The organism is Streptomyces diacarni (assembly GCF_003323715.1).
GTDB classification, from domain to species: domain Bacteria; phylum Actinomycetota; class Actinomycetes; order Streptomycetales; family Streptomycetaceae; genus Streptomyces; species Streptomyces diacarni.
In genome coordinates, this window is sequence record NZ_QOIN01000039.1 from 229,302 (window position 1) to 285,575 (window position 56,274).

A 56,274-nucleotide genomic window follows, 5' to 3' on the forward strand; every position below is an offset into this window, starting at 1 on the left:
TGGCGGTCGGCGAGACCGCCGGCACCGGCCGCGCCGGCCATCGCACCGACCAGGAGGGAGCTGACGACGACGCCGGAGCTGAACGCGGACAGCCCGAAGTCCGACTCGATCGCCAGCAGCGCTCCGGAGATGACTCCGGTGTCGTAACCGAACAGCAGCCCGCCCAGCGCCGCCACCAGTGTCACACCGAGGACCGGCCTCAGGGCGGCTCCGTCGCGCTGCGCGACCGTACCGCTGGGTGACGTCATGACGCGTCCCTTCTCGACATCCCCCGGTTCACTCCCCTAATTGGCAGGTACCAATCTTGCAGCAGGCTTGGCTATACACAAGGTCTCTCGTAATATTTCCCGTATTGGTTGGTACCTTTAGCGCCATCAGGCGTCAGAACCATGCACGGCGCACACCACAGGAGGGGCGAGCGTGGCCAGACAGGCGAAGTACGAGGAGCTGCGGATGGCACTGCTGGCCGAGATGGCCGGCTCGCCGCCGCACACGCCGCTGCCCACCGAGCGGGAGATCTCCGCCCGCCACGGTGTCTCCCGCAACACCGTGCGCCAGGCCCTGGACGCGCTGGAGGCCGCCGGCGCCGTCTACCGCGTGCAGGGAGCCGGCACGTTCGTCGCACCTGCCGTGGTCTCCAAATCCCTCGCCCTCACCTCCTTCTCCGAGGACATGCGCGACCGCGACCTGGAGCCCGCCTCGCGCCTCCTGGCCGCCGGGACGGTACGGGCGGGACGGCAGGTGGCAGGGCTGCTGGAGATCGACCCCGAGGCGGAGGTCGTCCGCGTCAGCCGGCTGCGGCTGGCCGACGGGGCGCCGATGTGCCTGGAGACCGTCCACCTGCCCGCCCAGCGGGTGCCGGGGCTGGCTCAGGAGGACCTGAGCGGGTCGCTCTACGAGCTGCTGAGCGTCCGCCACGGTCTGGAGATCGGCTCCGCCGAGCAGATCGTGCGCGCCGTGGATCTGGCCGAGACCGAGTCGGCGCTGCTGGGCGTGCCGGTCGGCAGCTCGGGCCTGCGGGTGCAGCGCGTGGGGCTCGACCGCCGCGAGAGCCCCGTCGAGGCGACCACCACGCTCTACCGCGCGGACCGGTACGACATCCGCTTCACCGTCCGCAGGGCGGCCCGCTCATGACCGTCATGGAAGGTGCGTCCTTCGGAGCGCGCACGCGCGTGGGCGCCGACGTCGGCGGCACCAAGATCGCTGTGGGCCTGGTGGCGGAGGACGGCACACTGCTGGCCTCGGCCGTCCGGCCCACCCCGGCCGCGCGGGGCCCCGTGGCCGTTCTGGACGCCATCGCCGAGGCCGTCCGGGAACTTCCCGGGCACGAGCGCGCTAGGGGTCTCGGCGTGGGCACCGGCGGCGTCGTCAACCGGGATGACGGCACGGTCGTCTCCGCCAACGACCTGCTGCCCGGCTGGGCCGGCACCCGGCTGGGCGAGGAGTTGGAGGCGCGGCTCGGCATGCCGGTGGCGGCCGACAACGACGCCAACGTCTTCGCCCTGGCCGAACAGGTACACGGCGCAGGCGCCGGCTGCACCACCGCGCTCTACGTGAGCGTCGGCACCGGCATCGGCGGCGGCGTCGTCACCGGGGGCCGGCTGCTGCGCGGAGAGCACTGGACGGCCGGCGAGTTCGGCCACATCGCGGTGCCCGAGGCCGCCGGACGCCCCTGCAACTGCGGACGCACAGGCCATCTGGAGGCCATCGCCTCAGGGCCCGCCATCGCCGCCCGCTTCGCGGAACGGACCGGGGCCGCACACCCGGTCGACCTGCGGCACGTGGCGGCACTGGCCGAAGGGGCGGGAGAGGCCGGAGAGGCCGGAGAGGCCGGAGAAGGTGCAGGGCCTGACGGCGGCGGGCAGGGCGGTGGCGGTCAGGGCGCAGCTCAGGCGGCCGTCGCCCGTGAGGTACTCGCTCAGGGCGCGGGCGCGCTGGGCCGCGCCCTGGCGGGTCTGGTCAACACCCTCGACCCCGAGCGCGTGGTGATCGGCGGCGGAGTCGCCTCCATCGGCGCGCCGTTCTGGCGTCCGCTGACCGACGCGTTCGCCGCCGAGCTGCTGCCCGGCCCCTCCCTTCTCCGTCCCGTGCCGGCGGCTCTCGGCCCGCGCGCCGCCGTCGTCGGCGCCGCCGCACTCCTGTGCGAGGAGCCCGCCGGGGCCACCGGCCCGGGCCGCGCCGCACACCCCCGCACCCCCTTCTCGACAAAGGACGCACCATGAGCGAGCCCGCGACCGGCGGCGCACTGCCGAGCCGCACCACGATGCCCACCGCACGCGCCGACGCTCTGCTCGCGGGGCTGCGCGGCCGGCTGGTCGTCTCCTGTCAGGCACCGCCCGGAGACCCGCTGCGCTCCCCCGCCCACATCGCCGCGATCGCCGCCTCCGTCTGCGCGGGCGCCCCCGTGGCGGGGGTCCGCATCCAGGGCGTCGAGGACGTCGAGGCCGTCCGCGCCGTCGTGGACCTGCCCCTCATCGGGCTGTGGAAGGACGGCTCCGAAGGCGTCTACATCACCCCGACCGCCGGCCACGCGCGCGCGGTCGCACGCGCCGGCGCCGACGTCGTCGCCGCCGACGCCACGGCGCGCCCCCGACCCGACGGGCGCCCCCTCGCCGAGACGATCCGCGCGGTCCACGAAGCGGGCAAGCTCTTCATGGCCGATGTGGCCACGCCGGACGAGGGTATGGAAGCCGCCGCGCTCGGCGCCGATCTGATCTCCACCACCCTGTCCGGCTACACGGCGGACAGTCCGGCCTCGCCCGGGCCCGACCTGGAGCTGGTCCGCGCGCTGGCGCCCCGCGTCCGGGTGCCCGTCTGCGCCGAGGGGCGGTTGCGCACCCCGGAGGAGGCGCGGGCCGCCCTCGACGCCGGGGCGTGGGCCGCCGTCGTCGGCACGGCCATCACCGCGCCCGCGGCGCTGGCCACCCGCTTCGCCACAGCTCTGGCCTGAGCCCACGCGGCCCGGCTCCGACACGAGCTCACCCGGTCCGGCTCTGACCTGAGCGCATGCGGCGCCGCGCCTGGTGGCGCCCGCGCCCGGTCGGCTGCTGAGCCGTGCCCGAGAAGGGCCGCCGCCGGTCGGGTGACCGCGGAGGGAGGGGACATGGCGCTCAGGCGGCGAGGGAAGGCAGCCATCGGCGCCTCACCACGGGCCCTGGGCCGGACGCGACAGGCCGAGGCCGAGACGACCGTCCGCGCCCTGTCAGTCCAGGAAGGTGCCATGCCGTCCCCGCGTACGCTCCTGAGCATCTACCTCAACGACCACCTCGCCGGAGCCACTGCCGGAGCCGAGCTGCTGCGCCGCACGGCGAAGACCCACCGGGGCCGGGCAGCGGGCTCCGAACTGGCGGGCCTGGCCCGTGAGGTCGCCGAGGACCGCGAGACGCTCATCGGGATCATGGCGCGGCTGGGCGTTCCCGTACGGCAGTCCCGGGTGCGCGCCGGATGGCTGGCGGAGAAGGCCGGACGGTTGAAGCTCAACGGCAGCCTGACGTCCCGCTCGCCGCTCAGCGACGTGCTGGAGCTGGAGGCGATGCGCCTCGGTGTTCAGGCCAAGACGTCCTGCTGGCGGACGCTGGCCGGGCTCGCCGACAGCGAGCCCGGCCTGGACGCCGACGCGCTCGCCACCCTGCTCGACCGGGCGGACGCGCAGGCCAAGAGGCTGGAGGCGCTGCGCGGGAACGCGGTGTCGCGCGTGTGGGGCTGACGCGCCTACGCTCCCCGTCGGATGCCCGACGGCGCCGGGGGCGGCGGTGTCCTTCCCCGGCGGGTCACGGCCGGCGGCCGGTGACGGCCACCAGCCGGTCGAGAAGTGGAGCGTGGGCGGGCGCTTCGACGGACGGGCCCCACAGCCCCTCGACGGGCGCCCTCGGGACGAAGGAACGGACGTGCTCGAAGCAGGCCTGGAGCGTCTCGCGGGGCAGATCGTAGGGCTGTCCCGTGGCCTTGGCCAGGTCCCAGCCGTGCACCACCATCTCGGTGAGGGCGATCCGGCCCCACAGCTCGTTCGCCAGCTCGACGCCCAACGCGTCCGTCGCGCCGGACCATGCCGCCGGGTCGTCCCAGGCTTCACCGAGTGCCCGCACCTTCTCGGCGACGCGCTGCCTGCGTGCGTCGCCGAAGTGCCCGCCGTCCGGCTGTGCCGCGCCTAACCCGCCCCGGGCAGCCTCGGCGCCTCCCCGGGCGAGGGCGGCGAGTCCTCCAGCGGCCTCGTCGATGTGGTCGATGAGGCCGTGGACGGTGTACTCGGTGCAGGGCGTGGGGTCGTTCAGTTGTGCGTCGTCGACGCCTGCCAACACGTCGGTCATCCGGCGGCAGGCGGGCTTCAGGTCGATCACGGGCTGTCCTCGGTCGTGCGGTCCGGTGCCATCACCCCAAGACAGACGACTGGAGAGCCCGGAAATCATCGGACCCCGGCGACTCTGCTGACGGAATGCGCGACGCGCCGCCTCAGCCGTCCTCGGACCGCACGCGGACCTCGCCGAGGACGGCGGCCTCGCGGATCGCCTCCGCGAGGGCCCCGCAGCCCCTGAACACCTCGCCGCTGGGGCCAGGACCGGGGCCGGAGGCCCGCCGCTCCGTGCAGGAGGCCAGCGCCTCGCCATCCCACTGGACGCTGGTCTGGTCCCAGGTGCTCTTGCGGACCCGCACCCCCGCGCCGCACACGCGGCAGCTGACGGGCACCAGCGGGGCGTCGAGGAACCGGCTGTCGGACCGGACGGCCATCAGACCGGCCCGCTCACTGCGGCGCCGGTACCGGCGCCGGCGGTCGCGTCGGACCCGGTGCCGCCGTTGCGCTGCGCGAGGTTCTCGGCGATCTCCGCCCGCCACGCCGCGTTGGGTTTCGTCGTGTCGATCTCGAACTCGAACCGGTCGGTCATCTCGGGGCGCACCTCGGCCGCGTCGACGTAGAACTGCTCGTACCAGCGGCGCAACTGGTAGACGGGACCGTCCTCCTCGCACAGCAGCGGGTTGTCGATCCTGGCCTTGTGCTGCCAGATCGAGACGTCCTGCTCGAAGCCGATCTTGATGAACTCGCCCATCTTCGCGGCCACGTCCTCCGCGGTGTCGCCCAGGTGTCCGGCCTTCTGCACGACGATGCCGTACTGGAGCATGAAGGAGTCGGCGGTGATCGGGTAGTGGCAGTTGACCAGGACCGAATCGACGTCACCGTCGCTGTAGTGGTACGTGAGGTCGTCCGTCATGAAGGACGGGCCGTGGTAGGTCGCCACCGAGGTCTGGCCGAGCACGGTCGGGGCTGAGCTCCCCTCGGCCTGCGGCCGTCGGACGTCCTCGCGGGCGACGCCCTTCATGATCTGGGTCGCGGTGTGGCCCTCGAAGATGTTCTTGAAGTACGTGGGGAACGAGTAGTGCACATAGAAGAAGTGCGCCATGTCCACCACGTTGTCGATGATCTCGCGGCAGTTCGCCCCCTTGATCTCGACGGAGTACCAGGACCAGTCCGTCCACTCGTCGCTCGTCGCCCCCGCGATCCGGGGCACGGTCACGTCTTCGGGGGGCGGCTTGCCCTCCGGGTCGTTCCAGACGAACAGCAGACCGTCCTGCCGCACGGTGGGGAACGCCGCCGTCCGTGCGCGCAGCGGTACGCGCCTGGCATACGGAACACGGGTGCAGCGCCCGTCGCCGCCCCAGCGCCACGCGTGGAACGGGCAGGCGATGTCGTCGCCCTCCACGGTGCCGCGCGACAGGTCGCCGCCCATGTGCCGGCAGTAGGCGTCGAGCACGTTCAGGGTGCCGTCCGCAGCGGCCCAGACGACCAGCTTCTGCCCGAACGCACGGACGGTGTGCGGCTTTCCGTCGGTGAAGTCCCGAGCCAGTCCCAGGCAGTGCCAGCCACGGGCGAAGCGCGTCGGAAGGGCGTCCGCCTCGATGGAGCGAACGTCGTCCGCAGTGGTCATGTGTGGCCTTCCCTTCCGCCGAAGCGAGCGCTTCGGCACGGTGTGCGATCGAGTGGAACAGCGCGGTGGCGGGCTCGGCGGGGCGGTCCCACTCAGCGGTACCGGGCGGCCGGGCGGCCGCCGCTCAGCCGACCGCGCTCAGCCGATGGGGTTCTCGGCCGATGAGGTCCTTGGCCGCCAGCGCCCCGAAGACCATGGAGGTGCCGATCGGCATGCCGGGGCCCGGGTAGCGGGACCCGGTGAACGACGCACTCGTGTTGCCCGCGGCGTACAGGCCCGCGATCGCCGTGCCGTCCGCTCTGCGCACCCGTCCCGCCGCGTCCGTCACCAGACCGCCCTTGGTGCCCAGGTCGGAGAGGATGAGCCGCGCCGCGTAGTAGGGCGGCTTGCGGACCGGCTGGAGTACCGGCTCGCCGAACCAGTGTCCGTACTCGTCCCGCTCGCGGCCGAAGTCCTCGTCCGCACCGCTGTCGGCGAACGCGTTGAACCTCTCGACGGTCGCGGTGAGCGCCTTGGCCGGCACCCTGATCAGGTCGGCCAGTTCCTGGAGGGTGTCGGCCCGCGCGAGCGTTCCGGCGGCGAGGTGCGGTGCGGCTTCTCCCGGCGGCGGCAGCGCGACCCCGGGGAACCGCCCGCCGGTGCGGTCGTCGAAGACGACGTGGGAGGGGATCCGTGCGGGGTCGGCGGCCATCTGCCGCCCGAACCGGTCATAGGGCAGTGACTCGTTGGCGTAGCGGGCGCCGTGGGCGTCGACGACGAGGCCGCCGGTGAGGCCGCAGACGAACGCGGGCTGCCCGTCCGGCATGACGAGGCCAGGGCACAACCAGGCCTCGTCGAGCAGATCGGTCGCCGCCCCGAGGGCAAGGGCAGCGGTCAGGGGTTCGCCGGTGTTGGTGCCGGCCGGAGCCATGCTCCACGCCGCGTCGCCCGGCACGCCGTGGTCGCGCCGCAGCGCGTCGTTGTGCTCGAAGCCGCCACCCGCCAGGAGCACACCCCGCCGCCCCCTGACGCGCAGCCGCCTGCCGTCCCGGCCGGTGGCGACGATCCCGGTCACCCGGTCGCCCTCGGTGACCAGTTCCTCCATGCGGGTGTGCGTGCGGACGGTGCCGTTGCCGGTGCGGTGGTACGCCAGCAGAAGCCGGGCGATCAGCGCGCGTCCACCGGCCAGCGGCACCGCGGTGTCGTTGCCCTGGCCTGCCCGGTCGCGGTCCACCGGGGGCCGGACGAGGTGGAGCAGGTCGCCCAGCTCTCCCGGGTCGAGGTCCGCGGGGATGACCGAACGTCCTCCCGGCACCCGGCCGGGTCGCTCGTAGTAGTCCGGGAAGACCTGGTGCCTGAACGCGAGGGCGGGGTCGTCCTCGAGGCGGCGGACGAGGGCGGGCGCCTCGGCGAGGAAGGCCTCCCGCTTCTCGGCGTTGTCCTCGCCCAGGAGCGCGCGCAGGTAGGTGCGGGCCGCGTCGGTGGAGTCGTCGACGCCCTCGCGTCGCTGCACCTGCGTGCCGGGAAGCCACAGGGCGGCCCCCGAGTACGCGGCCATCCCGCCGACCCGGGAGGTCTTCTCCACCACGGCGGTGGAGAGGCCGGCGTGGGCGCTCAGATAGGCGCACGTCAGGGCTCCGCCGGCCGATCCCACGACCACGACGTCGTACTCCTCGTCCCACTCCCGCGCCACGGCCCGACCTCCCGGAATCGCCGACTTGTGGCGCCAGAGAACAGCCAACTCCCCACCGGCGCCCCCGCGGGTCCCACTGAGCGGTACCGCTCGGCACTCCCTTCGGGCCCCGGCGCCGGGCCGCCATTAATATGAGGTCCCGGAAGACGCGATCACGAGCCCGGAAGAGGAACCGTGCCCCGAATCGCCGAGGACAGACCGGCAGCGGAACCCCAGTCACCCGGCCAGAAGGCCCGGCACGAACGCATCCTGAACGTGGCGGCCCGGCTCGGGGCCGAGCGCGGCCTCGAACATGTGCAGATGCACGACGTCGCCAAGGGGGCGGGCGTCGCCATCGCCACGCTGTACCGCTATTTCCCCTCCAAGACGCATCTGTTCACCGCCATCATGGCGTCCCAGGTCGAGCGGATGAGCGAGGGTTCGCCGCGGATCGACGCGGCAGCCGACCCCGTCGGCGCGGTCGCGGAGACGCTGCTGCGGTCGACCCGGCACATGCTGCACACGCCGCGGCTGGCCGGGGCGATGATGCAGAGCAACTTCGCCGCGCACGCGGCCACCGTCACCGAAGCCGCCGGTATCGAAGCGAAGGTGCACCACACGGTGCTCGGCCTGCTCGGGCTGAGCAAGCCGACCGACCGGGACAACCGCCTCATCCGCCTGCTGATGAAGAGCTGGCACGGGCTCCTGGTCTCCGCCATCAACGGTCATTCGTCGATGTCCGAGACGGAGACCGAGATCCGGCTCGCGTGCGAGGTGCTGCTGGGCGCCCGCTCGAACGCCCGGGAGTGACCTCCGTGCGCCGGGGGTCCCTCGGCGCCGACCGCCATCCGTACGGGACTGTCCCCCGCTCCCGTTCACCGGGAGTTCCGCGTCCCCGGGCGGCGCCTCGGATTAGGTTCGCGCGTGCACCGGGGGAAACCCCGGCGGACGAGAGCGGAAGGGCGGGACATGGATCTCAGCAACCCGGCGGACTTCTCCGGACGTTCCGTGGTGGTCACCGGCGGCACGAAGGGTATCGGCCGCACCATCGCCGAAACGTTCCTGAGCGCCGGCGCTGACGTGGTGGTCTGCGGGCGCGGCGCGCCGAAGGAGCTGCCGACCGCGCACGGGCGCAGCGCGGTGTTCGTCCCCGCCGACGTACGGGATCCGGCCGACGCCGCCGCGCTGGTCGACAGCGCGGCCGGCAGGTTCGGGCGTCTCGACGTCCTCGTCAACAACGCGGGCGGCTCCCCCAGCGCCGATGCGGCGAGCGTCTCGCCCCGGTTCGTGGAGAAGATCGTCGCGCTGAACCTGCTCGCTCCCTTCCACGTCGCCCAGGCGGCGCACCGCGTCATGCGGCCGCAGCGCGACGGAGGCGCGATCGTCAACATCGGCAGTGTCTCCGCGCATGACCCGCAGCCGGGCACGGCCGCGTACTCGGCGGCCAAGGCCGGGCTGCTCGGCCTGACCCGCGCGCTGGCTCTGGAGTGGGCTCCCCGGGTCCGCGTCAACCACATCACGACGGGCCTGATCCGCACCGAGGCCGCCGCCTCGGTCTACGGCGACGACGGCGGTCGGAGCGTGGCGCGGGTGGTTCCCATGGAGCGGATGGCCGTCCCCGAGGACGTCGCGGGCGCCTGTCTGTACCTGGCCGGCGCCTGGGGCTCGTACGTCAACGGGGCGGACCTGGCGGTCCACGGCGGTGGCGAGTTCCCCGCCAGGTATCTCGCGGCGAAGTCGGCGGGGCTGCCGTAGGGCCGGGTCCGGGTCGTCCGCGGCGGTCAGGGTTCAGCTCAGGTGGTCCGCGGCGGTCGGGGCCCAGCCCGGGTCCTGAGCGGCGGTTCCGGCTCAGACCAGGTTGTCCTCGACGGTCAGTCCGAAGGCCCCTCGGCCGTACATCGCCAGGGTCCGCTCGGTGTCGTTGGCGACGTGCACGCTGCCGGCGTGCGCGTCGCGCCAGGCGCGTTCGATCGGGTTGCCGCGCCGCAGCGAGTTGCCGCCCGCGGTCTTGAACAGCAGATCGATCGCCGCGACGGCCCGTTCGGTGCCGCGTACCTGGTCCCTGCGTGTCCGCAGCCGCAGCTCCATCGGGATGTCACGCCCGTCGGACGCGTGGGCGAGCAGCTCCGCGATGTTGCGGTCGGTCTGGAGGATCGCGGCGTCGACGTCGGAGGCCGCACGGGCGATGGCGACCTGGGCGTAGGGGTCCTCGGCGAACCGGCCGCCACCGAGGCTGAGCCGTACCCGCTCGTTCATGACGGAGAGGTAGGACTCGTAGCCGCCCGCCGCCGCGCCGAGGACGGGGGCGGTGACCGCTGTGGTGAACACGGCCGCGAAGGGGATCCGGTACAGCGGACCCGGGTTGACCTGTTGCCCCGGGCCTGACAGCTGCGCCTGCTCGTAGTTGCGTATCACCCGGTGGGCGGGGACGAACGCCTTGTCCACGACGATGTCGTTGCTGGCCGTGCCGCGCAGCCCGACGACGTCCCACGCCTGCTCGATCCGGTAGTCCGTGCGCGGGACGAGCACCGTCATGAAGTCCACGGGCCTGCCCTGGTCACCGACCACCAGGGCGCCGAGCAGCGCCCACCGTGCGTACTCGCACCCCGAGGAGAAGCTCCAGTGCCCTGTCAGCTGGTACCCGCCGTCGGCCGGGGTGAGGCGGCCCACGGGTGCGTAGGCGGAGGAGAGCAGCGTGTCGGGGTCGCTCCCCCACACCTCGTCCTGGGCCTGCCCGGAGAACAGGGCGAGATGCCAGGGGTGCACCCCGAGCACGGAGGCGAGCCATCCGGTCGAGCAGCAGGCGGCCGAGACGGCGCGCACCGCCGCGTAGAAGTCGACCGGATCGGCTTCGAGACCGCCGTGGCGGCGGGGCTGGAGCATCCGGAAGACGCCGGAGTCGATCAGTTCGCGCACCGTCTTGTCGGGGACCCGCCCTGCCGTGTCCGTCTCCTGTGCCCGGTCGGCGAGGGCCGGGACGAGGCCGCGCACCGCCTCCACAACCGTGTTCCCCACCCTGCCGTCCTCCCTCTCGCGCGTGCGCGGACTCTCCTGCGTGCGCGGACTCTCCTGCGTGCGCGGCTTCTGCTGCGTGCGCGGGCCTGCGGTGTGTGCCGTTCGGTGCGCCTCGGTGCCCCGGGTCATCGGTGCGGTCCGCCCAGTTCCGTCTTGCGGATCTTGCCTGCGGCATTGCGCGGGAAGTTCTCGACGAGCACGACCTCGCGGGGGACCTTGAAGTTGGCGAGCCGTTCGCGGCAGTGGGCTGCGAGTTCCTGCCGGGTGGTCTCGGCACCCGGGCGCAGCCGCACGTAGGCGCGGCCGACCTCCCCGAGGCGGGGGTCGGGCACCCCGATCACGGCGGCCTCCGAGACGGCGGGATGCCGGGTGAGGGCCGCCTCGATCTCGGCCGGGTAGACGTTGAAGCCGCCGACGACGAACATCTCCTTCGACCGCCCCGTCACAACGAGCCTGCCGTGCCCGTCGAAGTGTCCGACGTCTCCCGTGGCCAGCCACCCGTCGCGGTCGACGGCCTCGGCACTCGCCCGCGGATCGTCGAGGTAGCCGCGCATCACGTTGTAGCCGCGCACGAGGATCTCGCCGTCCTCCCCCGGCGGCACCGGGCGGCGTGCGGCGTCGGCGACGACCACCTCCACGCCGTCGAGCGGGCGCCCCGCGGTGCCGGCGACGGCGTGGTCGTCGTCCTCCACCGAGCAGGCGGTGACGGTGCCGCACGACTCGGTGAGCCCGTAGGCGGTGAGGACGACGGGGAACAGTTCGGTCCTGATCCGTTTCACCAACGCCACGGGCACCGCGGCCGAGCCGGTGACCGCCAGGCGCAGCGAGGAGAGGTCGTACGCGGCGCGCGCGGGCGCCTCCAGCAGGGAGACGTAGAGTGTGGGCGGCCCGGGCAGCACGGTCACGGCCTCGTCCTGGACGAGGCGCAGCGTCTCGGCCACCTCGAAGACCGGTTGCAGGACCATGGTCGCCGCCCTCAGCAGGCAGGCGAGGACGCCCGCCTTGTAGCCGAAGCAGTGGAACATCGGGTTGATGATGAGGTAGCGGTCGCCGCGGTCCACTCCGGTCCGCTCGCACCAGGCGCGGTAGGTCCTGACGTTCTGGCCGTGTGTGGTGCGCGCGCCCTTGGGCCTGCCGGTGGTGCCGGAGGTGAACAACACGTCGGAGACGTCGTCCTGGTGCACGCCCGCCGCCCTGGTGGCCGCCTCGTGCTCGGGTGTACGGGCGCCGTGGCGCAAAAACGCCTCCCACGTCATCGCGCCGGCCCGCTCCTCGCCCCCGTGGTCGAGGGTGACCGCGTGCCGCAGAGCGGGCAGTGCGGGTGCGGGCCGCGCGTTACCCGCGCCTTGCCCCGTGTCGGCGGTTGTCCCGATGCCGATCATGGAGAGGTAGCCGTTGCCGAGGAAGCCGTCCTCGACCAGCAGCAGCCGCGCGCCGCTCCGCCGCAGCACCCACCGGGCCTCGTCGCCCTTGTAGCGGGTGTTGACGGGGACGAGCACCGCGCCCGCGCCCGCCACGCCGAGTGCCGCGGTGATCCAGCGGACGCTGTTGGGCGCCCAGAGCGCGACGTGGTCCCCGCGTTCGACGCCCAGTGCCATCAGCGCTCTGGTGACGGCCAGCGCCTCGTCGTACAGATGCCGGTAGGTCAGGCGCACTCGGCCGTCGACCACGGCCTCCACCTGCGGAAAGGTGCGCGCCGCTGCGGCGAGGACGCCGGGGAGGGTGGTCGGAGCGCTCTCGGGCATGCCGTCACTCCGCGGGCAGGAGACGCCGGGACGCCTCCTGGGCGCCGAGGACCAGTCCGGCCCGGTCGTGGAAGGCGTTGCGCTGTTCGGCCCTCGCCCCGTTTCCGCCCGCGACCCATACGGGCCCGTCCGCCAGGTGCTCCAGCCCCTCCCCGGCCACGTCGTCGGGTTCGGCGACGTCGAGTCCGGGCAGATCCATGCGCAGGCCTGCGCGCTCCATCGCCGGGGTGCGGGTCACCCCGAGGACGAGTTCGAGGACGTGGACGCCGAACGGCCGCAGCTCCAGCCACAACCCCTCGGAGAAGACCCGGCTGAAGGCCTTGGCGGCGGAGTAGACGCTGACCTGCCCCTGGCCCAGGTAGCCGGCCAGGGAGCCGACCAGCATGATGCCGCCGCTGCCGCGCTCCTTCATGCGTGCGCCGAAGTGGTGGGTGAGGGCGAGCTGGGAGGTGATGTTGAGGCCGAGCACGCCCTGAAAGCGGTCGAGGTCGCCGGTGACGAACTCGTGGCCGTAGCTGTTCGCCCCCGCGTTGAAGATCAGGAGCCCGATGTCGAGGTCTTCGGTCGCCTCGCGGACCGCGGCAGGCGCGGTCTCCGCCAGGAGGTCGAGCTGGAGGGTGCGGACCTCGACGCCGCGTGCGCGCGCCTCGTGGGCCGTCCGCTCCAGGGGTTCCGGCTTGCGGGCGATGAGCACGAGGTTGATGCCGGCCTCGGCGAGCCGGTGGGCGAAGGCGGCCCCCACGCCCTCGGAGCCGCCGGCGACGACCGCCCACGGTCCGTACACGTCCTTGTCGATCATCGGCTTCCTTCCTGTGGTGGTGCGTGGGCTCCTGGGGCACGCGCGGGGCCGGTGGGCAGGGGCCCGGGCGGCGGCGCTGGGTGCTCCCCTCACCAGACCGTGCGGGCCGCGCGTCCCGGGCGGTGCGTCCCGGTGAGCGGTACGCCGGTGCGTGCCGCTCGGGTCACCGTGGTGCGGGCGGCTGCTGTGTGCCGGTGGTGTCGAGTTCGGAGATGCTGTAGGCGGCGAAGTTGCGGTACGGGTCGCGGCCGGTGAAGTACGGCGTCAGCTGGGAGTCGAACTCCTCCGGCGTGAAGGCGCCGTCCGCCGCGGTGAACTTGTGTTCCACGGTGGGCGGAGCCAGCAGCGCCACCATGTCGCCGTAGACGACGAACACCTGTCCGTTGATGCCCTCCGAGGCGGGCGAGGCCAGGTAGCTGACGAACGCGGCGACACGCTCGGGGGCCATGATGTCGAGTCCGCCCGCGGCCTCCCCCGCGCCGAACGCGTCCGCCGTCATCGAGGTGCGGGCGCGTGGGCAGATGGCGTTGGCGCGCACCCCGTAGCGGGCGAGGCCCTGTGCGGTCGCCAGGGTGAGTGCCGTGATACCGGCCTTGGCCGCCGAGTAGTTCGGCTGGCCGGGCGCGCCGAAGAGGAAGGCTTCGGAGGAGGTGTTGACGACACGTCCGTAGACGGGTCCGCCGGCGGCCTTGCCCGCCGCCCGCCAATGCGCCGCGGCCGCGCGGGAGAGGGCGGCGTGGCCCTTGAGGTGGACGCGGATGACGTCGTCCCAGTCGGACTCGCTGAGGTTGAAGACCATCTTGTCGCGCAGCACGCCGGCGTTGTTGACGACGATGTCGAGGCTGCCGAACCTCTCCACGGCCGTCCCCACGAGGCGGTCTCCCATGGACCAGTCACCGATGTCCCCGGTCACGGCGACCGCGTCGGAGCCGAGGTCCTTGATCTCCCGCACGACCTCCTCCGCGCCGGCACCCACGTCGTTGACCACGACCCTGGCGCCGTGCGCCGCCAGTGCGAGCGCCTCGCTCCTGCCCAGACCCGCGCCCGCGCCGGTGACGACGGCGGTGCGGTCCGTCAGGTTGATCTCCGAGCTCATCTGTCCTCTTTCGTGTCGTGCGTGGTGGACACAGCGAGCGCGAAACTAGTATGAATTCTGGTTCTGCTGTGCGGGTGTCCCGCTCAGTGGTGGAAGGGCGGACCACTTCCCCGTGCAGGCGCCCCCTCACCCGTGACCGAACCGCGCACGACCGCCCGAGATCACCGTCCGCTCGGGCCCCGACGCCTCGAACCGCACCCCCTTCTCGCCGTCGCCCCAGCAGTGCGCCACCAGGCGGTCGCCGGGGAAGGCCGGGGCGGCGAACCGCCCCTGGAGCTCCAGCAGGTCGGCCGGGTGCGCTCCCAGTGCTCCGGCCACCGGAAGGGTGAGCGCCGCCATCGTGCACAGCCCGTGCAGGAACGGCCTGGACACACCTGCCGCCTTGGCCGCCTCGGGATCGACGTGCATGGGGTGCCGGTCCCCCAGCAGCCGGTAGAGCGCGGCCTGTCCGGGGTGGGTCGCCACGGTCAGCCGGCGGTCGGCGGGCCGGCCGGGCGCACCGGGCCGCGGCGGCGCGGCGGGCCCCCGCGCGCCGCCGAAACCACCGCACCCGGGGGCGAACAGCGACCACGTCGCCACGAAGCGGTCGCTGACCACCTCGATCTCGAAGACGGCGGCCGACCCCTTGTCCCACACTTCGGTGACGCGCGCGCTCATCGCCACCTCACCGGCCCTCGCCAGTGGCGCCCCTACGGTCAGCCGCTGCGCGCCGTGGACGGCCGTCGTGACGTCGAAGGCACCCAGCGAGCCGAGCGCGTCGGGGGCCCACTGCGCGAGTGTCAGGGCGAACGTCGGCAGCACCCGCAGCCGTTCCTCGTACACCAGGTCGAGGTCGCTCGGGTGGGCGCCGACCGCGAGCGCGTAGAGAATCGCGTCGCGCTCGGTGTAGGAGACGGTGCGCGAACCCAGGTCGTACCCGCGCCACGGGGACGCGGTCACCGCTCGCCCCCCAGGACCAGACCGCTGGTCGGCACACCCGTGCCGGCGGTCACCAGGACGTGGCCGACCCCCTCGGGCTGGTTCACCGAGGTACCGCGCACCAGCCTGACGCCTTCGGCGATGCCGTTCATCCCGTGCAGATAGGCCTCACCGAGCTGTCCGCCGTGGGTGTTCGCCGGCAGCCGGCCGCCGACCTCCAGATGGCCGTCCGCGATGAAGTCCTTGGCCTCGCCCCTCGCGCAGAAACCGAGCTCCTCCAGCTGCGGCAGTACCAGCGGTGTGAAGTGGTCGTAGAGGATCGCGGCGTCGACGTCCAAGGGGCCGAGGCCGCTTTGCGCGTACAGCTGCCGCGCCACCAGGCCCATCTCCGGGATGCCGCTGATGCTCGGCCGGTAGTAGCTGGTCATCATGTGCTGGTCCCGGCCGAGCCCTTGCGCGGCGCCGTGGATCAGGGCGGGCGGATGCGGCAGGTCGCGGGCGCGCTCGGCCGAGACGACCACCAGCGCCTGGCCGCCGTCGGTCTCCTGGCAGCAGTCCAGCAGGCGCAGCGGTTCGGCGATCCAGCGTGAGCTGCGGTGGTCCTCCAGCGTGATGGGGCGCTGATAGAACCAGGCGGCGGGGTTGGTGGCGGCGTGCTTGCGGTCCACCACCGCGACCCTGCCGAAGTCGTCACCGTCGGCGCCGTACTCGTGCATGTAGCGGCGGGCGAACAGCGCGACCCACTGGGCGGGGGTGTGGAGACCGAACGGGGTCATCCAGGCGTACGCGGCGCGGTCGGCGCTGGTGTCCATCGGCCGGTCGGCCTGCCCGAGCCCGTACCGCTCGCCGGAGCGTTCGTTGAAGGCCCGGTAGCAGACGACGACCTCGGCCGCCCCGGTCGCGACGGCCATCGCCGCCTGCTGGACGGTGCCGCAGCCGGCGCCGCCGCCGTAGCCGACGCGAGAGAAGAAGCTCACCTCCCCCATGCCCGTGTTGCGGGCCACGTGGATCTCGGAGTTGGTCTCCGCGGTGAAGGTGACGAGGCCGTCGACGTCGGCGGGCCGCAGCCCGGCGTCGGCGAGGGCCGCCAGTACGGCCTCGCAGGCGAGTTGGAGCTCGCTGCGCCCCGAGTCCTTGGAGAACTCGGTGGCCCCGATCCCCGCGATGGCCGCGGCCCCGCGAAGCGTGCCTGCCCTCATGACCCGACTGCTCCCCTCATGGTGCGCGTGCTCTTCTCATGACGCGGCTGCTGCCGTCTCGCCGACGCGAGTGCCGCGTTCACGAAGCGGCTGCTGTGTCCGGCGACGCCGTTGCCGTGCTCGCCGACGCGGCCGCCGTGTCCGGTGACGCGCCCCCCGTGCTCGGCAGGCGGACGGCGACGGTTCCGGTGACGTGGGCACCGAGGCTGTTGGTGCCCCGCACGGCGATCTCGACCCGGCGGCCCTCGTCCGTCTTGGCCGTCACCGCTCCGGTCAGCACCATCGTGTCGCCGGGATGGTTGGGGACGCCGAGACGGATCCGGATGGCCTCGACGACGGCGGCAGGGCCTGCCCACTCGGTCACGTACCTGTCGACGAGTCCGTTGCTGGTGAGGATGTTCATGAAGATGTCGCGGGAGCCGCGCTCCCGTGCCAGGTCCGGGTCGTGGTGGACGTCCTGGTAGTCCCGGCTCGCCAGTGCCGTGGCGACGATGAGCGTGCGGGTCACCGGGATCGGCAGGTCGGGAAGCACCTCGCCGACACGCACCCGGTCGTACGTCCTGGTGCCGGGCGCCGTCACGAGGCCGCTCCCCCGTGTGCCAGCTCCTCACCGAGCCGGAAGAGGTCGGCGCCCGCGCCTCCCAGGGTCGTCGCCAGCTGTCTGCCCCACAGGAAGTGGCGGTGCACCGGGTAGTCGATGTCCACCCCGATGCCGCCGTGCACGTGCTGGACGCGGTGGACGACGTTCGCCCCGCCCTCGGTGGCCCACCACTTGGCGACCAGCGCGGCCCGCGTCGCCCCTTCGCCGTCCTCCAATGCGGTCACCGCCTGCCAAAGCGTCATCCGCATCGCCTCGATGTCGATGTAGCAGTCGGCCAACTGGTGCCGGACGGCCTGGAAGGTGGCCAGCGGGCGCCCGAACTGCTCACGCTGGGCGAGGTGGCCGGCCGCGTGGCGCAGCGCGCCTTGCGCCACGCCGAGTTGTACGGCGGCGAGGGCGACGCTCGCGAGGTCGAGGGTCCCCCGCACCGCGCCGCTGCCGGGGTCGCCCAGCGCTTCGGCGGCGGCACCGTCGAGCCCGAGGTGGGCGCTGAGGTCGTGGCTGGTGGTCTCGGCCTCCTCCCAGGTGAGGCCGGCCGCGTCGGCCGCGACCAGGAAGAGGCGGGGCCCCGCGCCGGTGGCGGCAGTGAGCAGCACATGCCCGGCGCCGCCCGGTGAGGGCACGGCGGCCTTGGTGCCGCTGATCCGCCAGCCGTCCGCACCGTGGGTGGCCGTGGTCAGCGGCGCGTCGGGCCCGGCCGGACCGAACTCCTCCAGGGCCAGCGCGATACGGGCGCTGCCGTCCACGGCTGAGGGCAGCCGCGCCGCGCGCTGCCGCGCCGAACCGTGTGCGGACACCGCCATCGCGGCGACGAGCGCCGACCACAGCGGGACGGGCGCCACGCACCGCCCCTGCTCCTCCAGCAGCAGGCAGAGCCCGGCGGGGCCCAGACCCGCGCCGCCCGCCTCCTCGGGCAGTACCACACCGAGCAGGCCCGCCGCCGCCAGGTCGTCCCAGAGCTGCTGGTCGACGCGGGTCGCGGACGTCTCGACCGTCCGCAGCCGTTCCGGGGTGGCGCGGTCGGTGAAGATCTTCCGCGCCAGTTCCCGTACTGCTTCGAGCTCTTCTCCCAGGGAGAAATCCATTCAGCTCTCCTCCGTAGCGGCGGGCCGGAACACCGGCAGCGACAGGTCGGGATCGGCGTCGAGCCAGTCGAGGACGAGGGGCATCCCGACGCGCACCTCCTCGGGCGCGACACCGTCCAGGTTGGCGATCAGCCTGGTGCCCTCGGCGAGTTCGACGACCGCGACGAGAAGGGGGTAGGTGAAGGCCGGGTGCCGGGGATGGTGGTTGACCACGTAGCTGTAGAGGTGGCCGCGTCCGCCGGACTCGACGGTGTCCCACCACAGCGAGGAGCACTCCGGGCAGCACGGCCCCGGCGGGTGCCGGAGCGCGCCGCAGGAGGCGCACCGCTGGATCACCAGCCGGTGTTCCCTCGCCGCCTCGAACCAGAAGGCGTTGTCCCGGTTGACCGCCGGGCGGGGGCGCCGCGCCGGGGGCTCGGCACCGGGCTGAGCGGCCGATCCCCCGGTGCTGCGTTCCGCGCGCGGCCGGCCGGCCTCCCGCGGGCGGAACCGCAGGGTGCGCCAGCGTTGGGTGGCGACGAGACCACCCGCTTGGTCGCGGTAGGTCTTCACGGTGGTGACGAAACGTCCAGCGCCGAGCGCGGTCTTCTTCTCCGGGGAGATGGACTCCACGGTCTCCTGGACGGCGATGTGGTCTCCCGGCACCAGCTCGCGCCGGAACTCCAGCTCGGAGTCGGTCGCGACCACCGAGGTGTAGCCGCCCTCGTCCAGCAGCGCGACCAGGGCCGCGAGTCCGCCAGGTGCGGTGTCCCGCGCGGCCGGTGCGACGGTCGCCGCGTAGCCGCGCATCGTCCACGCCTGCACCATCGAGGCCGGCGCGACCACACCCGGCCGCCCCGTGGCGCGGGCCGCCCGCTCGTCGGTGTAGACCGGATTGCGGTCGCCCATCGCCTCGGCCCAGTGGCGGATCATCGGCTGGTTGACCGGGTCCTGTCCCGGAGTCGGGCCCGTCACCTCGCGCCCGACGAAGGCCCGCAGGCGTTCCTCGTAGGCCTCGCTGGCCGGGCTGCTCGTCCCGTCCTCGGTCCGGCTCGCGCCGTTCGTGGTGCTGCTTGTCCCGTCCGCCGAGCGGCTCGTTCCGTTCACCGGTCACGCCCCGCTCGGGGCAGGCCCAGGCCCTGGGTGGCCACCATGTCGCGGAGGACTTCGTTGACGCCGCCGCCGAAGGTGTTGACGATGCCCTGCCGGGAGAGCTGCTCGACCTGGCCCGCCAGCGCAGCGCCCGGCGACCCTGGCCGGATCCTGCCCGCGGCGCCCAGGATCTGGCTCAGGCTCCGCTGCACGGCGATGTGTGTCTCGGTGCCGTACGTCTTGGTCGCGCCGGCGTCGGCGCCGCTCAGCGTGGCGTGGGCGACGGCGTCGGTCATCTTCCAGTTCATCAGCCGCATGGCTTCGAGCCGGGCGTAGGAGTGCGCGAACTCCCTGCGCACCCATGCGTGTTCGAGGACTCCGCAGGCCTCGGCCCAGGCCCTTACCTGCTCCCACAGCTGGATCATCCGCCCGCCCAGCGCCGCGAGGCCGACACGCTCGTGGTTGAGCTGGGCCGTCATGAGCCGCCAGCCGCCGTCGACCTCGCCCACCACGTCACGGGCCGGGACCCGGACGCCGCTGTAGTAGGTGGCGGTCACGACCATGCCGCCCACGGTCTTGATGGGGCTCCAGGAGAAGCCCGGCGCTTCGGTGGGAACGGTGAGCACGGAGATGCCCCGGTGTTTGGGCGCGTGCGGATCGGTGCGGGCCGCCAGCCAGATGTAGTCGGCCGTGTTGGCGCCGCTGGTGAAGATCTTGCTGCCGTCCACGACGAAGGCGTCGCCGTCCCGCACCGCGCGGGTGGTCAGGGAGGCCAGGTCCGTCCCGGCGGCGGGCTCGGTGTAGCCGATCGCGAAGACCAGGTCGCCGGAGAGGATGCCGGGCAGGAAGCGCTGCTTCTGCTCCCGCGTCCCGTACGCCATGAGGGTCGGCCCGACGGTGTTCACGGTGACGAAGGGGAACGGCAGGCCCGCGCGCTGCACCTCGTCGAAGAAGACGTACTGGTCCGCCACCGGGCGGCCCTGGCCGCCGTATCCCCGTGGCCAGCCGATGCCGAGCCAGCCGTCGGCACCAAGCCGCCCCACGATCTCGCGGAAGCGTGGGCCGCCGACACCCTCCTCGCCGGCCCGGCGGCGCTCGTCCTCGGGCAGCAGGCCCGCGAAGTAGGCGCGCAGTTCGCGCCGCAGCTCACCTTGCGCGGCGGTCTCGCGCAGTCGCATGTGGTTCTCCCGTTCTCCACGTGTGGTCGCCGCCGGGCGCGGCCGAACCGCCGTTGCCCGGCGCGCATGGGGCCGTCGGCGCCGGGGTGCGGTCGAGCCGCCGCCCGGCGCGCCCGTCCCTGTCGTCCTGCGCGCCCTCGCCTGTGGGGGTCGTCGGGGCGTGGGCACCGGATGGGGTCAGCCCAGGAAACGTCCGCGTCCGCCTGCGAGGAACTCCTCGCGCAGCGCGGCCTTGTCCCCCTCGCTCATCGGCGCGTAGTCGGGCCGGCCGCGGCCCGCCCAGCGGTGGACCGCGTCCTCGGTGCGCCAGCCTTCGAGCTGCATCTCCTTCTTGCGCAGCTTTCCCGATCCGGTGGCGGGCAGCGCGTGGGAGACACGGACGAAGCGGGGCACGCCCTTGGGGCCGAGGTCCTCCTGGGCGGCCAGGAAGTCCGGCAGCCGCAGGTCCTCGAAGCGCGTCCCCTCGGGGATCTCGACGGCGGCCATGACCTGGTCGCCCGAGCGCGGGTCGGGAACCCCGAAGACCCCGGCGGTGACGATGAGGGGATGCCTGCGCAGGACGCGTTCGGTCAGCAGCGCGGAGGTGTTCTCCCCGTCGACGCGGATCCAGTCGCCCGAGCGGCCGGCGAAGTAGAAGTAGCCGGACTCGTCGACGTAGCCGAGGTCGCCGGTCCAGTACCAGCCGTGGCGCACGCGCTCGGCGTTCGCGGCGTCGTTGTTGTAGTAGCCCTCGAAGCTGGCGGCGCCCTCGGTGTCGACGATCTCTCCGATGGCCGCTTCCGGGTTCGTCACCCGGCCGTGCTCGTCCAGTCGGGCGGGCGGGCACGTCTCGCGCGTTGTGGGGTGGACGATCCGCACGCTCGCGCGCGCGGGCACACCGAGCGTGCCCGCCGGGCCGCCGGACGCCCGTTTGAGCAGGCCGCCGCCCTCGCTGGAGCCGTAGCCCTCGATGAGCCGGCAGCCGAAGCGGCGCAGGAACTCCGCGCTGTCCTCGGGCGAGGCTTCGGTGCCGAAGGCGTGCGTCAACGGGTTGTCGCCGTCGGTCTCCTCCTCGGGCTGCGCGAGGACGTAGACGATCGCCTTGCCCACGTACGTGAAGAAGGTGGCGCCGAAGAACCGCACGTCCGCGAGGAAACCCGAGGCCGAGAACTTCGGTACGAGGGCGAGGGTGGCGCCCGCGGCCAACGCGGGTGCCCACAGGGCCATCAGCGCGTTGCCGTGGAACAGCGGCATCGGGCAGTAGCACACGTCGTCCCGGCCTACCCGGTACTTGGCCGCGTTGGCGTGTCCGAGCGCGGCCAGCCTGCCCTGCGAGCAGATCGCCGCCTTGGAGGCGCCGGTCGTGCCCGAGGTGAACAGCAGCAGCATCCTGGTGTCGGGCGTGACGGCCGGATCGCGGGCGGGCACGCCCTCGGGTGCCCGCGCGTGGGCGGCCAGCAGAGCGGTGTAGTCCGGTTCGTCCACGACCAGGAACCGGTCGGGCGCCACGCCGATGTCCAGCCCGTCGAGGAGGCGGAGTCCGGCCCGGTCGGTGACGAGGAGCTGGCAGTCGGTGTGCCGTACCTCCTGCTCCAGGTAGGCGCCGCGCCTGGTCGGGTTGATTCCGACGACGGTCGCGCCGCTGAGGGCGGCGCCACCGAGCCAGAAGACGTACTCGGGCACGTTCTCCAGCAGGACCCCGATGTGGAAGGGCCCTTCGGTGCGCAGCGACCTGGCCAGCGCGGCGCGTGCCGCGCTCTGGGTGACGACCTCGTCCCAGGTGAGGTTCTGCTCGCGGGTCAGCAGCCCAGGACGGCGGTCGCCGACGCGGGCGAGGAGGAGATCGGCGATGGTCTCGTGTGGCACGGTCCGCCCCCTCACCCGGTGATCGGGGTCGCGCCGCCCGCGGCACGGTCGCCGGAGTCGTCCACCAGGACGCAGCGGATACCGCCGTGGAAGGAGACCATGCACTTGTTGCAGTGGATGCACAGCGATGGTGTCGCGGCGTCGGCCCGGATGCGGTTGACCAGGTCGGGTTCGCGCAGCAGCGCGCGCCCCATGGCCACGAACTGGAAGCCCTCGCGCATGGCCAGGTCCATGGTCCGCCGGTTGGTGATGCCGCCGAGCAGGATCAGCGGCATCTCGATTGCGGCGCGCACCTGCCGGGCCTGCTCCAGCAGGTAGGCGTCCTCGTAGGGGTAGCTGTGCAGCACCCGGTTGCCGACGAGTTTGACGCCCGTCTTGACGGGCTGGGGCATGACCTGGGCGAACTCGCGCAGCGGCGCGTCTCCCCTGAACAGGTACATGGGGTTGAGCAGGGAGCTGCCGACGGTCAGCTCCACGGCGTCCAGCGAGCCGTCGCTCTCCAGCCTGCGGGCGACGGGTATCGCCTCGTCCAGCCAGAAGCCGCCGGGCACGCCGTCGTCCATGTTCAGCTTGGCGATGACGGCGATCCGCTTGCCGACGGCGGCGCGCACCGCGCGGGCGATCTCGCGGGGGAAGCGGGCGCGGTTGTCCAGGCTGCCCCCGTACTCGTCCTTGCGGTGGTTGATGCGCGGGCTCAGGAACGAGCTGGCGAGGTAGTTGTGGCCCAGGTGGATCTCCACGGCGTCGAACCCGGCCTCGACGGCCATGGTGGCGGCCTCCGCGTGGTTGCGCACGATGCGCTTCAGGTCGCCGCGGGTGGCCTCCCTGGCGAAGCTCAGCGTCGTCTTGTGGAAGTGCCGGCTGGGCGAGAGGGCGGGGGCGCCGTTGGACTTCGGGTTGGCCACGGGGCCGGCGTGGCCGATCTGCGCGCAGACGGCGGCGCCTTCGGCGTGGACGGCCTCGGTCAGCTTGCGCAGCCCGGGGAGGGCCGCGGGCCGCCACAGGATCTGATGCGCGCCGGTCCTTCCCTCGGGGGCCACCGCGCAGTAGGCGACGGTGGTCATGCCGACCCCGCCGGCCGCGTGCCTCACGTGGAAGTCGATCAGCTCCTGGGTGACCAGTCCTTCGTGGCTCAGGCCCTCGTAGGTGGCCGCCTTGATCGTGCGGTTGCGCAGCGAGACGGGGCCGAGCTGCGCGGGAGCCAGTACGTCCGGATTCCCGGGCGCCTGGTGCGCTGTCTGGTTCAAGGGAAACCTCCGTTTGCCCACCGGTCCGGGTGGCGATCGGGACGTTATGCATCCGAGCCGTCGAGGGCCGGTGCACTCCCGCTGACCGGGAGCGGCGGAACGGCGGTTTTCCGCCCCTTCCCGGGGCCGTCGCTCGCCGCGCGCCGGTGGCAGCGCGTCAGTCGAAGTTGGCCTGTCCGCCGTCGAGCGGCACCGTCGCCCCTGTGAGGTAGCGGGCGTCGGGGCCGCAGAGCATGACGACGGCGCGTCCGATGTCCTCCTCGCAGTCACCGACGTAGCGCAGCGGTATGGAGTCGCGGAAGGCCTCCGCCTCCTCGGGGTTGGCCGCTTCCCACCTGAGGTAGCCGGGCGAGGTGGCGTGCGGCGCGATCGCGTTGACCCGGATGTTGTCGGGGCCCCACTCGCCTGCCGCGGTACGGGTCAGGGAGCGGAGCGCGGTCTTGGCCGCCGCGTAGGCACCGTAGGTGCGCAGGTCCCAGCGGACCATGGCCGAGCTGACCAGGTTGACGACGACGCCACCGCCGCGCTGCTTCAGGTGCGGGTGGCAGGCCTTCATGAACGCGAAGGCGGCGAACGGGCCGCTGTCGAAACCGCGCCGGAAGTCGGTGTCGCTCATCGACAGCAGAGGCCCGTAGGCCCCGCTGTAGGCGTTGTTGACGAGGATGTCGACGCCGCCCAGGCGGTCGGCGACCTCCTCCACCAGCCCCGGGGCGCGGTCGGTGTCCGCCACGTCGCAGCTCAGTGCCTCCGCCCTGCCCCCGCGCTCGGCGACCAGTGCGCAGGTCGCCTCCAGTTTCTCGGGGGTGCGCCCGAGGGCGGCGATCGACGCTCCCTCGCCGGCGAGCGCGAGAGCGATGCCCTGCCCGACGCCCGATCCCGCACCGGTGACGATCGCGACCTTGCCCTGCAGATGTCCCATCCCGCTCCTTCTTCCGTCGTCCGTGAGCGCTGTCCTTCACCGGGTGAGGCGTCCGGGACGGCCTGCCGGGCGCCTCGCCCCGCCAAGTCTTCGGCCGCGCCGCGCCTCGCCTGGGGCCGAGTCCCACTCAGCGGGGGAAGCGGGCCGCGGGGGCGGGCCCGGGTCCCGGTCACCGGGAACCGGCTGGTTCCCGCGGGCGCGGCGAGAAAAATGACGCGCACACCACCCACCCCCGGCGAGAGGGAGGCCCATGAACGCGGCAACGGAGCAGCAGGAATCGGCCGCGGACCTCGTGCGACGGCTGACCGGGCCCGGCGGCGCGTTCGAACTGGTGGAGGAGGACGTGCTCGGCTCCCGGATGCGGGTGTTCGCCCACCGGGGCGGTTCGCTGGCCCAGGTGGTGGCCGACTCGGTGCGGCACGGTGACCGCGACTACCTCGTCACCGAACGGACGCGCGTCTCCTTTACCGAACACGCCCGCCGGGTCGCGTCCCTGGCGCGCGCGTTCCACGACGAGTTCGGAGTGCGCCGGGGCGACCGGGTCGCGATCCTGGCCGCGAACGAGCCGGGTTGGATCACGGCGTTCTGGGCGACGGTCTCGCTCGGCGCGATCGCGGTCGGCTACAACTCGTGGTGGTCGGCCCGCGAGGTCGCCTACGCGATCGGCCACACGCGGCCGGCCCTTGTCGTGGCCGACGAGCGGCGGGCCCCGCTGGTGGACGACTCCCGCGTACGCCTGCTGACCCTCGCCGGCGACGTCGAGCGGCTCTCCCACGCGTACCCGGACGCGCCCTTGCCCTCCCCGCACATCGACGAGGACGACCCCGCCGCCGTCATCTACACCAGCGGCACCTCGGGCCGCCCCAAGGGCGCCGTGCACACGCACCGCAATCTGCTCGCCGTGATCGACTACCACCGCCTCAACGAGGCCGTGTCCGCCGAACTCGGCGATTCCGCGGGCCCGGCGGTCCGGCGCCACCTGCTGGCCCTGCCGCTGTTCCACATCGCGACCCTGCACAATCTCGCCGTCCCCCAACTCGCCCTCGGCGGCACCGTCGTCATGCACCAGGGAAGGTTCGACGTGGACCGGGTGCTGCGCCTCATCGAGCGCGAGCGGGTCACCAACTGGGGCGCGGTGCCGACCATGGCGCACCGCCTGATCGAACACGGCGGCCTGGAGCGGTACGACCTGTCGTCGCTCTCGGCGTTCGCCCTCGCCTCCGCGCCCTCCTCTCCGGCCTTCCACGAACGGCTGCGCCAGGCCCTTCCCGTCGCCCGGCGGTCGCTCGCCAACAGCTACGGGCTCACCGAGTCGGCGACCGGCGCGACCCTGGCCACCGCGGCCGATCTCACCGAGGCACCGGGGACGCTGGGCCGCCCCAACATCACGGTGCAGCTGGAGATCCGCGACCCGGGCGGGCGTGCGCTCCCCGAGGGCGAGGAGGGGGAGATCTGCCTGCGCAGCCCGTTCAACATGCTCGGGTACTGGGAGGATCCCGAGGCCACCGCGCAGGCGATCCGCGCGGACCGCTGGCTGCACACCGGTGACATCGGCGTGCTGGAGGGGGGCCGGATGAGGCTCACCAGCCGCCGCTCCGACCTGATCGTGCGCGGAGGCGAGAACGTCTACCCCGCGGAGATCGAGGAGGTGCTGGCCGAGTGCGAGGGGGTGCGCGAGTGCGTGGCCCTGGGGGTGGCGCATCCGGACCTCGGCCAGGAGGTGGTCGCCGTGGTGGTGGCCGACGGGGACTCGGGCGTGACGGCCGACGGCCTCGTCGCGTTCGCCCGGGAGCGGCTCGCCTACTACAAGGTGCCGGCCCGCTGGCGGATCACCGAGGAGAGCCTGCCGCGCAACGCCACCGGGAAGATCGCCCGCCACCTCATCCCGCCGTTGTAACGCCTTACGCCGTCGCCCCGCGCGAGTCACGACCAGAGCGCCCCGCCCGGAATCTCCGGGCGGGGCGCTCTGGTCGTGGAGCGGGTCCGCTCAGCGGGGGCGCGGCACCTGTTTGGCGATGAACAGGCCCTCCGTCGTCACGCAGTCGCGACCGCCGGCCGAGAGGGCACCGATGGTGCGGATCTTCCTGCCGTCCACGGAGACCTGCCGCCCCGAGACGGTCAGCGGCTCGAACAGCGGGGCGGGCCTGTGGTAGCGGACGGTCAGCTCGGCGGTCATCCCGACCAGGCCGGCCCAGTGGTTGGCGACTCCGAGTGTGTGGTCGAGCAGCAGCGCCGAGACGCCGCCGTGCACGCATCCGGGCGGCCCCTGGTAGGGCAGGCCGAGAGTGAGGGTTCCCGCCACGGAGCCGTCCTCGTCGCCGGTCAGCCGCAGCGGCGGTGCGAGCGCGTTCTCGGGCCCGGTCACCGGGTCGTGCCGGGTGATGCCGTCGCCGCGCCACATCTCGACCAGGCGTTCCTCGCGGGCAGGTGCCTGGTCCTCCAGGCTGTCGGCGACCGCGTGGAGTTGCTTGGCCACCCCGGTCATGTCGGCGTCCGTCCCCTCGCCGGCCTGAAGCAGCGCGTCGACGATCCGGCGGGCGGCGGCGACCGCCGCGTCGACCCCGCCGTCGCGGGGCTCGGAGACCAGTTGGGCGGGGCGCGCCACGCCGGGGGTGCCCGCCGTGCGGGTGGGCTCTTGACGGGGTGCGGCGTTCACGCGTTCACCACCGCGGTGGCGTGGGTGAGCACGGGCGCGTCGTCGCGCTCGGGGCAGGTGGAGCGCAGCAGCAGTCTGTCCGCTTCCCGCCACACCGCCGTGCGGAGGGTCTCCCCGGGGAAGAGGACGCCCGCGAACCGGACGGACAGCGACGCGAGCCGGGTCACGTCCCCGTCGAGCACGCCCTCGGCGAGCGCCGCGCAGACCAGCCCGTAGGAGGCGAGGCCGTGCAGGATCGGCCGGTCGAAGCCGGCGGCGCGGGCGGCCCGCGGATCGGCGTGCAGCGGGTTGAGGTCGCCGTTGAGCCGGTAGAGGAGGGCTTGCTGCGGCACGGTCGGTGTGTCCACCACGAGGTCGGCCCCGCGGTCGGGGGCCGACCAGGTCTCCTCGGGCCCCGGCTCCGAGGAGAAGCCGCCCTCGCCGCGTGCCCAGATCCGCATGGTCTCCGTCCACAGCGGTTCGCCCCCCGGGTCGCGGGCGGTCGACTCCCGTACGATCAGCGCGGCCTTGCCCTTGTCCCACACCTCGGCGACGCGGGAGCTGACCGTGGCCGAACCGGCCGCCGGCAGCGGGCGGTGCACCACGAGGCCCTGGCCGGCGTGGAGGATCGCGCGCAGGTCGATGTCCACTCCGGGCATGTCCCAGGACGCGCCCGGAAGTTCACCGGACGACACGCCCCTGCCGGCGACCATCGCGAAGGTGGGCAGCACCGCGAGCCCGCGTTCGTAGGTCAGGTGCGGCTGCGCTCCCGTGGCCGGGTCGGAGCCCGCGCCGAGGCTGAGGTGGTAGAGGAGGACGTCGCGGGTCGTCCAGCTGATCTCGCGCACGGAGGGGGGCGCGTTCAGCGCCTTGTCCCGGTCGATGGGCATGGTCGGCCTTTCTTCTCACGCACGCGCGGGGGCGGGCTCGGGGTCGCGCTCCAGACCGAGCAGGCGCTCCGCGATGATGTTCAGCTGCACCTCGGTGGTACCGCCCGCGATCGACATGCAGCGGGAGTTGAGGAACATCCAGGTGGCGTCCTGGCGCGGGCCCTCGCCGGTCAGCGCGGCGCTGCCCGACCAGTCCACGGCGGTCTCCCACACCTGTTGCAGATGCTCGACGCCGACGAGCTTGGCGATGCTGGCCTCGGCGCCCGGCTGTGCCCCGGCGACCGAGCGCAGCGTCGTCCGCAGGCCCAGCAGGCTGCCGGCCTGGGCGTCGCACAGGATGCCGCCGAGCGTCGTGAGCCGTTCGTCGTCCATCTCGTGCGGGCGGTCGGCCGCCCGCTCCAGCAGGGCTTCGCCGCCGGAGCCGAGGGAGGAGTCGTGGGACAGTGCGACGCGTTCGTTGGCCAGTGTGGTGCGGGCGAGTTTCCAGCCGTCGCCGGGGGCAGCGACGAGCATCGCGTCGGGGACGAACACGTCGTCGAGGAAGACCTCGTTGAACTCGGCCTCGCCGGTGATCTGCCGCAGCGGGCGGATGTCGATGCCGGGTGAGGCCATGTCGAGCAGGAAGTACGACAGGCCCCTGTGCTTGGGGGCTTCGGCGTCGGTGCGGGCGAGCAGGATGCCCCAGTGGGCGTCGCGCGCCATGGACGTCCACACCTTCTGCCCCGTGATCCGCCAGCCGCCGTCGGTGCGCACCGCGCGGGTGCTCAGCCCCGCCAGGTCGGAGCCGGCGCCCGGCTCGCTGAACAGCTGGCACCAGGTGAGGTCGCCGCGCAGGGAGGGCCGCAGGAACTTCTCCCGCTGTGCCGCGTCGCCGTGCGCGATGAGGGTGGGCACCACCCAACCGCCGATGACCATGTCGACGGCGGTCAGTCCTGCTTCCCGCATCTCCTCGCCGATGACCAGTTGGGCGACGGCGTCGGCCCCCTTGCCCCACGGGGCCGGCAGATGCGGCGCGGTGTAGCCGTGGTCGGCGAGGTGGTCGAGGCGCTCTTTGCCTTCCAGCTCGCGGGCGGCCCTCAGTTCGGCGCGGACTTCGGCGCGGACGGTCTCCGCCTCGGGCGGCAGCTCGACGCCGAGGCGGCGGCGGACGCCGTCGAGAGTGAGCCGGGAGACGCGGCGGCGCCACCGCGCGGTGGGGCCGAGGGCGAGACGCAGGGTCTGGGCCCTGCGCAGGTACAGGTGAGCGTCGTGCTCCCAGGTGAAGCCGATGCCGCCGAGGACCTGGATGCAGTCCTTGGTGGCGGCGAAGGCTGCGGCCACGCTGGTGGCGCCGGCGACCGCGGCGGCGAGCGAGGCCTCGCGGGGGTCCTCGACGGCGCCCGGGTCGCCCGAGCGTGCGGCGTCCCAAGCGCAGGCCCTGGCCTGCTCGGCGTCGGCGAGCATGCGGGCGCAGCGGTGTTTGACGCCCTGGAACTGGCCGATGGGCCGCCCGAACTGCTCCCGCACGCGCGCGTACTCGGCGGCCGTGGTCACGGCGCGGTCGGCGATACCGGAGGCCTCGGCGGCGAAGAGGACGGCGGCCAGGTCGAGCGGCGTCCCCGGGTCGAGGGTCAGGATGTCCTCGGCCGGTACCGACACCTCTCGCGCGGATATCCGCGACGAGCGGCGCGTCAGGTCGTGGCTGCGGTGGTCGGTGGTCTCCACCCGGCCCCGCGGCAGCAGCACCCATGCGGTGGTGTCGCCTTCCCGGGCCGCCAGGACGAGGACGTCGGCGACGTGTCCGCCGATGACCGGTTCCGACTCGCCCGTGAGCAGCGCCCGGCCGTCCGGTGAGCGGGTCAGCGTCAGGGTGCCGGGCCGCAGCCCGACGGCGCCCGTGGTGCTGCCGTCGGCCAGCCCGGGCAGGTGGGCGGTGTGGCCGGCGCGCAGCAGCACCGCCGAGGCGAGCACGGTCGGCAGGAAGGGGCCGGGGACCACGGCCCGGCCGAGCTCCTCGAGAACGACGGCGAGTTCGGTGAGGCCGTACCCCGCGCCGCCGGTGTCCTCGGGCAGGTGCAGGCCGAGCAGGCCCTGGTCCGCGATCCCCTGCCAGTAGGGCGGAAGCGTCTCGTGTTCGGCGTCCACGGCCTTGCGGACGACGTCCTGGGTGACGTGCCGGGTCGTGAACGCGCGGACGGAGTCGCGCAGGTCGCGGTGTTCTTCGGTCAGTCCGATGGTCATGGGTCTCAGATCCGTTCGATGATCGTCGCCGTCGAGTGCGCTCCGCCGGCGCACATGGTGACCAGCGCGGTCGACTTGTCGCTCCGCTCCAGCTCGTGGAGCGCCTGGGTGAGCAGCCGGGCCCCCGTCGAGCCCACCGCGTGGCCGAGGGCGATCGCGCCGCCGTTGACGTTCACCTTGTCCATGTCGGCCTCGTGGGCCCTGGCCCAGGACAGCACGACGGAGGCGAACGCCTCGTTGATCTCGACGAGGTCGATGTCGTCCAGCGTCATCGCGGCCTTGCGCAGGACGTGGGCGGTCGCCTCGATCGGCCCGTCGAGGTGGTAGTAGGGATCGGCGCCGACCATGCCGGAGGCGACGATGCGGGCGCGGGGCCGCAGCCCCAGGCGGGCGGTGCCCCGACGGCTCGTCAGGAGCACCGCGGCCGCTCCGTCGCTGATCTGCGAGGAGTTGCCCGCGGTGTGGATGCCGTCGGGGACCACGGGCCTCAGCCCGGCGAGCGCTTCGGCGGTGGTCTCGCGCAGCCCCTGGTCGCGGGTGACGACGGCCGTCTCCCCCGTGGGCCCCTCGGGGCCCACGGGGGCGTGGACGTCGACGATCTGACCGTCGAAGCGCTTCTCCTGCCAGGCGCGGGCTGCCCTGCGCTGGGAGGCCAGGCCGAGGGCATCGGCCTCGGCACGCGTGATGCCGCGGTCGCGGGCGATCCGTTCGGCGGCGGTGAACTGGTCGGGCATGTCCAGCGACCAGCTGTCCGGCACGGGGACGCCGGTGTCGGGCGTCTGCGCCTGCCCGAGGAAGACCCGGCTCATCGCCTCGACGCCGCAGCCGACGCCCACCTCGATCGCGCCCGCGGCGATGAGGCCGGCGACCAGGTGCACCGCCTGCTGCGAGGAGCCGCAGGCGCAGTCGATCGTGGTGCAGGCGGTGGTGTGGGGCAGGCCGGTGTGCAGCCAGGCGGTGCGGGTGACGTTGTTGGACTGTTCACCGGCCTGGGTGACGCAGCCTCCGACGACCTGCTCGACCTCCCGTGGTGCGACGCCGGCCCGCTCCAGCAGCTTCTGCTGTGTCAGGCCCAGCAGTTCGGCCGGGTGCAGGCCCGACAGGACGCCGCGGCGCCGGCCGACCGGGGTGCGTGCGGCTTCGACTATGACGGCCTCGGCCATGGTTCTCCGTAACGTGTGAGGCGGCCCGCGGGGGCCGGGTGGGTGTGTCGCGCTCCCCCAAAAACTAGAATTCGTTCTTTTTTTCGGCAACACCAGTCCCACTGAGTGGCCGCCGGCCCGCACCGGAGACCTCCCCGAACCGCGGCCCCCACCCGGCGCCCGTGCCGCGCTCGGGAACCCTGTGCCTCAGAACCTGTCCGGGCCCCTGAGGGTCGCCTCCGCGCCTCCGTCCACGTACATCACCTGGCCCGTCATGTGGGTGTTCTCCGCGCTGACCAGCCACCGCAGTGCCCGCGCGATCACCTCGGGCTCGGCGTACCCGCCCAGCGGCATCGGGACCGCCTCGTCCACGCTCTTGCGCTGGTCCTCGGTCATCGCGTGTGCCGCGTGCATCGGGGTGAGCACCACCCCGGGTGCCACCGCGTTCAGCGGGATCCCCGCCGCGGCCCAGTCGCCGGTGAGGCAGACACCGCGCATCCAGCGGGCCAGCGCGGCCTTGGAGGAGGGGTAGATCCTGTTGCCCTCGCCTCGTGCGGCAGCGGCGGCCGCCGCATCGAGCGCCTGTGCCTCCCGCTTCGCGAGGCAGGCGTCGACGACCTCGGGCACGGTCGCCGCGGTTCCCGCGATGGAACCGACGAAAGCGGCCCGCGGGGCCCGTGAGGCGGCCAGTGCGGGACGCAGGCCCGCCAACAGCTCGGTCACGCCGAAGAAGTTCACCGCTACGGTGGCCGGGCGCACGGCCGAGATGCCCGCGCAGGCCACCACCGCGTCCAGCGCGCCCCCGGTGCGCTCCAGCACCCCCTCGACGGCCTCGGAGCGCCCGGAGGCGGTGGACAGGTCGGCGCAGACCTCGGCGTCCTCCAGGTCGATGCCGACGACGTCGTCCCCCTGCGTCCGCAACAGTGCGGCGAGCGACCTGCCGATGCCTGATGCCGCCCCGCTGACGGCGATACGACGTGTCATGCGTGTGCTCTCCTCATGGGTGATCGGCCGGTCCCGCCGCTACCGCGGGGCCGGTCAGGTGTGCGAGCCGCCGTCGGCCCGGATCTCGGCGCCGGTGAGATAGCCGCCGTCCCCGGAGGCCGCGAAGGCGATGACTCCGGCGATCTGCTCCGGGTCCGCCGCCCCGAACAGCGACCTGATCCGCTGGTAGTAGCCGGTGTCCAGCGCGGCGGGCAGGATGTCCCCGCCGGCCGTCAGGGGTGTGGCGACCGTGCCGGGCGAGACGGGAACGACGCGGATGCCCCGGTGCGCCACCTCGGACGCCAGGCACAGCGAGAACGCCAACACCGCGCCCTTGGAGGCGGAATAGGCGCTCATGTACGGGTTGCCGTGGGTGGCCGCGGACGAGGCCACGTTGACGATGACGCCCCGCTCGTCCGGCAGGTGGCGCAGGGCCTCGCGGCAGAAGAGCGCGGTCCCCACCGCGTTGACGGAGAACAGCCGCTGCATGTCGGCCACCGTCAGCGTGTCGATGGGGGTCGTCCTGTGCAACCCCGCGACGTTGATCAGGACGTCGATACCGCCGAGCCGCCGGGCAGCAGCGGCGACGGCTTCCACCACCGCGCTCTCGTCGCTCACATCGGCCACGTGCGTCACCACCCGGCCGGGCCCCTTCGCCGCCGCCGCGGTCTTGGCGAGGCCGCTCGGGGACAGGTCGACCCCGAAGACGGCAGCGCCCTCCTCCACCAGACGGAGCGCGGTGGCACGGCCGATGCCGGACCCGGCACCGGTGAGCAGGACGCCGACACCCGCGAAACGGTCCATCACGGTCCTTCGGTAGGAGAGCTGGAGCAGGGCGGCCGACGCTAGGCGCCGCCGAAGCGCCGGGCGGGCCGCGTCCCACTCAACGGAAGCCCCCGCGCGGGCTGCTGCCCGCGCCCGGCCGCGCGCCGCGCATCGCCCTCGGCGCTCTCCGCGCCCCGGGTCAGCCCGGGGCGGCGTCCGCTGCCGCCCTCCCCGCCTTCCGGCCGAAGAAGGTGCCGTCGCCCAGCGACGTACCGCTGATGTAGCCCTCCCCGTGGATGCCCGAGCTGGCCCGGCCCGCCGCGTACAGGCCCGGGACCGGCGCTCCGGCCACGTCCAGCACCGCTCCCCCGACGGTGGTGCGCAGCCCTCCCAGGGTGAAGCCCGCGGCCCCCGGGCCGGTCCCCGCGCTGTTCCGCTCCCCCGTCGCGAAGCCGCTGCGGGGATCGAGCGCCGCGAAGGGCGGCTTCAGCGGACGCAGCCACGCCGGATCCTTGTGGAAGTACGGGTCGGCTCCCCGCTCGGCGTGGGTGTTGTACATGCCGACGGCCGACTCCAGGGCACCGGCGGGCATGCCGAGATCCGCCTCAAGAGCCGCCAGGTCCTCTTCGACGAAGCGCGGGAGCACGCCCCAGCGTTCCGCCTCGGGAACGGCCTCGTAGCCCTCCTCGTCGACGATCACCCAGTAAGGGCCTGGCTGCGTCCGGTGCGCGGCGACACTGAACAGGCCCGGGTAGACGTCCTCGTTGACGAAGCGCTGCCCGTGCGCGTTGACCAGCATGCCGCGCACGGCCATGGCCGGCAGCGCGGTCATCGCGATCTCGGTCACCGCCATCCGCCGGGTGGCCGCGCCGATCGCGGCGGCCATCCGGATGCCGCTGCCGTCGTCCAGGCCGTCGCTGACCCTGCCCAGGCCGAGGAGCAAGGGCGCGTGGTCGGCCAGCATCTCCTCGTTGTCGGCGAAGCCCCCGGTGGTCAGCACGACGGCCCTGCGGGCGCGGATGGCCAGCTCCTCGCCGTACCGCCTGGCGGTCACTCCGGCCACCCGCCCGTCGCCGTCCACGATCAGCGCGGTGGCCACGGTGTCGGTCCGTGTGACGGCGCCCGCCCCACCGGCCGCCGCCGTGAGCTTGTCCATCAGCGGCCGGCCGCCCCACGAGCCTGTGGCGGGGCGGTGGCCGCGCGGCACGGGACGGGCGAGCGTGTTGTAGGGCCAGGCGTTCTCGCCCAGCCACATCAGCCCGTCCGCGGACGGCGGCATCCAGGTCGGCGAGTCCCACAGGCTGTGGTGGAAGGTGACGCCCCGGTCGGTGAACCACCCGAAGTGCTCGACGCTCTCGTCGCAGTAGACGCGCAGCTTCTCCTCGTCCGCGTGCGGGCCGAGGGCGGCCCGGAGGTAGGCGAACATGTCGTCCGCGGTGTCCTGGAAGCCGCACGCGTGCTGCACGGGTGTCCCGCCGCCCAGGTAGAGCTCGCCGCCCGAGAGCGCCGAGGAGCCGCCGGGGCCGCCGGCGCGCTCCAGGACCGTGACCTCGGCGCCGGCGCGGGCCGCCTCGAAGGCCGCTGCCGCGCCGGCGCACCCGAAGCCGACCACGAGGACGTCGGTCACGTGATCGTACCGGCTCACGGAGGCGGCGGTAACCGGCGTCACCGGCCACGCACCACCGCGACCGCGCGGCGCACCGGGATGCTCCGGCCGGGGGCGCTCGTCCGCCGGCCGGACCGCGCTCACCGGCCGGCCTCCGGCGGGGTGAACGCCGCCAGCGGCTGCGACCCGGACCAGTCGTGGCCCCAGTAGCTGTCCGCGGTGATCTCCTCCGCGGTGTAGTGCGCCTCGTCCACCAGCATGCCCTCGGTGCCGTACTCGATGTCCCAGCCCCCCGGCGCCCGGACGTAGAAGGAGACCATCTTGTCGTTGGTGTGCCGGCCCAGGGTGGAGGAGAGCGAGAAGTCGAGCCGTGCCACGTTGTCGAGCGCGCGGCCCACCGCGTCCAGGCTGTCGACCTCCACCATCAGGTGCACCAGGCCGGGTTCCTCGCCGTGCGGTGCGGGGCACAGCGCCAGGCTGTGGTGGCGCTGGTTGACGCCCATGAAGCGCACGCGGCGCGGCGGGGCGTCCGCAGCCTGGCCGCCCAGCCTGATCCCGCCGCGCGGCAGGAATCCGAGGACCTCGGTGTAGAAGGCGACGGTCTCGTCCATGCGGGTCGTCGGCAGGACCACATGTCCCATGCCCTGACCGCCGGTGACGAAGGTCTGCCCGAGCCCGGTCAGGACGGGGCTGTGGTCCAGGACGGGGCCGAAGAAGACCTCGACAGGTACGCCCGCGGGGTCTTCGAAGGTGACAGCGGCCTCCACTCCGCGCTCGTCGGCCTCCTGCTGCGTAAGCTGCTTGACCGCCGTGCCCGCCTCCTCGACGGCGCGGCCGACCGCGGCCAGGGCGAACTGGTCGCGCACCTCCCAGCCGACGGCCTGTACCCGGTCGGTGTCGCCCGGCAGCACCGCGAGCCGCGCCCGCCGCTCGTCCATCCTCAGATACAGCCCGTCCGGATCGGGGCCCGAGCCCTCGGCGAAGCCGAGCGCCTCGACGGTCAACTGGCGCCATCGGTCGATGTCCCGGGTCTGCACCCGCAGGTAGCCCAGTCCTCGGATGTGCGTCATGTGTGCTCTCCTCTCGTGCTGTTCGTCCACGCTGTCCGCTGCGCGTGCGTACCCGCGGCCGCCTTGAGCGGCCAGGCCGCCCCGGAGCCGCGACCGCCAGCCACCTCCCGCAGGGTGCGGTCCGCGGGTGGGTTGGTGGCTTGTGGGGGGCCTCCCGGCCGGAGGCTGGGGGAGCAGTTCCCCGCGCCCCTACGGGGCTCGTCCACGTCTCTCCTGCCGCGCTCGGGCAGCCCCCGGGCCTGCGCGACACCGCGCAGGGCGGGCGAGCACAGCAGGCTCCACGACAGGAGACGTGCTAGATCATGGAGCGCATCGGCCCCTGCGGCGGCTCGACGCCGATCTGCGTCAGCGCCGCGACGTGGAAGACGGCTCCGGTGACGTGGATGGCGTGCGCGAGGCCGGTGTGCGCGTCGCGCCAGAACCGCTGGATCGGGTTGTCCATCCGCATGGCGTTGCCGCCGGAGCGTGCGACGATCTCGTCGACCGCGCGGACGGCCCGCCACGCGGCCCTGGCCTGGGTGCGGCGGCCCACCGCCCGCCGGTCGAAGGAGACCTCCTGGCCGGCCGCCACCATGTCGTGGAGCCGGCAGATGTTGTCCAGCAGCGCCGACCGCGAGGCGGCGATCTCGGCAGCCGCCTCGCTGACGGCGTAGAGCACGTAGGGGTCGTCCTTGACGGCGGTGCCGGTGATCTGCACCCGGTCGCGCTGGTAGGCGAGGTGGTGGGCGAGCGCGCCCTCGCAGATGCCGATGACGGACGCGGTGATACCGAGCGGGAACGCCGCGGAGAACGGCAGGTGGTAGGTCGGGTTGGTCAGCCCCGCCTCCCTCGCGAGCCGCCCGTCGACGACCTTGTCGTAGTCGATGACGCGGTGTCCCGGGACGAAGGCGTCCCGCACGACGATGTCCTTGCTCCCCGTTCCCCGCAGGCCGACCACGTCCCAGGAGTCGTCGACGATCTCGTAGTCGGCGCGCGGCAGTATCACGTGCATCGAGCGCGGCGGGTTGAGCCGGTTGCCGTCGCTGTCGGCCAGGAAGGCGCCCAGGAAGATCCAGTCGCAGTGGTCGGTGCCCGAGGAGAACTGCCAGTGCCCGTTGAAGACGTAGCCGCCGTCGACGGGGCGCAGCAGCCCCATCGGCGCGTAGGGCGACGCGATCCAGGTGTCGGGGTCCTGGCCCCACACCTCCTCCCGCACGCGGGGATCGGCCATCGCCATCTCCCACGGGTGGACGCCCACCACGCCGGTGACCCAGCCGGTCGAGCCGTCGCAGGCGGCGATCTTCATGACCGTCTCGGCGAACTCGCGGGGGTGCGCCTCCAGACCGCCGTGCGCCTGCGGCTGGAGCATCCGGATCGCGCCGGTGTCCCGCAGGACCTTCGCGGCCTGGTCGTCCAGCCGGCCGAGCGCCTCGTTGGAGGTTCCCAGCGCGCGGATCTCCTCCGCACGTTCGGTGATCGCGTCGAGTACGGGGTTCGGCATGCGGCTTCCCTCTTCCCTGCGGAGGTTTTTGTGCGGAGGCTTGTGTGCTGTCCCTGGCCGGGGACTCGTGTGCGGGGCGCGGACCGGGTAGGGGTGCGGGCCGGCATTCGGGGCTCGTGTGCGGAGGCCGTCCTCACCCGTCGTAGGTGATCTTCAGCCGCTCGGTGCGCGGACGGGCCTGGCAGGCGAGCACGAGGCCGTCGGCGAGATCGCGGTCGTCGAGGACCTCGTTGCGCGCCATCTCCACCTCGCCGTCGAGGAGCACGCACGCGCACGCGCTGCAACTGCCCTCCCGGCAGGAGAAGGGAGCGTCCAGACCGGCGTCGAGGAGCACGTCGAGCAGCGCCGTCTCCCGTGGGCAGACGACGGTGTGCGTCTCGCCGTCGAGCTCGACCTCCACGGTGCTGCGCGGCCCGCCGGGCTCAAGCTCCGGCTCGGGTTCGGCGAACGGGTCGCCGGTCAGCGAGGAGAAGCGCTCCATGTGCAGCCGGTCCGCGGGCACACCGAGGCCGCTCAGCGTCGCCGCCGCCGACTCCATGAAGGGCCCGGGCCCGCACAGGAACACCTGACGGCCGGCGTACGGCCGCGTCAGTGCGCGCAGACCCGAGGGCGTCGGCAGTCCCTGCACGGACTCCAGCCAGTGGACGACGGTGAGCCGGTCGCCGTACTCGCGGGCGAGCGCGGCCAGTTCGTCCCGGAAGATCACCGAATCCTCGTCCCGGTTGGCGTAGACGAGGGTCACGGAACCCGCTCCCCCGTGCAGAGCGGACGTGAGAATCGACATCACCGGGGTGATGCCGCTGCCCGCGGCCAGGAGCAGGAAGTCGCTGTCGAGCGAGTCGGGGGTGAACGTCCCCGCGGGGCGCAGCACTTCGAGGGTGCGGCCCTCGACGACGTTGTCGCAGATCCAGTTGGAGCCGTATCCGTCCACCGTGCGCTTGACGGTGATCTTCGGCTTCTCGTCGCGCAGCGGGGAGCTGCACAGCGAGTAGCAGCGCGCTGTCGAGCCGTCCCGCTCGGAGGGCACCCGGACGGTCAGGAACTGACCCGGCCGGTAGCCGAACTTCTCGGGCGGCACGCCGATCGGCTCCAGCACCAGCGAGTGCGCGTCGGGGGTCTCACGGATGACCTCGACGACGCGCACCGTCAAGGGGGTGGGTCGCCCCATGTTCCTCTGCCTTTCTAGTCGAGACGCGGCCTCGCCGGGACGCGGTCTCGCCCGGACGCACCTCCGGCGAGACGTCGGCCGGCGAGACGCTCAGCGAGGTCCGCGGCCCGCCAGGTCGCTCAGGTCGCCGTCCCCCGTGGCGCGGCGTGCGGCGGCGTCGCGTGCGGCGATGTATCCGAAGACGAGGGACGGGCCGATGGTGGCGCCGGGGCCCGCGTACTCGTTGGCCATCACCGCCGCGGAGGTGTTGCCGGTCGCGTACAGGCCCTCGATGCCCGACCCGTCCGCACGCAGCACCCTGCCGTGCTCGTCACAGACCAGTCCGCCCTTCGTGCCCAGGTCGCCGACCTCGATGCGCACCGCGTGGAAGGGCGCCCTGTCGATCTCGTCCAGGTTGGGGTTCTTCAGCGTCGGGTCGCCGTAGTAGCGGTCGTAGGCGCTGTCGCCGCGGTGGAAATCGGTGTCCTTCCCGGCGCGGGCGAAGCCGTTGAACCGCCGGACGGTCGCGGTCAGTTCCTCGGCCGGGACACCGATGCTCCCGGCCAGCTCGTCCAGGGTGTCCGCCCGGTGCGCCAGGCCCGTCTCGTAGAAGGCCTTGGGGAACGGCATGCCGGGGAGAACCTGCGCGAAGGGGTAGCGGGCGCGGGCCTTGGCGTCCATCACGAACCAGGCGGGCACGTGTTTGCCCGCGAGCTGGTCGTGGACGAAGTTGGTGTAGGGCGCGGACTCGTTGGTGAAGCGCCTGCCCGAGGAGGAGACGATCAGGGACGGCGGGATGCACCGCTCGGAGACCAGCGGGATGGTCGCGCCGGAGGGGTGGCGCACCGAAGGCATCCACCAGGCGTCGTCCATGAAGTCCACGGCCGCGCCGAGACCGAGTCCGGCGAGGATGCCGTCGCCGACGTTCTCCTGCGCCCCGGCGCTGTGGTTCTCCCTGCCGCCCTCGGGCAGATACCGCTCACGCAGCTGCTGGTTGTGGTCGAAGCCGCCGGTGGCCAGCAGCACTCCGTGCCGCGCTCCGATCCGCACGGCGCTACCCTCGCGTTCGGCGACGATGCCCGTCACCCGCCCGTCGTCGTCGGTGACCAGCTGCGTCATCGCGGTGTTCAGCCACACGGGGATGCCGGCGTCCTTGAGGGCCATGCGCATCCGGGCCACGAGGGCGCGCCCGCCGGTGGCCATGTGGCGGCGGCGGACCAGGTTGGAGGAGACGCGCCAGGCGGCGACCACGGAGGCCCAGCGGCCCCGCCAGGTGCGCTTGACCATCGCCAGGTCGTGGTAGTCCTTGCCCGTCACCCAGAGGCCGAGCGGGCCCTTGAGGCTGTTGGGCCGCTGGTACTTCTCGTCCTCCCCCAGTTTGCGGGTGTCGAAGGGGACCGCCTCGACGGACCGGCCCAGCGGGCGGCCGCCCTCCAGTTCGGGGTGGTAGTCGGCGTAGCCCTTGACCCAGAAGAAGCGCATCCAGCGGCTCGCGCCCAGCAGCCGCATGGCCTCGGGCCCGTGGTCGACGAACGCGTCGAGCCGGGCGGCCGGTACCCGGCCCTCGGTGAGCAGGTCGAGATAGCGGCGAACCGAGGCGCGGGAATCGTCGTGGCCCCGGGCGCGCAGTGTCGGGTTGTTGGGGATCCAGATGCCGCCGCCGGAGATCCCCGTCGAGCCGCCGTACATGGCGCCCTTCTCGACCACGACGGTGGACAGACCGCTGTCCGCGGCGGTCAGCGCCGCCGTCATGCCTCCGGCGCCGCTGCCGACCACGAGGAAGTCGACCTCGTGGTCCCATCCCGCTGCGGTGCCGGCGCTCACGCCGTCTCCTCGCGGGTGAGGAAGGCCAGCACCGCGCTCTCCCAGGCCGCCTTCTGCTCGATCATCACCCAGTGGCCGCAGTCGGGGAAGGTGTGCAGTTCCGCGCGGGGAATGGTCCGCATCGGGAGGATCGACATGTCGAGGGGGCTGACGCGGTCGTCGCGGCCCCAGGTGATGAGGGTCCTGGCCCGCAGCTTGTGCAGCATGGCCCAGTAGGGCGCCTCGTCGGACGCCGCCGCGGCCCCGGCGCGAGCGGCGAAGGCGGCGCTGCCGTACATCGCGCGCGCGTTCTCGAGCGCCTGCGGGTCGGTGGCCAGCCGCCACCGTTCCGCGATCAGCTCCTCGGTCACCAACGCGGGGTCGTACACCATCGAGTGCAGCCACCTGACCAGGCCCTCGCGCGTGGGGTTGTCGGTGAACTCGGTCAGCAGTCTGATGCCCTCGCCTGGGCCGGGGCTGTAGAGGTTCCGGCCGATGCCGCCGATCGTCACGAGCCTGCGGACCCGTTCGGGGTCGTCGAGGGCGAACCGGGTGCCGACGATGCCGCCCATGGAGTTGCCGATCACATCGACCTGCCGCAGCCCGAGCCCGTCGAGGAACCGTGCCACCGCGGCCGGCGCGGTGACCATCGGGTGGCCCTCGACCGGATCGCTGACGCCGAAGCCCGGAAGTTCCAGCACGAGGCAGCGGAAGTGCCGGGAGAACGCCGCGAGGTTGCCGCGGTAGTTGCGCCAGCCGGTGACGCCGGGGCCCGACCCGTGCAGCATCAGCAACGGCGGCCCGTCGCCCGCCTCGTGATAGCGCAGCACACCCTGGTCGGTGGCCAGCTCGCGCGAGGTGCTCTCGTAGCTCAGTTCCGCCATCGTCCCTGCCTTCGACGTCCCGATGGGTACGGTTGTGGAACGTAGACAGCGGCTCGGTTCCGGTGCGGGTCATATCCCGATCAGCGGGACGTGGGCACGCCGCGGGGGTGGGCACCGCGCGGACGGGGCGCTCCGGTGCGGGGATTCCACTCATCGGGAAAGTCCCGCGCCGTCGCGCGGAACGCTCCTAGCGTCAAGTCCGCACGCTGACGCAGCACTCTGTGCGCCGACCCGCCGAGGGGACCTGATGACAGCAGACTCCGTGACCGCCTGCGCGACGGGTGCGGGCAGGCAGCCCACACCCGTCGAGATGCGGCGTGCCATGAGCACGTTCGCCACCGGTGTCACCGTCGTCACCGCGGTGGACGCGGCCGGCGAGCCCGTGGGGTTCGCGTGCCAGTCCTTCGCCTCCGTCTCGCTGAACCCGCCCCTGGTCCTCTTCTGCGCGGATCACTCGGGGCGCACGTGGCCGCGGATCAGGGAGGCGGGGCGGTTCTGCGTCAACGTACTGGCCGAGGACCAGTCGGAGCTGTGCGGCCGGTTCGGCTCCGGCAAGGGCAGGAAGTACGACGGGCTGGCCTGGGATCTCTCACGCTGGCGGACCCCGGCGCTGCGCGACGTGCTGATGCGGGCGCACGCCGAGGTGTACGCGGTGCACGCGGCCGGGGACCACGACGTGGTGATCGGCAGGGTTCTCGAGGTGGAGGCAATGGAGGGAGGGGACGGAGGGACGGGAGGGGCGGAGCGCGACCCGATGCTCTTCTTCCGCGGCCGGTTCGGGCTGGGTTCCGGGCCGGACGACGCGCGGGAGGCGGCGGCCCGGTTCGCCTGGGGCTGGGGCGATCACTGGGGTTGACCGGGATTGACCGGCGCCTACAGCCAGTCGCCGTTCCGCCCCGTGGCCAGCAGCCTGTCGAGGGTCTGCGGGGACCAGGTCGCCCGCTCCTGCACGGCGGTCGCATGGTGCGCCCTGCCGGGGGTCTCCAGGCCGGGGAACAGGTGCAGCGAGACGTGCCGGGCGGCGTCGGCCACCAGCGGGGCGACCTTCTCCAGCGGGGTCCGCGCGTGGCCGACGAGGGAGAGCGCGGCCACCGGCCCCTCGGGGCCGCGGACCGCCACCGCGACGCAGGCGATGCCGGGAACGCACTCGCCGCGCTCGAAGGCCAGTCCCCGCCGCTGCCTGATGCGGTTGAGCTCCTGGTGGAGCGTCTCGGTGTCGGCGATGGTGCGGTGGGTCAGCCGTCCCATGCCCTCGTTCATCTGCGCCTCGACCGCCTCGGGTGCCAGCCAGGCGAGCATGGCCTTCCCCAACGCGGTCGAGTGCGCGGGCGCCCGGCCGCCGACGCAGGAGGGCACGGAGGTGGCGAAGCGGCCGCCGATCTTGTCCAGGTAGCGGATCTGCGCGCCGTCCAGCACCGCGAGGTGGACGACCATGCCGGTCTGTATCTGCATGTGGTGGAGCCGCCCGGCAGCGGCCTCGCGGATCTCGTTGTGGGTGCCGTCACCGCCGAGGCCCAGGGCCCGGCGGCCGAGGCCGTAGCCGTGTGGGGTGTGCTCCAGCCACCTCAACCGCACGAGCTGGTCCAGGATCCGGTGCGCCGTGGAGCGGGGAAGGCGGGTGCGGCGTGCCACGTCCTCCAGGGAGAGCCGGGTCGTGCGTCCCTCGAAAGCGTCCATGATCAACGTCATGCGCTCGACCATCGACGGCGGCAGCTGCTTCCGCATGGGTGCATCCACCGCAGGACCTGTGTCGACAACCGTCATGGGGCCCCTCCAGTCGAACTGAAATGAATTCTGCTTTTTGGAATCTAACAGCGCCGCCGAACGGGAGGAAGAGGCATGCGCCGGTTCCCTCACCGCACCGCCGACCGGCCGCGCACGGTTCCCGCTGAGCGGGACATGCGAAGCCGCCGCGCCCTGGCGGGCGTTACGAATCGCCCGGAGCGCACGGGCCGGCCACAGAAGGAGAAGCATGCGCATCGGGATCACCTCACCCGTGGTCGTACAGCAGCCAGGGGTCAGCTCCGCCTGGGAGGCGGACGCCGGCGCCGGGGAACTGGCCCGCATCGCCCGGGCCGCCGACCAGCTCGGCTTCCACCACCTCACCTGCAGCGAGCACGTGGCCGTCCCGGTCGGCGTCGCGCACCAGCGCGGCGGCACCTACTGGGACCCGCTCGCCACACTCGGCTACCTGGCCGCGTGCACCTCCCGCATCCGGCTGGTCACCCAGGTCCTCGTCCTCGGCTACCACCATCCGCTCCAGATCGCGAAGCGCTACGGCACCCTCGACGCACTCAGCGGCGGACGGGTCACCCTCGGCCTCGGAGTGGGCAGCCTCCGCGAGGAGTTCGCACTGCTCGACGCCCCCTTCGAGGACCGCGGAGCGCGGGCCGACGACGCCGCACGGGCGCTGCGGTCCGCGCTGTCGCGGCGCCGGCCCTCCTACCACGGCGAGTACTACGCGTTCGAGGACCTCCTCGTCGAGCCGCACGCCGTGCAGCAGCGCGTGCCGATGTGGTTCGGCGGACGCACCCCCAGGTCGCTGCGCAGGGCCGCGGCACACGGCGACGGCTGGGTACCGTTCGGCCTCACGCCCGACGAGCTGCGCGACATGCTCCGGCGCACCGAACTCCCCGACGGATTCGAGATCGTCCTCAGCCCCGGCCGGCCCGTCGATCCGCTCGGCGACCCGGAAGCCACCACGCGCGCCCTGATCCGGACGCGCGAGACCGGAGCCACCCTGCTGTCCGCTTCCGTGCGGGCGGACTCGGCCGACCACTACTGCGAGCAACTGGCGGCCCTCGCCCCGCTGGCCGCGCACCTCTGACTCCACAGGAGCGAGCCCATGAGCGACACCGAGCAGCGCCTCGCCGAGGCCGAAGAACGCCTCGCCGGACTGGAGGCACGCCTCACCCGGCTGGAGGACGAGGCGGCCGTCAGCGCCCTGGTCCTCTCCTACGGGCCGCTCGTCGACAGCGGCCGCGCCGAGGAGGTGGCGGGGCTGTGGGAGGAGGACGGGATCTACGACGTCGACGAGTTGCTGATGACCGGCCGGAAGGAGATCGCGGCCATGGTCCGCTCCGCCCGGCACCGGACCTGGATCGGCAACGGCTGTGCCCACATCGTCGGAGCGCCCCGGGTGCGGGTGCGGGGCGACACGGCCGTGGCCGTCTGCTACTCGACCATGATCACGAGGGACCCGGACACGTCCGAGTTCACCGTCCGGCGGGCCACCGCCAACCACTGGCGGCTGCGCAGGGGGCCGCACGGCTGGCGGTTGACCGTGCGGACCAACCGCGTGCTGGACGGGCGTGCCGAGTCGCCCGCGCTCCTCGCCTCGGGTGTCACGGACGCCGGAGCCTCAGCCGAGCCGCCGACGGGCCGCGCGTGAGCGTGCGGACGGACGGCGGCCGGCCACCTGGTCTGGCCGGCTGACCGCTCGTCGGCCCGCCACTCACCGACTGGCGTGGAGCCGACTGACCACTCGTCAGCTGACCGGGGCCGACCGATCGTGGACCGACCGGCCACTCGTCAGCTGACCGGGTACCAACTGACCGTGGACCGCCGACGGCGAACCGCCGGCGGTCCACGGCGTCCGTCAGCCCACCGCCTCGGAGGCGGCCGGCGGCGACGCCTCGACGACGCGCACGTCGTCTTCCGGCCCCGTCATGCCTCCCTGCGCCGGTGCACGGCCGTGCTTCATGACCAGTGCCACGGCCACCCCGACCGCGCCGACGAGCGCCGCGTACAGATACGCGTCGGTGAGGGCGCTGTCGGCGTACCGCACCGCGTGGGTCGACGGATCGACTGCCAGCACCTTCTTCGACATGACCGCCCCGGTGAGGGCCGTGGCGATGCCCGCCGTCAGCAGGGTGCTCATGCCGCCGACGGAGTTGCCCACGCCGCTTTGCGAGGCGGGCAGCGCGTCCTGGACCAGGTTGGCGTTCGAGGAGTGCAGGAAGCCCACCGCACACCCCGCCGTCAGGCTCATCAACCCCACCTGCCACTGCACCGTGAACAGCCGCGAGCCCAGGAACATCACCAGCAGGAACAGCGCCGCGGAGGCGAGCAGGACGTTGCGGGCGCCGACCTTCTTGGACAGGTGGCCCCCGAGTGGTCCCACGAACATGCCGGCGATACCCAGCGGGCAGGTCCACAGGGCCAGTTCGGTCGCCGAGAGGCCGGCCCCGTAGCCGACGCCCGGGGCGTTCCGGGGTGCCATCAGCATGGTCGGGCTGATCAGCGCGTGCGCGTTCATCATGTAGGACACGCAGGCCACCGCCAGTACGGTCGGGCCGAATCTGCGGCCCAGCAGCACGTTCAGGTCGATCAGCGGGTTGCGGCAGGCGCGTTCCCAGCACACGAAGGCGACCAGCATCGCGCTCCCGAGTATCAGGAACGTCAGCGTCCATCCCGCGGTCCAGCCCCAGTCGCTGCCCTGGGTCACCCCGAGCAGCAGCACACCGATGCCGGGGCCGAGCAGCGCGGTACCGGGGTAGTCGATCGGGCGGTCGAGGCGGATCGGGCTCTCGGGGACCACGGCGCCGTAGACCGGCAGCAGCACCGCCACGTACAGGGCCAGGAACCAGAAGACGCCCGCGGGGCCGAAGCCGTCGAGGAGCCAGCCGGCCAGGAAGGGTCCCGCGAGGGCCGACATGCCGACGCCGGTCACCACGGTTCCCAGCGCGAGGGGTACGAACTCGCGCGGCATGATGTCCCGCACGAGGCTGTAGGACATGGTGACGACGCCGACGAGGCAGCCCTGGAGCGCGCGTCCCACCAGCAGCGCCGGGAACGAGTGCGCGCACGCGCAGACGACGCTGCCGACGACGAAGACGGCTCCGAGCAGCAGAATGACCCGCTTCTTGCCCCACTTGTCCGCCGCCTTGCCGACAAGCGGCATGACCGTGGCACCTGCGAGGGTGAGGATCGAGGCGGCCCAGGCGATGTGCAGCGTCGCGAAGGAGGAGGCCAGCTTCGGGAGAGCGGGGTAGACCATGATGATCTCGAAGGAGGCGATCTCCGAGAAGAGGATGATCAACGCGAGCACGGCGAACAGGCGGCGCCTGGACACCGTGGAGTCGACCGGATGCGGAGTGAGTGCCATCGTGATCCTTGTCGTGGGAGAGGGAGGAGCGCGATGTCCCGCGTCAGGGGGTTGAGCACCGGCCGCCGTGGCCGACGAGCCGCCGCACGCGTGCGGGGAGCCCTCGAGAAGACGTCCGGGGACCGACGTGGGAGGGGCCCCAAGTGAGACACACCACGGAAGATCCCCTCGGCCGTGTCCCAGCCACCGGGACGATCAGCGCAGCACCGCACCGCGCGGCCAGGGCGCTGCCGCTTCCAGTTGCGCCGCCAAGGAGAGGAGCAGTCCCTCGCCGCCGAGGTCGGCGGCGAACTGCACGCCCAGCGGCAGCCCTTCACCGTCACGCCCGAACGGGACCGACATCGCCGGCATGCCGGTGACGTTGTGCACGCTGGTGAAGGCCGCGTAGACGGACGCGTGCTCGTAGACGGTCTCGGGGCGGCGCGTGTCGAGGAGGCCGATCCTGGGGGTGGGCTGCGCGAGCGTCGGGCTCAGCAGCACGTCGACCGCCCGGAAGGCGGCGCCCACCTCCCAGCCGATCTCCTGCATCCGGCGCAGCGCCCGGCTCACGTCGGCGGCGCCCAGGCGGCTGTAGGTGTCGTAGAGCAGGCGTGTGAAGGGTTCGAGGTCGTCGTCGGCGAGCTGCCGGCCGAGCTGGTCGAGCCGGGCGTCGACCCTGGCCACCAGGTCGCTTCCCATCACCACGGCCGACGCGGGGCCCACCTCGGCGGTGCGGTACGGGGCGGTCAGCTCGGTCACCTCGTGGCCGAGACGCTCACACAAGCGGGCCGCAGCGACGGCGGCGTCGGCCGAGGCGGGATGCACGGCGGGGCCGTCGGGAAGGCTGGTGATCAGCCCGACGCGCAGCCGGCCGGGGTCCCGGCGGGCCGAGGCCGTGAACGTCTCGGACGGGGTGGGCGCCGCGTACGCGTCCCCCGGCAGCGGGCCCGCGGCGATGTCGAGGAGCAGCGCGCTGTCGCGCACCGTCGTGGTGACGGCGTGGTGGCCCGAGACGAGCCCCGACAGGGTGGACGGCTGCGGCGCGGGCGACACCCTGCCGCGGCTGGGCTTGAGCCCGAAGAGACCGCACGCCGCCGACGGGATGCGGATCGATCCGCCGCCGTCGCTGGCGTGGGCGACGGGCACCATCCCGGCCGCCACCGCCGCGGCCGAACCGCCGCTGGAGCCGCCGGGTGAGTGCGCGGCGCTCCACGGGTTGCGGGTCGGGCCGTGGAGGATGGGCTCCGTGCTGGCGTTGAGGCCGAGTTCGGGGGTGTTGGTGGTGCCGAGGACGACCATCCCGGCGCGGCGGTAGCGGGCCACGAGCTCGCTGTCCCGGTCCGCGGCGCCCCCGGTGAACAGCCGGCTCCCTCCCGCGGCCGGAAGACCCGCCACCTGGGTGCCGAGGTCCTTGACGAGGACCGGCACCCCGCGCAACGGGCCGTCAGGCAGCCCCGCGTCGATCTCCGCCAGCGCCTCGGCGAAGCGGCGGTGGATGACGGCGTTGAGCCCGGGGTCGAGCTTCTCGATCCGGGCGATGGCGCGCTCGGTGACGGCGCGCGCGTCACTCGCCCCGCTCCTGACGGCCTCCGCGGTCGCGGTGGCGTCCTCCCTGTCGACCTGGTCCTCCACGCGCTGTCTCCTCACGCTCACGGGTGAACGCGGCACTCTAGGGGGGCGTTCGCGCACGCGGGCGCGGCTCCCGCTGAACGGGACGCGCGCGCGAACGGGACGCGCGTCGGCCGCCGCGTCCACCCGCCTGGCACGGGAACACCCCCGCGTGCGTCACCATGCTGCGTATGAGTGATGCGCAAGTCCCCGGCACGGAAGAAGGGAGCGGGCCGGCCCGTCGTCTGCGGCCGATGACCGGCCGCGACCCGCAGGAGAGCGGCCGGGTCTCCACGCCCCTGGAGTTGCTGTTCGATCTCAGCTTCGTGATCGCGGTGGGTACCGCCGCCTCGCACTTCGCCGAGATGCTCGCGGAAGGACACCCGGGAAAGGCGGTCACCGCGTTCGTGCTCGCGATGTTCGCGATCAGCGTCGCGTGGATCAGCTTCAGCTGGTTCGCCTCCGCGTTCGGCACCGACGACTGGCTCTACCGGGCGCTGACGATGCTGCAGATGACCGGCGTCGTCGTGTTCTCCCTCGGCCTGCCCGCGATGTTCCACTCCCTCGAGGAGGGCGGGCATCTGGAGCTGCGGGTGATCGTCATCGGCTACGTCGTGATGCGGGTCGCGATGGTGGCGCAGTGGTGGCGGGCGGCCCGGGAGTCACCTCCCTTCCACGACGTGGGCATGGCGAACATCCGCTGGACGGTGCTCGTCCAGGCGGGCTGGATCGTCGTCGGGTTCGTGCCCATGCCGCTCAGCGCCGCGTTCGTCGGATTCGCGGTGCTGGCGGTGGGGGAACTGGTGCTGCCTGTCCTCACCCAGGGCGAGGCGGGCGGCACCCCCTGGCATCCGCACCATGTGGCGGAGCGGTACAGCCTCTTCGCGATCATCACGCTCGGCGAGGGCGTGGTCGGCACCGTCGCCTCCTCCGGCGGGCTGCTCGGCGGCGGGGACGGGACGCACTGGACCGGGAACGCGGTCGCTGTCGTCATCGCCGGTGTCGGCCTGACGTTCGGCATGTGGTGGGTCTACTTCGCCCTGCCCTTCGGTGACATCCTGGTCCACCGCCGCGGCCGCGGTTACCTCTTCGGCTACGGGCACATCCCGCTCTTCGTCGGCATCGCGGGGGCCGGCGCGGGACTGCACGTGGCCGGACTGCAACTGGAGCACGACGCGCGCGTCGGTGAGGTCGCGGTCGTGCTCTCCCTCGCCGTGCCTGTCGGCCTCTACATGCTGATGGTGTATCTGCTGCAGACGCTGCTGCTCTCGGCGGTGGACCGCTACCACCTGCTGCTGATCTCCCTCACGTTCGTGGTGCTGGCCGCAGCGGTGTTCCTGGCCGTGGCGGGAGTCGCGCTCGCGGTGTGCCTGCTCGTGGTGATGCTCGCCCCCTTCGTCACCGTGCTCGGCTACGAGACGACGGGCGAGCGCCACCAGCGACGGATGCTGGAGGGCCTGCGTACGGGGTAAGTGCTCGGGGGCCGCCGTACGCGGTGAGTCCTCCGGGCCGCGCGGACGCACACGCGCGCGGCGGGCGGAGTCGCGTGTGCCGGTGAGCGGGTGGCGGGCACGTGTCACAGCTCGGTGGCCCATGAGCGCCACACCTGATCGAGGCAGGCGCCGTCACGGGCGGCGCCGGGTGTCACGGTGCGGGCCAGGGCGCCGGGTCCTGCCAGCGGCGTCGTCAGGGGCGCGTGCGGCTTGGCGGGGGTGCGGCCGAAGGCGGCGACCGCGTCCACGACCCGGGAGCCGCCGAGGACCCCCGGCAGCTGACGCTCCTGGTGGTCCGTCAGGTCCAGTTCCTCGACGAACAGCTCCCGGCCCTCGTGCAGGACGCGGGTCACGGAACGCACACTGCCCCCGCGTTCGGCGCTGCGTCCCAGCACCAGGGTGTCCCGCCACAGCATCGTGGCCCCGTGCCCGAGGAACACCTCGAGCCCGCGGTCGACCCGGGCGCCGTCCGCGGCCACGAACGGCTTACCCTCCCACTGGAGCCGCCCGCCGGCCGCGACGGTCACCCGGGCTCGCCACGAGGAGGCGCCTCCCCTGTGGTCGTAGGCCACCAGACCCGCCGTCTCCGTCAGTTCGAGCTCGGCGCCCGGGCCGACCGTGACATCGAGTGCGAGAGCGTCCCCGGCCACCAGCCCCGCCGTGGTGCCGACGAGGGCGATACGGGCCGCACCGCCCCGCGCGTGCAGCGGCATCGGTGCCAGGAACGCGCCGGGGCGCAGCGCGTCGATCCGGTTGCGGGCGCCGTCGCGCTCGACGGCCACGACGGTGGGCCGGGACGTCTCCCCGGCGCAGCGGGTGCCGTCCTCGCCGCTTGCGGGCGGGGCTTCGTACCGGCCGCTCACGGTCGGGGATGCGGGTGGGAGTGCGGCGCCATGGGACCCGGATCCCGGGGTACGAGGGTGCCGGCCCGGTGGCGGGCGAGTGTGTCGCGCAGCCAGTCCGCGAGTTCGGCGACCGAGTCGGGGTCGTTCTTCGAGAGCGCCAGTACGGGCCGTTCGTCGCGGGCGCCGCGCGCGTCGGCCACCATGCGGGTGACGTCGACGCCGACGTACGGTGCCAGGTCCGTCTTGTTGACGACCAGCAGATCGGCACCGCGGATACCGGGACCGCCCTTGCGTGCGACGTCGCCCCCGCCCGCGACGTCGAGGCAGAAGATCTGGGCGTCGACGAGTGCGGGACTGAAGGTGGCGGTGAGGTTGTCCCCGCCGCTTTCCACCAGCACCACGTCGAGCGGCCCGTGCGCCGCCTCCAGGTCCTCGACGGCGTCGAGGTTGGCGCTGATGTCGTCGCGGATGGCGGTGTGCGGGCAGGCCCCGGTCTCGACCGCGTGGATCCGGTCGGTGGGCAGGACACCGGCGGACCGCAGGAAGCGGGCGTCCTCGTCGGTGTAGATGTCGTTGGTGACCACCGCCATGGCCAAGCTGTCGGCCAGTTGTCCGCACAGCGTGGCGAGGATCGAGCTCTTGCCGGTGCCGACCGGGCCGGCGACTCCGACACGCAGAGCGCGTCGGGTCGGCGGGTGCGCGCCGTGCGCGTGCGTGCTCTGCGGTGAGGAGGTGTGCGCGCTGTGCGCGGAGGACGCGTGGGCGTCGGACGGGAGAAGGGGGCTGTCAGGCAAGGAAGAGTCTCCGTTCGTTGTGTGGGTGCTCCAGCGCCCACTGTTCGGTCAGGGGCGCGGACCGTGCGGGCAGGCTGTCGGCCGAGGTGACCGCCCTCGACTCGGCCACCGCGGCCTCCAGTTGCGGTTCGCATGCCAGGATCCAGGCGACCGCGTCCAGCGGGTCGCCCGGCAGCAGCTTCAGGGCGGCGGAGGTGACGGTCTGCAGGTCGTCGTAGAGCACGGTGCGTGCCAGTGCCGCCTCCCCCACGCCGAGGGCGGCCGCGAGCGCGCCGGTCACGATCGGGCGCAGGGGCCGCGCGGGTGCGGTCCCCGGCACTGCCGCGTGCTCCAGTGCGGCGACCGCGGGGTGGTCGGCGGCGAGCCGGCGCGCGAGCCGGTGGACGCCGCGGCCGAGCGCCGCCGACGCCTCGCGCAGCGGAGCCGTGGGGGTACGCGCGGCCAGCGCCGCCTGCACGGGGGCGTGGTCGACCGGGTCGCGCAGCCCCGCCCGCAGTGCCAGCACGGCCGCGGCGGCCTCCGTGACGGAGACGGTACGCAGCCGCGCCCGCAGCAGCCCCGGCACCTGGTCGCGGGTCAGGCCCGCCGCCACCGCGGGCTCCAGTCCGGCGCTGTAGGTGTAGGCGCCGACCGGGAGCCTGCCGTCGCACAGCAGCAGGGTCGCGAGTTCGCCGGTCATCTCTCCACCACCCCGTCAGAAGAGGCTGTAGCGCTGGGCGAGCGGCAGGCGCTCCGCGGGGTGCGGCACCACAGGTTCGCCGTCGATGCGGATGGTGAACGTCTCCGGATCGACCTCGATGGCCGGGAGCGCCGTGTTGTTGGGCAGGTCCGCCTTGGTCAGCTGCCGCGTGGATCGCACGGGCAGCAACTGCCGGGTGAGCCCGAGCCGGTCGGCGAGGCCGTCGTCGAGCGCGGCGGGTGAGACGAAGCTGACCGACAGCCGCGCTCCGGCCGCGGCGGCAGCCGAGGAGCGCAGAAGCACCGGCTGTGTCGTGGGGATGGCGGCGTTGGGGTCGCCGACAGGTGCGTGGACGACCATGCCGCCCTTGAGGACGGCGGCCGGGCGGATGCCGAAGAACGCCGGGTCCCACAGCACCAGGTCGGCGAGTTTCCCCGGCTCGACCGAGCCGACCACGTGGTCGATGCCGTGGGCGACGGCGGGGCAGATCGTGTACTTGGCGACGTAGCGGCGGGCCCGCGCGTTGTCCGCTGGCAGCCCGCCCTCGTCCCGCACGCCGAAACGCTCCTTCATCACGTGGGCCACCTGCCAGGTACGGCAGATCACTTCGCCGATGCGGCCCATGGCCTGCGCGTCGGAGGAGGTGATGGACAGCGCGCCGATGTCGTGCAGCACGTCCTCGGCGGCGATGGTGGTGGCCCGGATGCGGGACTCGGCGAAGGCCAGATCCTCCGGCACCGAGGGGTTGAGGTGGTGGCAGACCAGCAGCATGTCGAGGTGTTCGTCGACCGTGTTGACGGTGTGCGGGAGGGTCGGGTTGGTCGACGCCGGAAGGATGTTGGCGTGCGCGGCGGCCGTGATGATGTCGGGGGCGTGCCCACCGCCCGCGCCTTCGGCGTGGAAGACGTGGATACCGCGTCCGGCGATCGCCTCCAGCGTCCCTCCGACGTAGCCGGTCTCGTTGAGGCTGTCGGCGTGCAGCGCGACCTGGAGGCCGTGGTCGTCCGCGGCCCGCAGCGCGGCGTCGATGGCGGCCGGTGTCGCGCCCCAGTCCTCGTGGACCTTGTAGCCGCCCGCTCCGGCCAGCGCCTGCTCCCGCAGCGCCTCGGCGGAGACGCTGCTGCCCTTGCCGAACAGGATGACGTTCAGCGGGAGGTGGTCCAGCGCCCGGTGCATCATGCTCAGATGCCATTCACCGGCCGTGACGGTGGTCGCCTTGGAGGCCTCCGTCGGGCCCGTGCCGCCGCCGATGACGGTGGTGGTGCCGGTGGCGAGCGCCTCTTCGAGGGCCTCGGGCACCAGCACGTGCACGTGCGTGTCCACGGCGCCGGCCGTCAGGATGCGGCCCTCGCCCGACACGATGTCCGTACCGGGGCCGATGACCAGGCCGGGGTGGACCCCGTCGCTGATGTCCGGGTTCCCGGCGCGCCCCAGGGCGACGATGCGGCCGTCCCGTACTCCGACGTCCGCCTTGATCACCCCCCAGTGGTCGAGCACCACCACGTTGGTGATCACCAGGTCCACGGCGCCGGCCGCGCGCGGGACGGTGGACTGCGCCATGGACTCGCGGATCGACTTGCCGCCGCCGAAGACGGCCTCGTCACCGCCGAAGCACCGGTCCTCCTCGACCTCGATCCACAGATCCGTGTCACCGAGCCGTATGCGGTCCCCTCGCGTCGGTCCGTACAGCGCGGCGTAGGCGGCCCGGGACACCTCGGCCATCTCTTCCCCTTCCTCTATTTCTTGGCAACTTTCCTCTTGGCCGCTTTCCTCTCGGCTGCCTCGGGCTCCCTCGGACGCTCGGGCTGCCGTGCGCGCTCAACCTGCTCTGCGCGCGGAACGCTTCGGCAGCCTGCCGTCCCGACGTCTCCCCGGTTCGGGCACGTCGCCGCCCGTACCGTCGCGTACGAGGATTCCGGGCACTCTCGCGTCGCCGCCCAGCCGCACCAGCGGCACCTCGACAGCGAATCCGGGCTCGAAACGCACTGACGTACCGGAAGGAATGTCCAGTCGAAAGCCCCGCGCCGCCGCCCGGTCGAAAGAAAGCGCCGGATTCGCGTCGGAGAAATGCAGATGCGATCCCACCTGGATCGGCCGATCGCCTTCATTGACGACCGCGAGAAGTATTTTCTCGCGGCGGGCGTTGATACTCAGCGTCCCGTCGCCCGGACGCACCTCGCCGGGGATCACGGGATCGGTTCGGTGATCGTGACGAGCTTGCGGCCATCGGGGAAAGTCGCCTCGACCTGCACGTCATGGAGCATCTCCGGGACGCCTTCCATGACGTCTTCGCGGGTCAGGACATCCCTCCCCCGACTCATGAGATCGACGACCCGGGCTCCCTCACGGGCTCGTTCGAGCACCCAGCATGAGAGCAGCGAAACGGCTTCCGGATAGTTGAGCTTGATTCCACGGGAGCGGCGGTCGCGTGCGACCATCCCGGCCACGCACAACAACAATTTCTCCGAGTCGGAGGGGACAAGAAGCATGGGTTTACTCCACGGCAGGGTCCGGAAGAATTCCGAGACCGCGAAAGCATTGCCCCTCTTATAAGTCCTCGCGGAGTGCGGCGGCAAACCGCGGAGCGCGGCGTCATGTCTGTTTTTACTGCTTGCCCCCGATAAATACGGGCAAATCCGTCAAAAAACTTTGCCGTAGCTTTACTTGCGTGCATGTCACACGGGCGCGGACAGCGCACCGCCGCCGCGCCGGACATCGCGCCCCCGGCCGGGCGGAATCCGCCCCGACGGACGCCCGGCCTCTCCAGGGACCACCACGAGGACTGCACATAACGAACGGGTAACGCCGCGGGACGCGTGCCCCCTCACCCGCTCCTTCCCTGTGCAACACCCCTCCGAGAAGAACTGGAGCTTCCCCCATGTCTCAGCACCGCAGAACCCACGGCAGGGCGCGCACAGGAAGGGGCGGGCGCGCACGGTTGGCGGCCGGATCAGGTGTCCTGCTGGCGCTGGGCACGGCGTTCACGGTGACGCTGACCTCGCAGGGCGGCCCGGATGGCGGCGACGGCACCAGCGCAGCGAAGCGCGCAGACGCGCAGACGGCCGGGGAGCGGGACGGGAGCGTGGACGAGGCCCGCGCCCAAGGGGCCCGCGCACAGCAGGAGAAGGCCGACCACGCCGAAGAGCGGGAACTGGCCAGGGTCGCCGCCGAAGAGCAGCGCAAGGGACGCGAACGTGCCGCGAGCACGGCGCGGCAGGAGAAGAAGCGGGAGGCAGCGGAGCGCAAGCGGAAGGCAGCGGCTGCCCAGGCGCACAAGAAGGCCGCGGCCGTGAAGAAGCGCGAGGCCTTCGAACCGGCCTCTGCGGGCGCCTCCGCGAGCATGTCGGCGGACGAGCATGAGCTCATAGCCCTTCTCAACGAACGCCGCTCGGCCGCGGGACTCCCCCGGGTCGAGGAGAGCGGCGAGTTGGCCTCCCAGGCCGAACAGTGCTCCTCCGCCAGTCTCGCGAAGGGCGCTCTTGAGCACTGCGGCCACGAAGTACTGTTCATGGGCGGCTCGGGCACGCGGCCCGAGGCCATGCTCGAAGCCTGGTTCAACAGCCCGGGGCACAAGACGGCGCTCACCTACGGCAGCTCGACCAAGGCGGGTGCGGGCATCGTGACCGACGACTCCGGCCGGCTCGTCGCAGCCATCACCATCGACTACTGACAGGTGCGCGACCGGCCCCGGGACGGCCCGCGTGGCGGCCGGCGGTCAGTCCGGCTCCGGGGCGGCGGGCACGGACTTCCGCGCGGGACGCGGCGCGGGACGCGGCTCGGAGCACCGGTTCCCCGAGTCGTCGGCGAGGCTTTCCAACGAGCGGGAGTAGGCCGCCCAGACGAGCGCCCCGGTCGCGAGGGCCAGCAGTCCCCCCGCGACCACGGCGCGGATCGTCGGGTCGGTGTGCCCCGGGGTACTGGGCTGGATCTCGCCCTCGGGATCCTCGTAGACCGTCAGATGCCGGCCGCGTTCCAGCACGGTGCCGTCGTCGATCTCGCCTCCTCGCACCGGTGAGCCGTCGGGCCGGGAGAGTGTGTAGTGACGGATCAGGTATCCGCGCGGGGAGGTCACCCGGTCCCCGGTCACCACCGCATGGACGAGTTGTCCGCGTGAGCGCAGCAGAATATCGGCGCGCAGTTCGACGACGCACAGGAAGTAGAGAGCTGCGAGATAGGCGACGAGCGGTATCACGATGACGAGCCCCATGCGTTGTGCAAGGCGACTCAGCAATGCCGCCAGCACCACGAGGTAGACGACCCAGCAAAGGGGCACGGCCCAGCGGGGAAGGAGTTCGGGCGCGGCCGTGACCCCGGCGAAACCGCCGAGCAGCCATCCGCAGTTCGCCAGCATCCACCCCGTGCGCCGGGGCGCTTCCCCACCTCTTGCTGAACTCGGCATCGCCCGACACCTTAACCGTCGTCGAACCGGGCACCTTCGGCGCCTCGTTCGCCTCACCAGCCCTGTCCGTCCCGCCCGCGCCACCGGTCATCCGCAGGGCCCGCTCCGGCGGTGCCCGCTCCCCCGCGCCTTCTCACCGGCTCGCGGACGTGGGGCTTCATGGGAGTCCAAGGGGACGGCCGCATTAGTCCATGGAGTCGCCGTAGAGAGCCGAGTAGAGAATTCCACGAGGGCGGACAGCCGAAGTCCGCACCGGTTCCCAGGGATTGTGCCGAGGGATCGCACCGACCAGGGGTCCGCCGGTTACGGAAAGCACGGTTTCCCTCTCCCCACAGAGGTCTCCCTCTCCCCCACAGAGAAGAGGAAGCACATGTCAGTAGTCGGGACGCTCCGCCGTTGTGCGCTACCCGCAGCGGCGGCTGCCGCATTGCTGATCGCGACGCCGCACGCGGCATCA

At 72.9% G+C, this 56,274-nt stretch carries 53 protein-coding genes (2 of these 53 running past the window's edge); 13 read left to right on the forward strand and 40 right to left on the reverse strand.

The features are described from left to right. Positions 1-248: the 5' portion of a sugar porter family MFS transporter gene (locus DTL70_RS10985; protein ID WP_114021689.1), read on the reverse strand. 1,156 nt of this gene lie to the left of the window's left edge; 248 of the gene's 1,404 nt are visible here — the first part of the coding sequence; its start codon is at positions 246-248; the stop codon falls past the left edge of the window. Positions 249-420: 172 nt separating this feature from the next. Here DTL70_RS10985 and DTL70_RS10990 point away from each other — a divergent pair, with 172 nt between their 5' ends. The 4 genes from DTL70_RS10990 (at position 421) to DTL70_RS11005 (ending at position 3,706) form a co-directional block, all read left to right on the forward strand. Beyond that, complete coding sequence (locus DTL70_RS10990; RefSeq protein WP_114021690.1) at positions 421-1,134, forward strand: GntR family transcriptional regulator; 714 nt, start codon at positions 421-423, stop codon at positions 1,132-1,134. Then, the gene (locus DTL70_RS10995) at positions 1,131-2,222 is read left to right on the forward strand and encodes an ROK family protein (protein WP_342776479.1); all 1,092 of its coding nucleotides are present in this window, start codon (positions 1,131-1,133) and stop codon (positions 2,220-2,222) included. The genes DTL70_RS10990 and DTL70_RS10995 overlap by 4 nt, the downstream gene beginning before the upstream one ends. A gap of 41 nt (positions 2,223-2,263) precedes the next feature. Then, the gene (locus DTL70_RS11000; RefSeq protein WP_245979277.1) at positions 2,264-2,950 is read left to right on the forward strand and encodes an N-acetylmannosamine-6-phosphate 2-epimerase; all 687 of its coding nucleotides are present in this window, start codon (positions 2,264-2,266) and stop codon (positions 2,948-2,950) included. Between the two features lie 270 nt (positions 2,951-3,220). Further along, entirely contained in the window at positions 3,221-3,706 is a 486-nt protein-coding gene (locus DTL70_RS11005) for a hypothetical protein (RefSeq protein ID WP_114021798.1), read from the forward strand. 64 nt (positions 3,707-3,770) lie between these two features. On the opposite strand, the gene DTL70_RS11010 is transcribed toward DTL70_RS11005, so the two are convergent. From DTL70_RS11010 to DTL70_RS11025, 4 genes are all read right to left on the reverse strand, one after another. Then, a complete protein-coding gene (locus DTL70_RS11010) occupies positions 3,771-4,337 on the reverse strand; it encodes a TIGR03086 family metal-binding protein (RefSeq protein WP_114021692.1) in 567 nt (188 codons plus the stop codon). 112 nt (positions 4,338-4,449) lie between these two features. Beyond that, positions 4,450-4,725, reverse strand: a complete 276-nt coding sequence (locus DTL70_RS11015) for a ferredoxin (protein ID WP_114021693.1) — start codon at positions 4,723-4,725, stop codon at positions 4,450-4,452. Further along, a complete protein-coding gene (locus DTL70_RS11020) occupies positions 4,725-5,918 on the reverse strand; it encodes a 3-ketosteroid-9-alpha-monooxygenase, oxygenase component (RefSeq protein ID WP_114021694.1) in 1,194 nt (397 codons plus the stop codon). Before DTL70_RS11020 ends, DTL70_RS11015 begins: the two co-directional genes overlap by 1 nt. Positions 5,919-6,042: 124 nt before the next feature. After that, positions 6,043-7,590, reverse strand: coding sequence for an FAD-binding protein (locus DTL70_RS11025; RefSeq protein ID WP_114021695.1), 1,548 nt, complete (start codon positions 7,588-7,590; stop codon positions 6,043-6,045). 174 nt (positions 7,591-7,764) lie between these two features. On the opposite strand from DTL70_RS11025, the gene DTL70_RS11030 reads away from it, so the two are divergent. After that, positions 7,765-8,379, forward strand: coding sequence for a TetR/AcrR family transcriptional regulator (locus DTL70_RS11030; RefSeq protein WP_114021696.1), 615 nt, complete (start codon positions 7,765-7,767; stop codon positions 8,377-8,379). A gap of 159 nt (positions 8,380-8,538) precedes the next feature. After that, positions 8,539-9,324 carry an SDR family oxidoreductase gene (locus tag DTL70_RS11035; protein ID WP_114021697.1) on the forward strand — a complete coding sequence of 262 codons (786 nt, stop codon included), beginning with the start codon at positions 8,539-8,541 and terminating at the stop codon, positions 9,322-9,324. Positions 9,325-9,417: 93 nt separating this feature from the next. Here the strand turns inward: DTL70_RS11035 and hsaA are convergent, their stop codons facing one another. The 13 genes from hsaA to DTL70_RS11100 all read right to left on the reverse strand — a co-directional run bounded on the left by hsaA (position 9,418) and on the right by DTL70_RS11100 (position 24,287). Next, complete coding sequence (gene hsaA, locus DTL70_RS11040) at positions 9,418-10,584, reverse strand: 3-hydroxy-9,10-secoandrosta-1,3,5(10)-triene-9,17-dione monooxygenase oxygenase subunit (protein ID WP_114021799.1); 1,167 nt, start codon at positions 10,582-10,584, stop codon at positions 9,418-9,420. Between the two features lie 125 nt (positions 10,585-10,709). After that, positions 10,710-12,329 carry a FadD3 family acyl-CoA ligase gene (locus DTL70_RS11045; RefSeq protein WP_114021698.1) on the reverse strand — a complete coding sequence of 540 codons (1,620 nt, stop codon included), beginning with the start codon at positions 12,327-12,329 and terminating at the stop codon, positions 10,710-10,712. A gap of 4 nt (positions 12,330-12,333) precedes the next feature. Then, entirely contained in the window at positions 12,334-13,128 is a 795-nt protein-coding gene (locus tag DTL70_RS11050) for an SDR family NAD(P)-dependent oxidoreductase (protein WP_114021699.1), read from the reverse strand. A gap of 163 nt (positions 13,129-13,291) precedes the next feature. Further along, positions 13,292-14,224, reverse strand: coding sequence for a 3-oxoacyl-ACP reductase (locus tag DTL70_RS11055; RefSeq protein ID WP_114021700.1), 933 nt, complete (start codon positions 14,222-14,224; stop codon positions 13,292-13,294). A 126-nt stretch (positions 14,225-14,350) separates the two neighbouring features. Beyond that, positions 14,351-15,163, reverse strand: a complete 813-nt coding sequence (locus tag DTL70_RS11060; RefSeq protein ID WP_114021701.1) for a MaoC/PaaZ C-terminal domain-containing protein — start codon at positions 15,161-15,163, stop codon at positions 14,351-14,353. Then, a complete protein-coding gene (locus tag DTL70_RS11065) occupies positions 15,160-16,341 on the reverse strand; it encodes a lipid-transfer protein (RefSeq protein WP_114021702.1) in 1,182 nt (393 codons plus the stop codon). Before DTL70_RS11065 ends, DTL70_RS11060 begins: the two co-directional genes overlap by 4 nt. 79 nt (positions 16,342-16,420) lie before the next feature. Next, on the reverse strand, positions 16,421-16,921 hold the full coding sequence (locus tag DTL70_RS11070) for a MaoC family dehydratase (RefSeq protein ID WP_342776480.1): 501 nt from the start codon (positions 16,919-16,921) through the stop codon (positions 16,421-16,423). Then, complete coding sequence (locus DTL70_RS11075; RefSeq protein ID WP_114021703.1) at positions 16,918-18,027, reverse strand: acyl-CoA dehydrogenase family protein; 1,110 nt, start codon at positions 18,025-18,027, stop codon at positions 16,918-16,920. Before DTL70_RS11075 ends, DTL70_RS11070 begins: the two co-directional genes overlap by 4 nt. Continuing rightward, positions 18,028-19,113, reverse strand: coding sequence for a bifunctional MaoC family dehydratase N-terminal/OB-fold nucleic acid binding domain-containing protein (locus DTL70_RS11080; protein ID WP_114021704.1), 1,086 nt, complete (start codon positions 19,111-19,113; stop codon positions 18,028-18,030). Continuing rightward, positions 19,110-20,276, reverse strand: a complete 1,167-nt coding sequence (locus tag DTL70_RS11085; protein ID WP_114021705.1) for an acyl-CoA dehydrogenase family protein — start codon at positions 20,274-20,276, stop codon at positions 19,110-19,112. Before DTL70_RS11085 ends, DTL70_RS11080 begins: the two co-directional genes overlap by 4 nt. A gap of 177 nt (positions 20,277-20,453) precedes the next feature. Continuing rightward, positions 20,454-22,121 (reverse strand): steroid-22-oyl-CoA synthetase, encoded by a 1,668-nt coding sequence (gene casI / locus DTL70_RS11090; RefSeq protein WP_114021706.1) that lies wholly within the window; start codon positions 22,119-22,121, stop codon positions 20,454-20,456. An 11-nt stretch (positions 22,122-22,132) separates the two neighbouring features. Next, positions 22,133-23,368 carry an NADH:flavin oxidoreductase gene (locus DTL70_RS11095; RefSeq protein WP_114021707.1) on the reverse strand — a complete coding sequence of 412 codons (1,236 nt, stop codon included), beginning with the start codon at positions 23,366-23,368 and terminating at the stop codon, positions 22,133-22,135. A 157-nt stretch (positions 23,369-23,525) separates the two neighbouring features. Continuing rightward, on the reverse strand, positions 23,526-24,287 hold the full coding sequence (locus DTL70_RS11100) for an SDR family NAD(P)-dependent oxidoreductase (RefSeq protein ID WP_114021708.1): 762 nt from the start codon (positions 24,285-24,287) through the stop codon (positions 23,526-23,528). A 250-nt stretch (positions 24,288-24,537) separates the two neighbouring features. Here DTL70_RS11100 and casG point away from each other — a divergent pair, with 250 nt between their 5' ends. Next, positions 24,538-26,184 (forward strand): steroid-24-oyl-CoA synthetase, encoded by a 1,647-nt coding sequence (gene casG / locus DTL70_RS11105; protein ID WP_114021709.1) that lies wholly within the window; start codon positions 24,538-24,540, stop codon positions 26,182-26,184. 90 nt (positions 26,185-26,274) lie between these two features. On the opposite strand, the gene DTL70_RS11110 is transcribed toward casG, so the two are convergent. The 12 genes from DTL70_RS11110 to DTL70_RS11165 form a co-directional block, all read right to left on the reverse strand. Next, positions 26,275-26,943 carry a PaaI family thioesterase gene (locus DTL70_RS11110; protein WP_245979254.1) on the reverse strand — a complete coding sequence of 223 codons (669 nt, stop codon included), beginning with the start codon at positions 26,941-26,943 and terminating at the stop codon, positions 26,275-26,277. Then, on the reverse strand, positions 26,940-27,812 hold the full coding sequence (locus tag DTL70_RS11115; protein ID WP_114021710.1) for a MaoC/PaaZ C-terminal domain-containing protein: 873 nt from the start codon (positions 27,810-27,812) through the stop codon (positions 26,940-26,942). Before DTL70_RS11115 ends, DTL70_RS11110 begins: the two co-directional genes overlap by 4 nt. Before the next feature lie 15 nt (positions 27,813-27,827). Next, positions 27,828-30,032 carry an acyl-CoA dehydrogenase family protein gene (locus DTL70_RS11120; protein WP_114021711.1) on the reverse strand — a complete coding sequence of 735 codons (2,205 nt, stop codon included), beginning with the start codon at positions 30,030-30,032 and terminating at the stop codon, positions 27,828-27,830. A gap of 5 nt (positions 30,033-30,037) precedes the next feature. Beyond that, a complete protein-coding gene (locus tag DTL70_RS11125) occupies positions 30,038-31,195 on the reverse strand; it encodes a steroid 3-ketoacyl-CoA thiolase (RefSeq protein WP_114021712.1) in 1,158 nt (385 codons plus the stop codon). A 186-nt stretch (positions 31,196-31,381) separates the two neighbouring features. Further along, complete coding sequence (locus DTL70_RS11130) at positions 31,382-32,158, reverse strand: SDR family oxidoreductase (RefSeq protein ID WP_114021713.1); 777 nt, start codon at positions 32,156-32,158, stop codon at positions 31,382-31,384. A 54-nt stretch (positions 32,159-32,212) separates the two neighbouring features. After that, a complete protein-coding gene (locus tag DTL70_RS11135; RefSeq protein WP_114021714.1) occupies positions 32,213-32,962 on the reverse strand; it encodes an SDR family NAD(P)-dependent oxidoreductase in 750 nt (249 codons plus the stop codon). A gap of 160 nt (positions 32,963-33,122) precedes the next feature. Beyond that, complete coding sequence (locus tag DTL70_RS11140) at positions 33,123-34,673, reverse strand: FAD-dependent oxidoreductase (protein WP_281278668.1); 1,551 nt, start codon at positions 34,671-34,673, stop codon at positions 33,123-33,125. Beyond that, a complete protein-coding gene (locus DTL70_RS11145; RefSeq protein WP_114021715.1) occupies positions 34,670-35,599 on the reverse strand; it encodes a VOC family protein in 930 nt (309 codons plus the stop codon). Before DTL70_RS11145 ends, DTL70_RS11140 begins: the two co-directional genes overlap by 4 nt. Positions 35,600-35,894: 295 nt before the next feature. Continuing rightward, a complete protein-coding gene (locus tag DTL70_RS11150) occupies positions 35,895-37,079 on the reverse strand; it encodes an acyl-CoA dehydrogenase family protein (RefSeq protein ID WP_114021716.1) in 1,185 nt (394 codons plus the stop codon). Positions 37,080-37,212: 133 nt separating this feature from the next. Beyond that, positions 37,213-38,247: a ferredoxin--NADP reductase gene (locus tag DTL70_RS11155; RefSeq protein WP_114021717.1), complete on the reverse strand. Its 1,035-nt coding sequence runs from the start codon at positions 38,245-38,247 to the stop codon at positions 37,213-37,215. A gap of 90 nt (positions 38,248-38,337) precedes the next feature. Next, a complete protein-coding gene (locus tag DTL70_RS11160) occupies positions 38,338-40,050 on the reverse strand; it encodes an FAD-binding protein (RefSeq protein ID WP_114021718.1) in 1,713 nt (570 codons plus the stop codon). Next, positions 40,047-40,913 carry an alpha/beta fold hydrolase gene (locus DTL70_RS11165; protein ID WP_114021719.1) on the reverse strand — a complete coding sequence of 289 codons (867 nt, stop codon included), beginning with the start codon at positions 40,911-40,913 and terminating at the stop codon, positions 40,047-40,049. The genes DTL70_RS11160 and DTL70_RS11165 overlap by 4 nt, the downstream gene beginning before the upstream one ends. 247 nt (positions 40,914-41,160) lie before the next feature. Between DTL70_RS11165 and DTL70_RS11170 the strand changes: the two genes are divergently transcribed. Then, positions 41,161-41,769, forward strand: a complete 609-nt coding sequence (locus tag DTL70_RS11170) for a flavin reductase family protein (RefSeq protein WP_245979258.1) — start codon at positions 41,161-41,163, stop codon at positions 41,767-41,769. 17 nt (positions 41,770-41,786) lie between these two features. Here DTL70_RS11170 and DTL70_RS11175 read toward each other — a convergent pair whose 3' ends face one another. Continuing rightward, a complete protein-coding gene (locus tag DTL70_RS11175; protein ID WP_245979260.1) occupies positions 41,787-42,638 on the reverse strand; it encodes an IclR family transcriptional regulator in 852 nt (283 codons plus the stop codon). 247 nt (positions 42,639-42,885) lie between these two features. On the opposite strand from DTL70_RS11175, the gene DTL70_RS11180 reads away from it, so the two are divergent. Together DTL70_RS11180 and DTL70_RS11185 are read left to right on the forward strand one after the other, a co-directional pair. After that, entirely contained in the window at positions 42,886-43,740 is an 855-nt protein-coding gene (locus DTL70_RS11180; protein WP_114021721.1) for an LLM class F420-dependent oxidoreductase, read from the forward strand. 18 nt (positions 43,741-43,758) lie between these two features. Then, positions 43,759-44,304, forward strand: coding sequence for a nuclear transport factor 2 family protein (locus DTL70_RS11185; protein ID WP_114021722.1), 546 nt, complete (start codon positions 43,759-43,761; stop codon positions 44,302-44,304). Between the two features lie 207 nt (positions 44,305-44,511). On the opposite strand, the gene DTL70_RS11190 is transcribed toward DTL70_RS11185, so the two are convergent. Continuing rightward, entirely contained in the window at positions 44,512-46,020 is a 1,509-nt protein-coding gene (locus DTL70_RS11190) for an MFS transporter (RefSeq protein ID WP_114021723.1), read from the reverse strand. 195 nt (positions 46,021-46,215) lie between these two features. Beyond that, complete coding sequence (locus tag DTL70_RS11195) at positions 46,216-47,631, reverse strand: amidase (protein WP_114021724.1); 1,416 nt, start codon at positions 47,629-47,631, stop codon at positions 46,216-46,218. A gap of 167 nt (positions 47,632-47,798) precedes the next feature. Between DTL70_RS11195 and DTL70_RS11200 the strand changes: the two genes are divergently transcribed. Continuing rightward, positions 47,799-49,079 carry a low temperature requirement protein A gene (locus tag DTL70_RS11200; protein ID WP_245979266.1) on the forward strand — a complete coding sequence of 427 codons (1,281 nt, stop codon included), beginning with the start codon at positions 47,799-47,801 and terminating at the stop codon, positions 49,077-49,079. A gap of 104 nt (positions 49,080-49,183) precedes the next feature. Here DTL70_RS11200 and DTL70_RS11205 read toward each other — a convergent pair whose 3' ends face one another. The 6 genes from DTL70_RS11205 to DTL70_RS11230 all read right to left on the reverse strand — a co-directional run bounded on the left by DTL70_RS11205 (position 49,184) and on the right by DTL70_RS11230 (position 53,907). Beyond that, positions 49,184-49,963: an urease accessory protein UreD gene (locus DTL70_RS11205; protein WP_425470346.1), complete on the reverse strand. Its 780-nt coding sequence runs from the start codon at positions 49,961-49,963 to the stop codon at positions 49,184-49,186. Beyond that, complete coding sequence (gene ureG, locus DTL70_RS11210) at positions 49,960-50,622, reverse strand: urease accessory protein UreG (RefSeq protein ID WP_220183609.1); 663 nt, start codon at positions 50,620-50,622, stop codon at positions 49,960-49,962. Before ureG ends, DTL70_RS11205 begins: the two co-directional genes overlap by 4 nt. A 109-nt stretch (positions 50,623-50,731) precedes the next feature. After that, positions 50,732-51,418 carry an urease accessory protein UreF gene (locus tag DTL70_RS11215; RefSeq protein ID WP_114021727.1) on the reverse strand — a complete coding sequence of 229 codons (687 nt, stop codon included), beginning with the start codon at positions 51,416-51,418 and terminating at the stop codon, positions 50,732-50,734. 15 nt (positions 51,419-51,433) lie between these two features. Beyond that, entirely contained in the window at positions 51,434-53,140 is a 1,707-nt protein-coding gene (locus DTL70_RS11220) for an urease subunit alpha (RefSeq protein ID WP_114021728.1), read from the reverse strand. A 96-nt stretch (positions 53,141-53,236) separates the two neighbouring features. Further along, positions 53,237-53,608: an urease subunit beta gene (ureB, locus tag DTL70_RS11225; RefSeq protein ID WP_114021729.1), complete on the reverse strand. Its 372-nt coding sequence runs from the start codon at positions 53,606-53,608 to the stop codon at positions 53,237-53,239. Further along, positions 53,605-53,907, reverse strand: a complete 303-nt coding sequence (locus DTL70_RS11230; RefSeq protein WP_114021730.1) for an urease subunit gamma — start codon at positions 53,905-53,907, stop codon at positions 53,605-53,607. The genes ureB and DTL70_RS11230 overlap by 4 nt, the downstream gene beginning before the upstream one ends. 389 nt (positions 53,908-54,296) lie before the next feature. Between DTL70_RS11230 and DTL70_RS11235 the strand changes: the two genes are divergently transcribed. Continuing rightward, positions 54,297-55,088 (forward strand): CAP domain-containing protein, encoded by a 792-nt coding sequence (locus tag DTL70_RS11235; protein ID WP_114021731.1) that lies wholly within the window; start codon positions 54,297-54,299, stop codon positions 55,086-55,088. A 45-nt stretch (positions 55,089-55,133) separates the two neighbouring features. Here DTL70_RS11235 and DTL70_RS11240 read toward each other — a convergent pair whose 3' ends face one another. Next, a complete protein-coding gene (locus tag DTL70_RS11240) occupies positions 55,134-55,817 on the reverse strand; it encodes a hypothetical protein (RefSeq protein ID WP_147266763.1) in 684 nt (227 codons plus the stop codon). Between the two features lie 427 nt (positions 55,818-56,244). Between DTL70_RS11240 and DTL70_RS11245 the strand changes: the two genes are divergently transcribed. Further along, a protein-coding gene (locus DTL70_RS11245) for a hypothetical protein (protein WP_245979268.1) crosses the window boundary here: on the forward strand, positions 56,245-56,274 show its 5' end (the start). 678 nt of this gene lie beyond the right edge of the window; only the first 30 of its 708 coding nucleotides appear in the window; its start codon is at positions 56,245-56,247; its stop codon lies beyond the right edge, outside the window.

What these genes read in the sequence shown, in the direction of transcription:
- DTL70_RS11075 (WP_114021703.1), bottom strand. Translation starts at nt 18,027, where the DNA reads ATGGATTTCTCCCTGGGAGAAGAGCTCGAAGCAGTACGGGAACTGGCG.
- DTL70_RS11215 (WP_114021727.1), bottom strand. Translation starts at nt 51,418, where the DNA reads ATGACCGGCGAACTCGCGACCCTGCTGCTGTGCGACGGCAGGCTCCCG.
- DTL70_RS11165 (WP_114021719.1), bottom strand. Translation starts at nt 40,913, where the DNA reads ATGGCGGAACTGAGCTACGAGAGCACCTCGCGCGAGCTGGCCACCGAC.
- DTL70_RS11125 (WP_114021712.1), bottom strand. Translation starts at nt 31,195, where the DNA reads ATGGCCGAGGCCGTCATAGTCGAAGCCGCACGCACCCCGGTCGGCCGG.
- DTL70_RS11150 (WP_114021716.1), bottom strand. Translation starts at nt 37,079, where the DNA reads ATGCCGAACCCCGTACTCGACGCGATCACCGAACGTGCGGAGGAGATC.
- DTL70_RS11000 (WP_245979277.1), top strand. Translation starts at nt 2,264, where the DNA reads ATGCCCACCGCACGCGCCGACGCTCTGCTCGCGGGGCTGCGCGGCCGG.
- DTL70_RS11220 (WP_114021728.1), bottom strand. Translation starts at nt 53,140, where the DNA reads ATGGCCGAGGTGTCCCGGGCCGCCTACGCCGCGCTGTACGGACCGACG.
- DTL70_RS11190 (WP_114021723.1), bottom strand. Translation starts at nt 46,020, where the DNA reads ATGGCACTCACTCCGCATCCGGTCGACTCCACGGTGTCCAGGCGCCGC.
- DTL70_RS11155 (WP_114021717.1), bottom strand. Translation starts at nt 38,247, where the DNA reads ATGGGGCGACCCACCCCCTTGACGGTGCGCGTCGTCGAGGTCATCCGT.
- DTL70_RS11100 (WP_114021708.1), bottom strand. Translation starts at nt 24,287, where the DNA reads ATGGGACATCTGCAGGGCAAGGTCGCGATCGTCACCGGTGCGGGATCG.
- DTL70_RS11145 (WP_114021715.1), bottom strand. Translation starts at nt 35,599, where the DNA reads ATGACGCACATCCGAGGACTGGGCTACCTGCGGGTGCAGACCCGGGAC.
- DTL70_RS11055 (WP_114021700.1), bottom strand. Translation starts at nt 14,224, where the DNA reads ATGAGCTCGGAGATCAACCTGACGGACCGCACCGCCGTCGTCACCGGC.
- DTL70_RS11235 (WP_114021731.1), top strand. Translation starts at nt 54,297, where the DNA reads ATGTCTCAGCACCGCAGAACCCACGGCAGGGCGCGCACAGGAAGGGGC.
- DTL70_RS11015 (WP_114021693.1), bottom strand. Translation starts at nt 4,725, where the DNA reads ATGGCCGTCCGGTCCGACAGCCGGTTCCTCGACGCCCCGCTGGTGCCC.
- casG (WP_114021709.1), top strand. Translation starts at nt 24,538, where the DNA reads ATGAACGCGGCAACGGAGCAGCAGGAATCGGCCGCGGACCTCGTGCGA.
- DTL70_RS11115 (WP_114021710.1), bottom strand. Translation starts at nt 27,812, where the DNA reads ATGCCCATCGACCGGGACAAGGCGCTGAACGCGCCCCCCTCCGTGCGC.
- DTL70_RS11120 (WP_114021711.1), bottom strand. Translation starts at nt 30,032, where the DNA reads ATGACCATCGGACTGACCGAAGAACACCGCGACCTGCGCGACTCCGTC.
- DTL70_RS11085 (WP_114021705.1), bottom strand. Translation starts at nt 20,276, where the DNA reads ATGCGACTGCGCGAGACCGCCGCGCAAGGTGAGCTGCGGCGCGAACTG.
- DTL70_RS11185 (WP_114021722.1), top strand. Translation starts at nt 43,759, where the DNA reads ATGAGCGACACCGAGCAGCGCCTCGCCGAGGCCGAAGAACGCCTCGCC.
- DTL70_RS11065 (WP_114021702.1), bottom strand. Translation starts at nt 16,341, where the DNA reads ATGAGGGCAGGCACGCTTCGCGGGGCCGCGGCCATCGCGGGGATCGGG.
- DTL70_RS11240 (WP_147266763.1), bottom strand. Translation starts at nt 55,817, where the DNA reads ATGCCGAGTTCAGCAAGAGGTGGGGAAGCGCCCCGGCGCACGGGGTGG.
- DTL70_RS11230 (WP_114021730.1), bottom strand. Translation starts at nt 53,907, where the DNA reads ATGCTTCTTGTCCCCTCCGACTCGGAGAAATTGTTGTTGTGCGTGGCC.
- DTL70_RS10995 (WP_342776479.1), top strand. Translation starts at nt 1,131, where the DNA reads ATGACCGTCATGGAAGGTGCGTCCTTCGGAGCGCGCACGCGCGTGGGC.
- DTL70_RS11045 (WP_114021698.1), bottom strand. Translation starts at nt 12,329, where the DNA reads ATGCCCGAGAGCGCTCCGACCACCCTCCCCGGCGTCCTCGCCGCAGCG.
- DTL70_RS11175 (WP_245979260.1), bottom strand. Translation starts at nt 42,638, where the DNA reads ATGCGGAAGCAGCTGCCGCCGTCGATGGTCGAGCGCATGACGTTGATC.
- DTL70_RS11180 (WP_114021721.1), top strand. Translation starts at nt 42,886, where the DNA reads ATGCGCATCGGGATCACCTCACCCGTGGTCGTACAGCAGCCAGGGGTC.
- DTL70_RS11035 (WP_114021697.1), top strand. Translation starts at nt 8,539, where the DNA reads ATGGATCTCAGCAACCCGGCGGACTTCTCCGGACGTTCCGTGGTGGTC.
- DTL70_RS11020 (WP_114021694.1), bottom strand. Translation starts at nt 5,918, where the DNA reads ATGACCACTGCGGACGACGTTCGCTCCATCGAGGCGGACGCCCTTCCG.
- DTL70_RS11170 (WP_245979258.1), top strand. Translation starts at nt 41,161, where the DNA reads ATGACAGCAGACTCCGTGACCGCCTGCGCGACGGGTGCGGGCAGGCAG.
- DTL70_RS11005 (WP_114021798.1), top strand. Translation starts at nt 3,221, where the DNA reads ATGCCGTCCCCGCGTACGCTCCTGAGCATCTACCTCAACGACCACCTC.
- DTL70_RS11130 (WP_114021713.1), bottom strand. Translation starts at nt 32,158, where the DNA reads ATGACACGTCGTATCGCCGTCAGCGGGGCGGCATCAGGCATCGGCAGG.
- DTL70_RS11135 (WP_114021714.1), bottom strand. Translation starts at nt 32,962, where the DNA reads ATGGACCGTTTCGCGGGTGTCGGCGTCCTGCTCACCGGTGCCGGGTCC.
- DTL70_RS11050 (WP_114021699.1), bottom strand. Translation starts at nt 13,128, where the DNA reads ATGATCGACAAGGACGTGTACGGACCGTGGGCGGTCGTCGCCGGCGGC.
- DTL70_RS11200 (WP_245979266.1), top strand. Translation starts at nt 47,799, where the DNA reads ATGAGTGATGCGCAAGTCCCCGGCACGGAAGAAGGGAGCGGGCCGGCC.